Annotated in this window: 51 protein-coding genes, 1 pseudogene and 1 riboswitch (1 of these 53 cut by a window edge); of the genes and pseudogenes, 28 read left to right on the forward strand and 24 right to left on the reverse strand. The window is 72.4% G+C overall.

The features are described from left to right. Positions 1–374: 374 nt before the first annotated feature. On the reverse strand, positions 375–1250 hold the full coding sequence (locus tag ABZX11_RS41345; RefSeq protein ID WP_354923868.1) for an alpha/beta hydrolase: 876 nt from the start codon (positions 1248–1250) through the stop codon (positions 375–377). Positions 1251–1323: 73 nt separating this feature from the next. Between ABZX11_RS41345 and ABZX11_RS41350 the strand changes: the two genes are divergently transcribed. Next, positions 1324–2103 carry an enoyl-CoA hydratase-related protein gene (locus ABZX11_RS41350; RefSeq protein ID WP_354923870.1) on the forward strand — a complete coding sequence of 260 codons (780 nt, stop codon included), beginning with the start codon at positions 1324–1326 and terminating at the stop codon, positions 2101–2103. Between the two features lie 2 nt (positions 2104–2105). Here ABZX11_RS41350 and ABZX11_RS41355 read toward each other — a convergent pair whose 3' ends face one another. The 3 genes from ABZX11_RS41355 to ABZX11_RS41365 all read right to left on the reverse strand — a co-directional run bounded on the left by ABZX11_RS41355 (position 2106) and on the right by ABZX11_RS41365 (position 4594). Next, positions 2106–2669, reverse strand: coding sequence for a hypothetical protein (locus ABZX11_RS41355; RefSeq protein WP_176177449.1), 564 nt, complete (start codon positions 2667–2669; stop codon positions 2106–2108). Positions 2670–2764: 95 nt separating this feature from the next. After that, on the reverse strand, positions 2765–3571 hold the full coding sequence (locus ABZX11_RS41360; RefSeq protein WP_176177450.1) for a hypothetical protein: 807 nt from the start codon (positions 3569–3571) through the stop codon (positions 2765–2767). Between the two features lie 150 nt (positions 3572–3721). Beyond that, positions 3722–4594 (reverse strand): peptidylprolyl isomerase, encoded by an 873-nt coding sequence (locus ABZX11_RS41365; RefSeq protein WP_354923873.1) that lies wholly within the window; start codon positions 4592–4594, stop codon positions 3722–3724. A gap of 148 nt (positions 4595–4742) precedes the next feature. On the opposite strand from ABZX11_RS41365, the gene ABZX11_RS41370 reads away from it, so the two are divergent. After that, positions 4743–5315 carry an MBL fold metallo-hydrolase gene (locus ABZX11_RS41370; protein ID WP_176177452.1) on the forward strand — a complete coding sequence of 191 codons (573 nt, stop codon included), beginning with the start codon at positions 4743–4745 and terminating at the stop codon, positions 5313–5315. Beyond that, on the forward strand, positions 5312–5941 hold the full coding sequence (locus ABZX11_RS41375; RefSeq protein WP_354923875.1) for a hypothetical protein: 630 nt from the start codon (positions 5312–5314) through the stop codon (positions 5939–5941). Before ABZX11_RS41370 ends, ABZX11_RS41375 begins: the two co-directional genes overlap by 4 nt. On the opposite strand, the gene ABZX11_RS41380 is transcribed toward ABZX11_RS41375, so the two are convergent. The 3 genes from ABZX11_RS41380 to ABZX11_RS41390 all read right to left on the reverse strand — a co-directional run bounded on the left by ABZX11_RS41380 (position 5913) and on the right by ABZX11_RS41390 (position 9047). After that, positions 5913–6158: a hypothetical protein gene (locus ABZX11_RS41380; protein WP_176177453.1), complete on the reverse strand. Its 246-nt coding sequence runs from the start codon at positions 6156–6158 to the stop codon at positions 5913–5915. The genes ABZX11_RS41375 and ABZX11_RS41380 overlap by 29 nt on opposite strands. 74 nt (positions 6159–6232) lie before the next feature. Next, positions 6233–7888 carry a YibE/F family protein gene (locus ABZX11_RS41385; RefSeq protein ID WP_354923877.1) on the reverse strand — a complete coding sequence of 552 codons (1656 nt, stop codon included), beginning with the start codon at positions 7886–7888 and terminating at the stop codon, positions 6233–6235. Between the two features lie 181 nt (positions 7889–8069). Then, complete coding sequence (locus ABZX11_RS41390; protein ID WP_354923879.1) at positions 8070–9047, reverse strand: GlxA family transcriptional regulator; 978 nt, start codon at positions 9045–9047, stop codon at positions 8070–8072. 98 nt (positions 9048–9145) lie between these two features. On the opposite strand from ABZX11_RS41390, the gene ABZX11_RS41395 reads away from it, so the two are divergent. From ABZX11_RS41395 to ABZX11_RS41410, 4 genes are all read left to right on the forward strand, one after another. Then, positions 9146–9850 carry a DJ-1/PfpI family protein gene (locus ABZX11_RS41395; protein ID WP_354923881.1) on the forward strand — a complete coding sequence of 235 codons (705 nt, stop codon included), beginning with the start codon at positions 9146–9148 and terminating at the stop codon, positions 9848–9850. Between the two features lie 106 nt (positions 9851–9956). Then, positions 9957–12890 carry a BTAD domain-containing putative transcriptional regulator gene (locus ABZX11_RS41400; protein ID WP_354923883.1) on the forward strand — a complete coding sequence of 978 codons (2934 nt, stop codon included), beginning with the start codon at positions 9957–9959 and terminating at the stop codon, positions 12888–12890. A 103-nt stretch (positions 12891–12993) separates the two neighbouring features. Then, positions 12994–13503, forward strand: a complete 510-nt coding sequence (locus tag ABZX11_RS41405) for a hypothetical protein (RefSeq protein WP_354923885.1) — start codon at positions 12994–12996, stop codon at positions 13501–13503. Between the two features lie 90 nt (positions 13504–13593). Then, positions 13594–13974: an SPW repeat protein gene (locus ABZX11_RS41410; protein ID WP_176177459.1), complete on the forward strand. Its 381-nt coding sequence runs from the start codon at positions 13594–13596 to the stop codon at positions 13972–13974. Positions 13975–14059: 85 nt separating this feature from the next. Here the strand turns inward: ABZX11_RS41410 and ABZX11_RS41415 are convergent, their stop codons facing one another. The 4 genes from ABZX11_RS41415 to ABZX11_RS41430 form a co-directional block, all read right to left on the reverse strand. Then, a complete protein-coding gene (locus ABZX11_RS41415; protein ID WP_354923887.1) occupies positions 14060–15136 on the reverse strand; it encodes a DNA polymerase ligase N-terminal domain-containing protein in 1077 nt (358 codons plus the stop codon). 56 nt (positions 15137–15192) lie between these two features. Beyond that, positions 15193–17205, reverse strand: a complete 2013-nt coding sequence (locus ABZX11_RS41420; protein WP_354923889.1) for an ABC transporter ATP-binding protein — start codon at positions 17203–17205, stop codon at positions 15193–15195. Between the two features lie 73 nt (positions 17206–17278). Further along, the gene (locus tag ABZX11_RS41425; protein ID WP_354923891.1) at positions 17279–19012 is read right to left on the reverse strand and encodes an ABC transporter ATP-binding protein; all 1734 of its coding nucleotides are present in this window, start codon (positions 19010–19012) and stop codon (positions 17279–17281) included. After that, positions 19006–19671 carry a TetR/AcrR family transcriptional regulator gene (locus tag ABZX11_RS41430; RefSeq protein ID WP_176177462.1) on the reverse strand — a complete coding sequence of 222 codons (666 nt, stop codon included), beginning with the start codon at positions 19669–19671 and terminating at the stop codon, positions 19006–19008. The genes ABZX11_RS41425 and ABZX11_RS41430 overlap by 7 nt, the downstream gene beginning before the upstream one ends. Positions 19672–20021: 350 nt before the next feature. On the opposite strand from ABZX11_RS41430, the gene ABZX11_RS41435 reads away from it, so the two are divergent. The 7 genes from ABZX11_RS41435 to ABZX11_RS41465 all read left to right on the forward strand — a co-directional run bounded on the left by ABZX11_RS41435 (position 20022) and on the right by ABZX11_RS41465 (position 25323). Beyond that, a complete protein-coding gene (locus tag ABZX11_RS41435; protein ID WP_354923893.1) occupies positions 20022–21278 on the forward strand; it encodes an ATP-binding protein in 1257 nt (418 codons plus the stop codon). Further along, positions 21275–21712, forward strand: coding sequence for a roadblock/LC7 domain-containing protein (locus tag ABZX11_RS41440; RefSeq protein WP_176177464.1), 438 nt, complete (start codon positions 21275–21277; stop codon positions 21710–21712). Before ABZX11_RS41435 ends, ABZX11_RS41440 begins: the two co-directional genes overlap by 4 nt. A gap of 92 nt (positions 21713–21804) precedes the next feature. After that, on the forward strand, positions 21805–22173 hold the full coding sequence (locus ABZX11_RS41445; RefSeq protein ID WP_176177465.1) for a DUF742 domain-containing protein: 369 nt from the start codon (positions 21805–21807) through the stop codon (positions 22171–22173). Next, positions 22148–22774: an ATP/GTP-binding protein gene (locus ABZX11_RS41450; protein ID WP_176177466.1), complete on the forward strand. Its 627-nt coding sequence runs from the start codon at positions 22148–22150 to the stop codon at positions 22772–22774. The genes ABZX11_RS41445 and ABZX11_RS41450 overlap by 26 nt, the downstream gene beginning before the upstream one ends. Before the next feature lie 17 nt (positions 22775–22791). Further along, entirely contained in the window at positions 22792–24018 is a 1227-nt protein-coding gene (locus ABZX11_RS41455) for a styrene monooxygenase/indole monooxygenase family protein (protein WP_354923895.1), read from the forward strand. Between the two features lie 88 nt (positions 24019–24106). Then, the gene (locus ABZX11_RS41460) at positions 24107–25003 is read left to right on the forward strand and encodes a Ku protein (RefSeq protein WP_176177468.1); all 897 of its coding nucleotides are present in this window, start codon (positions 24107–24109) and stop codon (positions 25001–25003) included. A 110-nt stretch (positions 25004–25113) separates the two neighbouring features. Further along, complete coding sequence (locus tag ABZX11_RS41465) at positions 25114–25323, forward strand: hypothetical protein (protein WP_354923898.1); 210 nt, start codon at positions 25114–25116, stop codon at positions 25321–25323. Between the two features lie 372 nt (positions 25324–25695). Here the strand turns inward: ABZX11_RS41465 and ABZX11_RS41470 are convergent, their stop codons facing one another. The 5 genes from ABZX11_RS41470 to ABZX11_RS41490 all read right to left on the reverse strand — a co-directional run bounded on the left by ABZX11_RS41470 (position 25696) and on the right by ABZX11_RS41490 (position 29708). Beyond that, positions 25696–25851, reverse strand: a complete 156-nt coding sequence (locus ABZX11_RS41470; RefSeq protein WP_004559113.1) for a hypothetical protein — start codon at positions 25849–25851, stop codon at positions 25696–25698. A gap of 121 nt (positions 25852–25972) precedes the next feature. Further along, positions 25973–27433 carry an adenosylhomocysteinase gene (gene ahcY, locus ABZX11_RS41475; protein ID WP_354923900.1) on the reverse strand — a complete coding sequence of 487 codons (1461 nt, stop codon included), beginning with the start codon at positions 27431–27433 and terminating at the stop codon, positions 25973–25975. Between the two features lie 85 nt (positions 27434–27518). Next, a riboswitch (S-adenosyl-L-homocysteine riboswitch) is annotated at positions 27519–27597 on the reverse strand. A 31-nt stretch (positions 27598–27628) separates the two neighbouring features. Further along, on the reverse strand, positions 27629–28111 hold the full coding sequence (locus ABZX11_RS41480; RefSeq protein ID WP_176177471.1) for a GNAT family N-acetyltransferase: 483 nt from the start codon (positions 28109–28111) through the stop codon (positions 27629–27631). Beyond that, on the reverse strand, positions 28108–28767 hold the full coding sequence (locus ABZX11_RS41485; RefSeq protein ID WP_176177472.1) for a hypothetical protein: 660 nt from the start codon (positions 28765–28767) through the stop codon (positions 28108–28110). The genes ABZX11_RS41480 and ABZX11_RS41485 overlap by 4 nt, the downstream gene beginning before the upstream one ends. 56 nt (positions 28768–28823) lie before the next feature. Further along, the gene (locus ABZX11_RS41490; protein WP_176177473.1) at positions 28824–29708 is read right to left on the reverse strand and encodes a diiron oxygenase; all 885 of its coding nucleotides are present in this window, start codon (positions 29706–29708) and stop codon (positions 28824–28826) included. An 87-nt stretch (positions 29709–29795) separates the two neighbouring features. On the opposite strand from ABZX11_RS41490, the gene ABZX11_RS41495 reads away from it, so the two are divergent. After that, positions 29796–30443 carry a TetR/AcrR family transcriptional regulator gene (locus tag ABZX11_RS41495; RefSeq protein WP_176177474.1) on the forward strand — a complete coding sequence of 216 codons (648 nt, stop codon included), beginning with the start codon at positions 29796–29798 and terminating at the stop codon, positions 30441–30443. A gap of 154 nt (positions 30444–30597) precedes the next feature. Here the strand turns inward: ABZX11_RS41495 and ABZX11_RS41500 are convergent, their stop codons facing one another. After that, a complete protein-coding gene (locus ABZX11_RS41500) occupies positions 30598–31626 on the reverse strand; it encodes a DNA polymerase IV (RefSeq protein WP_354923903.1) in 1029 nt (342 codons plus the stop codon). A 15-nt stretch (positions 31627–31641) separates the two neighbouring features. Then, entirely contained in the window at positions 31642–31905 is a 264-nt protein-coding gene (locus tag ABZX11_RS41505) for a DUF3040 domain-containing protein (RefSeq protein ID WP_354923905.1), read from the reverse strand. Positions 31906–32171: 266 nt separating this feature from the next. On the opposite strand from ABZX11_RS41505, the gene ABZX11_RS41510 reads away from it, so the two are divergent. Further along, positions 32172–33233 (forward strand): cobalamin-independent methionine synthase II family protein, encoded by a 1062-nt coding sequence (locus ABZX11_RS41510; RefSeq protein WP_354923907.1) that lies wholly within the window; start codon positions 32172–32174, stop codon positions 33231–33233. 30 nt (positions 33234–33263) lie between these two features. Here the strand turns inward: ABZX11_RS41510 and ABZX11_RS41515 are convergent, their stop codons facing one another. Next, complete coding sequence (locus tag ABZX11_RS41515; protein ID WP_176177478.1) at positions 33264–33896, reverse strand: LysE family translocator; 633 nt, start codon at positions 33894–33896, stop codon at positions 33264–33266. A gap of 111 nt (positions 33897–34007) precedes the next feature. On the opposite strand from ABZX11_RS41515, the gene ribA reads away from it, so the two are divergent. Further along, positions 34008–34619 carry a GTP cyclohydrolase II gene (gene ribA, locus ABZX11_RS41520; protein WP_354923938.1) on the forward strand — a complete coding sequence of 204 codons (612 nt, stop codon included), beginning with the start codon at positions 34008–34010 and terminating at the stop codon, positions 34617–34619. 219 nt (positions 34620–34838) lie between these two features. On the opposite strand, the gene ABZX11_RS41525 is transcribed toward ribA, so the two are convergent. Beyond that, complete coding sequence (locus tag ABZX11_RS41525; RefSeq protein WP_354923909.1) at positions 34839–35369, reverse strand: MarR family transcriptional regulator; 531 nt, start codon at positions 35367–35369, stop codon at positions 34839–34841. A gap of 97 nt (positions 35370–35466) precedes the next feature. On the opposite strand from ABZX11_RS41525, the gene ABZX11_RS41530 reads away from it, so the two are divergent. Further along, a complete protein-coding gene (locus ABZX11_RS41530) occupies positions 35467–36429 on the forward strand; it encodes an MBL fold metallo-hydrolase (RefSeq protein ID WP_354923911.1) in 963 nt (320 codons plus the stop codon). Continuing rightward, positions 36426–37961: an FAD-dependent monooxygenase gene (locus ABZX11_RS41535; RefSeq protein WP_354923913.1), complete on the forward strand. Its 1536-nt coding sequence runs from the start codon at positions 36426–36428 to the stop codon at positions 37959–37961. The genes ABZX11_RS41530 and ABZX11_RS41535 overlap by 4 nt, the downstream gene beginning before the upstream one ends. On the opposite strand, the gene ABZX11_RS41540 is transcribed toward ABZX11_RS41535, so the two are convergent. Further along, positions 37863–40073: a discoidin domain-containing protein gene (locus ABZX11_RS41540; protein WP_354923915.1), complete on the reverse strand. Its 2211-nt coding sequence runs from the start codon at positions 40071–40073 to the stop codon at positions 37863–37865. The two genes, ABZX11_RS41535 and ABZX11_RS41540, sit on opposite strands and share 99 nt — an antisense overlap. Positions 40074–40523: 450 nt before the next feature. On the opposite strand from ABZX11_RS41540, the gene ABZX11_RS41545 reads away from it, so the two are divergent. Both ABZX11_RS41545 and ABZX11_RS41550 read left to right on the forward strand, forming a co-directional pair. Continuing rightward, positions 40524–42230, forward strand: a complete 1707-nt coding sequence (locus ABZX11_RS41545) for a discoidin domain-containing protein (protein WP_354923916.1) — start codon at positions 40524–40526, stop codon at positions 42228–42230. Next, positions 42227–45156: pseudogene (locus ABZX11_RS41550) on the forward strand (glycoside hydrolase family 3 C-terminal domain-containing protein). The gene ABZX11_RS41545 and the pseudogene ABZX11_RS41550 overlap by 4 nt, the downstream one beginning before the upstream one ends. On the opposite strand, the gene ABZX11_RS41555 reads toward ABZX11_RS41550, so the two are convergent. The 3 genes from ABZX11_RS41555 to ABZX11_RS41565 all read right to left on the reverse strand — a co-directional run bounded on the left by ABZX11_RS41555 (position 45099) and on the right by ABZX11_RS41565 (position 49957). Next, a complete protein-coding gene (locus tag ABZX11_RS41555; protein WP_354923918.1) occupies positions 45099–46145 on the reverse strand; it encodes a LacI family DNA-binding transcriptional regulator in 1047 nt (348 codons plus the stop codon). The pseudogene ABZX11_RS41550 and the gene ABZX11_RS41555 overlap by 58 nt on opposite strands. Positions 46146–46226: 81 nt before the next feature. Next, positions 46227–49244, reverse strand: coding sequence for a discoidin domain-containing protein (locus tag ABZX11_RS41560; protein WP_354923920.1), 3018 nt, complete (start codon positions 49242–49244; stop codon positions 46227–46229). A gap of 128 nt (positions 49245–49372) precedes the next feature. Further along, on the reverse strand, positions 49373–49957 hold the full coding sequence (locus ABZX11_RS41565) for a dihydrofolate reductase family protein (RefSeq protein ID WP_354923922.1): 585 nt from the start codon (positions 49955–49957) through the stop codon (positions 49373–49375). Between the two features lie 92 nt (positions 49958–50049). Between ABZX11_RS41565 and ABZX11_RS41570 the strand changes: the two genes are divergently transcribed. From ABZX11_RS41570 to ABZX11_RS41600, 7 genes are all read left to right on the forward strand, one after another. Then, on the forward strand, positions 50050–50805 hold the full coding sequence (locus ABZX11_RS41570; RefSeq protein WP_176177488.1) for a sulfite exporter TauE/SafE family protein: 756 nt from the start codon (positions 50050–50052) through the stop codon (positions 50803–50805). 30 nt (positions 50806–50835) lie between these two features. Continuing rightward, complete coding sequence (locus ABZX11_RS41575) at positions 50836–53100, forward strand: xanthine dehydrogenase family protein molybdopterin-binding subunit (RefSeq protein WP_354923924.1); 2265 nt, start codon at positions 50836–50838, stop codon at positions 53098–53100. Further along, on the forward strand, positions 53097–53567 hold the full coding sequence (locus ABZX11_RS41580; RefSeq protein WP_176177490.1) for a (2Fe-2S)-binding protein: 471 nt from the start codon (positions 53097–53099) through the stop codon (positions 53565–53567). Before ABZX11_RS41575 ends, ABZX11_RS41580 begins: the two co-directional genes overlap by 4 nt. Next, the gene (locus ABZX11_RS41585; RefSeq protein WP_176177491.1) at positions 53564–54376 is read left to right on the forward strand and encodes a xanthine dehydrogenase family protein subunit M; all 813 of its coding nucleotides are present in this window, start codon (positions 53564–53566) and stop codon (positions 54374–54376) included. The genes ABZX11_RS41580 and ABZX11_RS41585 overlap by 4 nt, the downstream gene beginning before the upstream one ends. Before the next feature lie 104 nt (positions 54377–54480). Continuing rightward, positions 54481–55152 (forward strand): flavin reductase family protein, encoded by a 672-nt coding sequence (locus tag ABZX11_RS41590; protein ID WP_354923927.1) that lies wholly within the window; start codon positions 54481–54483, stop codon positions 55150–55152. A gap of 225 nt (positions 55153–55377) precedes the next feature. After that, positions 55378–56220, forward strand: coding sequence for an ESX secretion-associated protein EspG (locus ABZX11_RS41595; protein ID WP_176177493.1), 843 nt, complete (start codon positions 55378–55380; stop codon positions 56218–56220). Positions 56221–56239: 19 nt separating this feature from the next. After that, positions 56240–56563: the 5' portion of a hypothetical protein gene (locus ABZX11_RS41600; protein ID WP_176177494.1), read on the forward strand. Its footprint extends 147 nt past the window's final position; the window shows 324 of its 471 coding nt (coding positions 1–324); its start codon is at positions 56240–56242; the stop codon falls past the right edge of the window.

Raw genomic sequence — 56563 nt, forward strand, 5'->3', positions numbered from 1 at the left:
GGCGGGTTTGTCAAGGCACGCTTTCCCGCCTTGACAAACCCGCCCGGCGGCTGAAAATCCGAACGGAGGGGCGGGGGAGGTCGGACCCGCTGCCGTGCCGCGGCAGAGCGAAACCACGGCAGAAGCCGCGAAACAGGTCTGCCGCGGCAGAGCGAGAAGCTGCGGCTCTAAAGAAAAAAGCGTCCTCGCCGGACAGGCAGGCTCCGGGATGACCCCGACTGCCGCTCTCGGCCGCCGGTTCTCGAGTTGGGTCGCTGGGTGGTCATCCCGTCGCCTGATTGAGGCCTATCACTTTGAGCCGGGCCCGCAAGCTTTCGTAGTCCTCCTACGTTGCGCTGCTGGTTGCGGGCCCGGCTCAAAGTGATTTTTGGGCCTCAGGCGACGGGATGACCACCCAGCTCGTGTGCCTGGGGCCTGCTGAGGAACCTTTGCAGCAGTTCGTTCACTTTCTCCGGGCGTTCCATTGATGGGAGGTGGCCTGTGTCGTCCAGCTCGACCAGTTCTGCCTGGGGCAACGAATCCGCCAAATGCGCCGACAGCTCCACCAAGCCCGGGGCGTCCGCCTTTCCGATCACCACCAGTGCCGGTGTCGTGATCTCCGCCAGGCGGTGGCGGGTGTCCGGGATGCGCTCCGTCCACTGTGGAGTCGTCCAGTCGTGGTGGTACACCTGCTCGCACATTTCCCTGACCTGCTTCACCATTTCGGGCGGCAGGACCGAGACGTCCCGGCTTGGCCCTGCCACCAGGTAGCGGATGTTGGCCTCCGCCATCGCCTGGACGTCCGCCGGGTCGATCTCGGCCTCGCGGGTTTCGTAGCGGGCCAGCCTGCCGTCGGGGAACAGCTCGGCCGTCATGCGGGCGATGTCCGCCTGCATCCGGTCCGGCCACGGCTGGCCGGTCAGGCCCGAACCCAGCAACGCCAGCCGGGTGATCCGCTCCGGTGCGGCGAGGGCTGCGTCCAGTGCGCACGCCCCTCCCATCGACGCCCCGACCAGCGCCGCCTGCTCGATCCCCCGGGCATCGAGCAGGGCCAGCAGGTCCTCGTAGTGGGCGTGTTCACCGGCTTCGCCGCGGGTCTCCCCGAAGCCGCGGCGGTCGTAGCGGATCACCCGGTGGGTGGCGGCGAGCTCGGTGAACTGGGCGTCCCACATCCGGCGGTCGCCCAGTGCGGCGTGCAGCAGCACGACCGCGGGCCCCTCTCCCGCTTCGTCGTAGCCGAACGCCGTCCCACCCACCTCGATCGTCGCCATGGCCCCAAACTAGCCACCCGACCGCGTCACACACCGCCGGTTTCGCTGAGGGCGAGCGGTTATCGTGCGAGGCATGACCGAAGGATTCGACCTGACGCGCGACGGTGACGTTGCCCGCCTGACATTGACCCGGCCGGAAAAGATGAACGCCATCACCTACGGCATGTGGTCGGCCATCCCGGACGTGGTGGCGGAGGTGGAGGCGGATCCGGCGCTCAAGGTGCTGGTCGTCACCGGGGCCGGCAAGCACTTCTCGGCCGGTGCCGACATCAGCGAGTTCCGCGAGTTGCGCACCACCGCGGACGGCGCGGCGAGCTACGACAAAGCCGTCGAAAGCGCGGTCGCCGCCCTCACCGCGATGCGGAAACCCTCGGTGGCGATGATCCGGGGCAACTGCATCGGCGGCGGCTGCCAGGTCTCGGTCGCCTGCGACTTCCGGTTCGCCGCCGAGGACGCGCGGTTCGGCATCACGCCGGCGAAGCTCGGCATCGTCTACCACTTCGACTCGACGCGGCAGCTCGTCTCGCTCGTCGGCCCCGCGCACGCCAAGTACTTCCTGCTCTCCGGCGAGCTGATCACCGCCACCCGCGCGCGGGAAATCGGCCTGCTCAACGACGTCTTCCCGGCCGATGACCTGGAAGCCTCGACGCTGGCGTTCGCCGAGACGCTCTGCGCACGCTCCCAGGCGTCGATCCGCGGGATGAACCGGATCATCGAAAAGATCACCGCCGGGCTGGAGACCTCCGACGCCGAAGTCGAGGAAATCCGGTCGGAAGCCTTGCACGGCGAGGACTACGCGGAGGGCGTCGCCGCGTTCCTCGAGCGGCGCCCGCCGCGGTTCACCTTCCGCTGACCTCAGCCGTCCAGGTAGGCGTGGAAGTGGTCGGCGACGACGTCGGTGACGCCGGCCGGGTCGAGCTTCCCGTCGATTTCGATGACGCGGATCCCGAGGTCGCGCGCCGCCCGCACCGCGTTGGCGGCCAGCATCCGGTCGCGGGTCAGCCGGGTGCGCTGCTGCGGGATGGTCACCCCGTCCGCCCGGTGCCGCAGCTGGTGCTGGCGGAACAGCTCGGTCGGCACCAGCACCACCATGCGGCCGGGGGAGTCCACGAGCGGGGCGACGAGCTCGGGCCGCAACCCGCGCCCCTCGGCGACGATCGGGCGGGGCGAAGTCAGCGCGCGCAGCTCGTCGAGGGCGCAGCGGAACCGGGTGCCGAACTCGGCCATCAGCGCGGTCAGCTGGTCGGCGGCGGGGAGGTCGTCCGGCAGCGGGGTGCGGGGCCGGGCCCGGTCGTCGTGGTGGTAGGTCGTCAGGCCGTGCCGGTCGGCCAGCAGCCGCGCGACGGTGGACTTCCCGGTCCACGGAGCGCCGCCGATCCACAGCGCCTTCTGGAGCGTGCCGAACGGATCCGAGGTCATCAGACGACTATCGCGGGCCCGCCCGCCGGATGGCCAGTGTTCGGGTGCCGGTTGCGCCGTTCAGCGCAGAGTGACCCCACACGTACGCCCCGGCGTTACGGCGTCTCCCGGTCGCCGTCGACCACGAGCACGGTGGAGGAGTCCGCGAAGTCCGGCTGGGGGCCGATCCGGAAGTGGAACCGCGAGCCCGGCCGGACCGCGGCGACCACCTGGGTTTCGGCCGTGTCGAGCACGATGATCGCCAGCTCGGTGGTGACCGGCTCGGGCCGCAGGACGACGTCGGGCCGGGGCGCGGGCACGACGATCGGCAGCGGCAGGGTGCCGCTGACCGAGCCGGAGCCGAAGTCCTCGTCCGCGGGCGGTGCGAACGGGGTGGGCGGGAGCAGCTGCGGGCGCCGCCGCCACCAGAGCCCGGCGAGCAGGCCGGTCAGCAGGCCACCGACGCCGCTGACGGCCGAGGCCAGCCCGGCGCTCATCCCGGACGCTTCCGGTTCGGGCGCCGGCTGGACGGCGGCGGGAGCGACCGGCGGTGCCGACGGCAACGGACCGAACTCCACGCCGGGCTGCGGGGCGGCGTCTTCGGGCAGCTGGAGCACCTGGCCGGGCTCGATCGCGGCCGGGTCGGTGAACGGCGTGCCGTCCGGCCGCGGCCGGCCCTGGTTCAGCCGGAAGATCTCGGGGAAGCGCCGCCCGTCGCCGAGCGCGCGTTCGGCGATCTTGAACAGCGTGATGTCCTCGGGGTTGTCGGCGTGCGGCACGATGAAATACTTGACCGGGGGTGGCGGGTCGGCCTGCGCGAGCGCGGGACCCCCGGCGAGCACGGCGAAGAGGACACCGGCGCAGCCGGCCTGACCGGCCCGCCCGAGGGCGCGGCGGACCGCGGGAACCCGGTTTTCGACCATCGTCGGCACCTCTCCCCGTCGACCCGGGCGGGTCCGGCGGTGTTGCCCTTCTACACGGGGCCGGTGCGGACGCGGTTCAGATCTCGGGGGCCGGAACGGACGGAACCGCCCGTCCCGGACCGTGCCGGGACGGGCGGTTCCGACGCCGGGTCAGGAGACGGTGACGCCGGTGAACTTCACCTGCTTGGTCGGCGCACCCGTGCCGTCCTGCGGGTTCGGGTTCGCGATGCCGGCCTTGGCCACCGCGTCGAGCACCTTCAGGCCCTCGTCGCTGATGCTGCCGAAGACCGAGTAGTCCGCCGGGAGGCCGTCGGCGTTGCCGTAGACCATGAAGAACTGGCTGCCGCCGGAGTTCGGGGCCTGCGTCTTGGCCATGGCGAGGATGCCGCGGCCGTACTTGATCTCCGGGAACGCCTCGTCCGGCATCGTGTAGCCGGGGCCGCCCTGGCCGTCCTGGGTCGGGTCGCCGGTGGCCGACGGGTCACCGCACTGCAGCATCTGCAGGCCCTCGGTGCCGAGCCGGTGGCACATGGTGCCGTCGTAGAAGTTCTGCTTGGCCAGGCTGACGAAGCTCTGCACCGCGCAGGGGGCGAGCGCGCGGTCGAGCGTCAGCGGGATGTCGCCCGCGGTGCTCTTCAGCGTCACGTTCACCGTGCCGGTCGACGGGACGTTCTTGCCGTCCGGCGGGTTCACCTTCTTCGGCGCCTTGCCCGTCGCGTCCGCCTTGAAGTCGCACGTCGTCGGGTTCGGCAGCGCGGTCGCCCGCTTCGGCAGCGCGGTGCGCTGCGTCGGGATCTGGATTTCGGTCGGCGGCGGGGCGGCCGAGGACGACGCCGCGGTGTCCGTGCTGTCACCGCTGTTCGCGCTCACGATCCACACCACGACACCGGCGACGACGAGGACGGCAACGCCGACCACTCCAGCCCCGATCATCCGGCGTCGCTTCTGCTGCTCCAATCGGCGCTCGAGCTGCCGCTCGAGTTTGCGCTTCGCAGCTTCGCGGCGCTGCTGGTTGGTCGCCACCCCGTACCCTCCAGGTTTCCGCTCGTGTCACACGTCTGAGGTAGCGGCAGTGTATGGGCACAGCCTGTGAGGACCATGTACAGGGCCCGCTAGTCTCAACCCGATCGTGATCGGCGCCATCCGGCGCGGAAGTCCGGGGAGGCGTTCGGTGCTCGTCGTCGGGTTCGCCAGCGGCCCGCTGCAGGCCAACTGCTACCTGCTGGCGGCGGCCGCAGGCGGGCCGTGCGTGGTCGTGGATCCGGGTCAGGAGGTGGCCGCGCCGCTGGCCGCCGCGCTCGACGAGCACGGGCTGGTCCCGGCGGCCCTGCTGGCCACCCACGGCCACCCGGACCACGTCGCTTCGGCGGCCTCGCTGTCGGCCGAGCACGGCGTCCCGCTGCACCTGCACCCCGGTGACGCTGCGCTGTACGACGGCGAGAGCGTGCCGCTGTCGCCGGGCACCTTCGCCGGGCTGGACGTCGACGTCCGGCACGTGCCGGGCCACACGCCGGGGTCGGTGGTGCTGGCACTGGCGACACCCGAAGGCGGCCGGCTCGCGCTGACCGGGGACACGCTGTTCGCCGGCTCGATCGGCCGCGGGGACGTCGAGGCGGCGCTGCAGGACCTGCTGGCGGCGTTCCCGGACGACACGGTGGTGCTGCCGGGCCACGGCCCGGCGACGACGATCGGCCGGGAACGCGCGGGCAACCCGTTCCTCGCCGGGACGGGGGTCCGACGGTGACCGAACGCATCGCGCTGTTCGAGGAGGACCCGCGCGGCCGCCGCCGCCGCGGGATCTCGGGCCTGATCGGGGTGGTGATCGTCGCCGCGGCGTTCGGCGGGGTCGCCGGCCTGATCGGCGGCACGGTGACCGGCCTGGTCGTCGCGGTGGTGATCGCGCTGCCGCTGCTGTACGTGATGGCGGTCAGCATCCGGCGCCGCGTCTGGCTGGAGGGCTCGACGCTGCTCGTGCGCACCTGGGGGCTGCGGCGGGTCGACCTGACGACCGCGACCCGGCTCGACCTCGTCGTCGGCGACGTCCGCGGCAGCCGCACGGTGAGCCTGCTGGTCAACGCCGGCCAGCGCGGCAAGGTGGCGAAGGTCGACCTCGCCGTGTTCTCCGGGACGGGCGGGCGCGAGCTGGGTGTCATGCCGCTGCGGAAGCTCGCGAACGCGCTGATGAACAACACCGAGGCGAACGGGCTGGTGTTCGGCGAGCTGCTGGTCGCCGAGCTGAAGGCCGAGGCGCGCGGGGGCGGCGTGGCGGAGCGCCCGCTCTACCGGCTGGCGTCGGTGGCGCCGTCGGGCAAGTACGTGCAGCGCTTCACGATGGAAGCCGTCAGCCGGTTCGTGGCGACTCTCGACTGAGCTCCTCGTCCGCCTCGCGCAACTGCTCGAGCTGGTAGACCAGCTCCGGGACCTCCTGCGCGATGTACTCGGCGAGGCGCTCGACGTGGTGCAGGGTGGCGCGGACGTCCTCGAGGGCGGCCGCGATGCGCGGCAGCGACTCCACGGCCTGGACCGTGGCGGCGACCACCCTCAGCGCGCCCCGCACCACGGACCGCGGTCCGGCAAGCAGGAACATCGGGCCTCCCCGGGTCGGCTGAGGCTTTCCTACCGCGTTGTCGCTGGTCCGGCGCGTCCGGGGGGCCGCCGGTGTTACGGGTGGGACGGAACGGCTTTCGTGGTGCTGCTGAGGTACCCGGCGGGCTCGCGGGAGGCGATCAGCGCGGCCAGGACGGTGGTCACCGGCACGGCGGCGACGATGCCGACGCTGCCGGCGAGGGTCCGGATGATCTCCTGGGCGATGTCCTCGCTGCCGAGCAGCGCGCCGAGCCCGACGCCGGAGATCGACGAGTACAGCAGCACCGGCAGCGCGGCCCCGGCGTAGGCCATCACGAGCGTGTTGACCGCCGAGCCGACGTGGTCGCGGCCGATCCGCAGGCCGGAGCGGTAGAGCTCGCGCCAGGTCAGGTCCGGGTTGGCGCGCCGCAGTTCCCAGACGGCGCTGGTCTGGGTGACGGTGACGTCGTCGAGCACGCCGAGCGCGCCGATCACGACGCCGGCGAGCAGCAGCCCGCGCGCGTCGATGCCGTGGCCCAGCGACCCGATGAGCGTCGAGGTGCTGTCGTCGAGCCCGGTCAGCGAGGCGGCGGCGGAGAAGATGGCGGACAGGACGCCGATGAGGGCGAGGCTGACGAGCGTGCCGAGCACGGCGGCGGAGGTCCGCGCCGAGAGGCCGTGGGTCAGGTAGAGGGCGATGAACATGATCGCCCCGGCCCCGGCGATCGCCACGACCAGCGGGTTTTCCCCGGCGAGGATGGCGGGCAGGATGAACAGCGCGATGACGACGAAGGAGAGCCCGAGCGCCACGAGCGCGGCGACGCCCTGCCACCGCCCGAGCACGAGCACGGCGACGGCGAAGAGGGCGGCGAGCACGAGCAGCGGGGTGCCGCGCTGGAAGTCGACCAGCTGGAAACTGGCGGGATCGTTCGGGTTCCCGTTGTTGTAGGCGAGCACGACGGCGTCCCCGGCGGCGAAGCGCGGGGTGCTGGGCTCGATCGGGACGGTCAGCCGCAGCGGTTTCCCGGCGGCCGGGCCGTCGGTCATGGCGAGGTCGACGGTCAGGCAGGGCTTCGCGTTCGGGTCGCTCTGGTCGCCGACCTGGACCTGGCCCTGGGCGAGGCAGGGGCCGGTGGCGGTGGTGCGGATGTCGGCGTGCACCGGCGTGCCCTGCGGGACGACGCTGGTGGGGGAGGCCTTGCCCCAGGGGTAGAGGACGACCATGCCGACGACGGTGGCCAAAGCGAGCGGGGCGAGCAGCCAGATCAGGAGGAGCTTGACCCGCCGGGACGCCGGGGCGGCGGGTCCGTGGCCGTGGCCATGCCCGTGGCCGTGGCCGGTGGGGGGTTCCGGGGTGTCGGCGGCCTTGCGACGGGGTCGTGCACCGGCTTCGGCGGCCCGCTGCGGCCCGGTGTCGCCGCGGCGGGTGGCGGGGCGCTCGCCGTCGGTTCGGATGGGCTCCGGCCCGGTGTCGCCGCGACGGCGGGAGGTGGCGGGCTGGTCGCTGCCGGGGAGGGGCTGCGGCCCGGTGTCCCCGCGGCGGCGCCGGGGCTCGGCCTGGCCGTTCCCGGCCGGAAGGCGCAACGACCCCGAGTGGGCGACGCGCTGCGGGCCCGTGTCGGTGCGGCGGCGGGCGGGTTTCCGGGGCGTTCCCGGCGTTCCGGACGCGGCGCGGGCCGGGGAAGAGGACACCTCGTCCGTGATCCGGCGAATCGGGCCGGTTGCGTCGTCGTCCAGGTCGGGGCGGTCCACCCGCACATCCTGACAGCGGGTTTCCGCACCCCGCGCGAGGGGCCGCCGACGGCCCGGTTCGTCCCGATGCGCCGTACCTGGGGGACCACGACCCGGAACTCGCGTGATCAGAACCCGAACTCGCGTGATCGGGCGCGTAACTCGCGTGATTGGCGGGGCATCACGTGTGATCGGCGGGGTATCAGCCGTAGGACTGGCGGACGTGGACGCGGCGGTAGGCCGACGGCGGGGTGTCGAAGTGGTCCAGGAAGGCTTGGCGCAGCGTTTCCGTCGAACCGAAGCCGCAGCGGCGGGCGATCGTCGCCAGCGGGAGGTCCGTTCCCGACAGCAGGCGGGCCGCCTGTTCCGTGCGGATCGTGCGGACGTAACGGCCCGGGGTGGTGCCCAGGTGGGCGTCGAACAAGCGGGTCAGCTGGCGGGTGCTGATCCCCGCCCGCGCCGCCAGGGCCGGCGTGCCCAGGTCCGCGTCGAGGTGCTCGGCGATGTAGGCGGTGAGGTCGCGGACCTCGCGGTGCTCCGGCGGCGGCCCGGCCAGGAACAGGCTGACCTGGGCCTGGTTGCCCGGCCGCTGCAGGTACGTCACCAGCGCGCGGGCCGCCTCGCGGGCCAGTGACGGGCCGTGGTCCTCCTCCACCAGCGACAGCGTCAGGTCCAGCCCGCTCGTCACGCCCGCCGCCGTGTAGACGTTGCCGTGGCGGACGTACAGCGGGACCGGGTCCACCGTCACCGACGGGTAGTCGCGGGCCAGGCGGGCCGCGTAGCGCCAGTGCGTCGTCGCGCGGCGGCCATTGAGCAGGCCCGCCGCCGCCAGGACCTCCGCGCCCGTGCACACCGACGCGATGCGGCGGCTGCTCCGGGCGAGCCGGCGGACGTGAGCGAGGACGCGCTCGTCGGCCGCCGCGGCCGTGCTGCCCCAGCCGCCCGCCACGACCAGCGTGTCCAGGTCGCCGGCGACCTGGTCGAGGCGCAGGTGCGGCTGGAGCGTCAGGCCGGAGCCGGTGCGGATGCCGTGGCCGTCGACCGACGCCAGCTGCAGCTCGTACGGCGGTCGCGCGCCGAGCCGGTTCGCGGCGTCGAACACATCGGCGGGACAGGCGATGTCCAGCAGCTCGGCGTCGGCGTAACCGACGATCGCGACCCGTCTGGGTGAGCCTGGCATGATCGAACGCTAGCAGCCCGACCGGCGCTCGGACGTGGTTCGCAGGAATCCGGACATCGGCGCCACCCGCGTCGCGCGCGAACGCCACCGTGAACCGCATGACCGAGACCCCGAAGACCATCGCCTTCGTCGTGTACCCCGGCCTCACGCCGCTCGACCTCGTCGGCCCGCTGCAGGTGCTGAGCGCGCTCGGGCAGCTGGACCGGCGCTACCGGACCGTCGTCGTCGGCGCCACCAAGGACACCGTCGGCACGGACACGCCGCTGCGGATCGCCCCCGGCCACACCTTCGACGAGGTCCCGGCCCCCTTCGCGGTGCTGGTGCCCGGCGGGACCGTCCCGACCCTGCGCGCGATGGCCGACGAGCGACTCCTCGCCTGGCTGCGCACCGCCGCCGCGAGCGCCGAGCTGGTGACGTCGGTGTGCACCGGCTCCCTCGTCCTCGGCGCGGCCGGGCTCCTGGACGGCAGGCAGGCGACGACGCACTGGATGTTCCGGGACCTGCTGCCCGCCGTCGGCGCCACCCCGGTCGCCCGTCGGTGGGTCGAGGACGGCCCGGTGATCACCGCGGCCGGCGTCTCCGCGGGCATCGACCTGGCCCTGCACCTGGCGGAACGGCTGGCCGGGCGGCAGGTCGCGACGAACATCCAGTTCGCGATCGAGTACGACCCCGAGCCGCCGCAGGGCGCCCTGGACTGGGCGAACCAGCCCTACGGCGACCTGAAGCCGCTGCGCGAGCACACCTTGCGCGAAGGGCTCGCCGAAAACCCGGACCTGCTGGCGAAACTGCTCGCGCACGCGTGAGGACGAACGTCGTCGGCCATCCGGGTGAGCGGGGTTTCCCCACTGCGTCGAAAGGTTAGATTCAGGTCGCTCGATCAGGTGATCTCGCGGGTGGGGTGTTGTAGCCGTGCGGTTCCAGGTCCTCGGGCCGTTGACGGCCTCCGTCCCGCTGCCGTCGGCGGCCCAGCCGCGGCGGCTGCTCGCGGTGCTGCTCGCCCGCGCCGGTCAGTTCGTCGGCCGCGACACGCTGGTCGACGAGCTGTGGCCGGACGGCGCGCCGTCGAGCGCCGCGGCGGTCGTGCAGGTCACCGTGTCGAAGCTGCGCAAGACGCTCTCGCCCGGCCTGGGCGCCGCCGAGGCCGGGCAGCGGCTGCGCTCCGGGCGGCGGGGCTACGCGCTGACCCTCGAGCCGGGGGAGCTGGACGCCGACGAGTTCCTGGCGCTGCTGTCCTCGGGGGCCGACGACCGCGCCCAGCGCCGCCGCGCGCTCGAACGGGCGCTGGCGTGCTGGCGCGGGGACGCGTTCGCCGACGTCGCCGGCGGGCCGCTGCTGGAGGCGCACAAGCTGTGGCTGGAGGACCGGCGCTCGGCCGCGCTGCTGCAGCTGGTCGAGCTGGAACTGGCCGACGGCGACGGCCGGTCGGTCGTCGAGCGGCTCGACCCGGTGGTCGCGGCCCGGCCCGCCGACGAGCGGTTCGCCGCCCGGCTGGCCGCCGCCCTCGGTGCCGTCGGCCGCCGCGAATCGGCGCTGGAGGTGCTCCGCCGGACCCGGCGGGCGTTGTGGGACGAGGCGGGCGTGTGGCCGGGCGCCGACCTCACCGCGGTCTACCGCCGGATCGCGGGCACCGAGTGGACGACGCCGGGGCCGCCCGCCCAGCTCCCGCCCGCGGTGCCCGACTTCACCGGGCGCGCGGCCGAGCTCGCCGACGTCGCCCGCGCGCTGCGGGGCCCGGCCCCGGTCGTGCTGCACGGCGCCGCCGGGGCCGGCAAGTCCGCGCTGGCGGTGCAGGCCGCCTGGCGGGCCCGCCGCCGGTTCCCCGACGGCCAGCTGACCGCCTCGCTGCGCGCCGAGGACGGGACGCCTGCCGAACCGGCCGCGGTGCTGACCGGGTTCCTGCGCCGCCTGGGCGCGACCCCGGCGGAACTGGCCGACCGCGCCGGGCTGGCCGGGCTCTGGCGCGGCTACACCGCCGACCGGCGGCTGCTGGTGCTGCTCGAAGACGCCGCGTCCGAAGCCCAGGTGCGGGCCCTGCTGCCGAGCGGGCCCGGCTGCGCCACGCTCGTCACCGCGCGCCGGGAGCTGCCCGGGCTGTGCGGGGCGCGGGCGGTCCGGGTGCCCGAACTGTCCACAGAGGACGCACGGGCGCTGCTCGCGGCGATCGCGGGGGAGCCGCGCCTGCAGGCCGAACCCGAAGCGGCGCACCGGATCGTCCGGCACTGTGCCGGGCTCGCGCTGGCCGTGCGGATCGCCGGGGTGAAGCTCGCGGCCCGCCCGGGCCGCAGCGTCGCCGACCTCGCCGCCCGGCTCGCCGACGACCGGCGCCGGCTCGACGAGCTGACCGCCGGCGACCTCGGTGTCCGTGCCGTGGTGACGACGGCGCTGCGCGGAGCCGACGTCGCGCTGCTGGGGCTGCTCGCCGCGTTCGGCACCGCCGTCCCGGACTGGTGCGCGGCGGCCCTGCTCGACCTGCCCCTCGACGCCGCCCGCGACCGGCTGGACGACCTGGCCGCCGCCCACCTGCTGACCCCCGCCGGCCCGCGGTGGGCGGTGCCCCCGTTCGTGCGGCTGGTGCTGGCCGAGCACCCGGGGGAGGTGGATCGCGCAGCGCTGCGCCGGGCCTGTGAGACCGCGCTCGCCTGCGCCGAACACGCCCGCGGCCGTCCGGCACCCGGGCTGCCCAGGCCGGATCCGGCGGTCGTGCGCGGGATCGCGGCCGACCCGGCCGCGGAGACCGCCCACCTGGCCGCCGCCGTCCGGCTGGCCGGCGCGCACGGCTGGCACGAGCTGACCGAACGGCTCGCCGACGCCTGCACCGCGCTGGCCGGTACGCCGTGGCTCGGCCACGCCGCCCGCGCCGTCTCGGTGCTCGGGCTGGCCGCGGCCCGCCGCCGCCAGGACCCGCGGGCGGAGGCCGAGAAGCTCTACAACCTCGGCGCGGTGCACGGCCAGCACGGCCACTGGCAGCGGGCACAGGCCTACTTCGTGATGGCCGAGCACCGCTACCGCGCCCTGGCCGACCCGCAGGGCACCGGCGCGGTGCTGGCCGCGCTCGCCGACGTCCACCTCGACGGCGGTGACCCGCTGACGGCCGAGGCCGAGCTGCGGGAAGCCCTCGTCCTGCTGCGTGAGTGCGGGGACCGCCGCGGGCAGGCGGCCGCGGCGGCCCAGCTCGGCTCGCTGGCCGAGGACGTCGGTGACGTGCGGCGGGCGATCGAGAGCTTCGAGGTGAGCATGCTGCTCGCGCGGGAGTGCGACGACGGCCGCGAGCACGACCAGGCCGCCAAGCGCTACGCCGACGTGCTGCGCCGGCACGGCGGCCAGGACCAGGCGGCCGACCTGCTCGCCGGTGCGCTCGGCGGCGCCGTCCGCGCCCGCGAGCGGCACTGGGAGGCGCACGTCCTGCGCAGCCTCGGCGACCTGCACACCGAAGCCGGGGAAACCGCCGACGGAGAACGCTTCCTGACCCGTTCCCTGGCGCTGTTCGAGCAGATCGGGCACCGGCACGCGGCCGCCTACACCCACCGCAGCCTCGCCGAGGCCCGCCGCCGCGCGGGCGACCCGGCGGGCGCGCGGCGGCACCTGCTGCTCGCGCTGGAGGTCTTCCGGGAGCTGCGCGACCGCCGCGGCGCCGGGTACGCCCTCCTCGGCCTCGGGCGCACTCAGGCCGGGGAAGGTGCCGTCACCGAGGCGGAACGGCTGCTGCGGACTTCGGCGGAGCTGTTCCGCCGGCTCGGCTTCCCGCTGTGGGAATTGCGGGCGCTGCGCGAACTCGACGCCGTCACCAGCGGATCGCCGGACCGCGACCGGACTCGTGAAGTCTTGACGAAGATCAGGACCTGACGGCGTCCCGGCCCGGCGGGCGCGCCGGCGAGTTTGGCGAAGTTATGGCCGCCCCGATTTGGCTCACCGGCGTCCGGATCGTCGCAGGAGAGGAAGGCAGCTCATGCCGGGACAACGGATGCTGGCGCGGGTGGCACTGGGGCTGGCCGCGGCCGCCGCGACGGCGGTCTTCGCCACCATCGGCACCGCGTCGGCGACCGAGCAGGTCACCAAGCTCACCCAGGCGCAGGCCGCGTCGCAGCTGTCGGCGGCCGGGGTGACCCACTCGTCGAGCGGGAACTGCACCACGCGCTCCAACTCGACGTGCACGTCCTACGAGCAGATCAACCAGAGCACCGTCAGCGGGGTCATCACGCTGAAGCGGGCCAGCGGCTGCGCGATCAACATCACCGGCGGCACCGAGGTCGGCCACGCGTCGGGCACCTACAGCCATTACAACGGCTACAAGGTCGACATCTCGCACAACAGCTGCATCGACGCCTACATCAAGAACAACTTCGACTACATCGGACTGCGCGGCGACGGCTACCCGCAGTGGAAGGCCGCGTCCGGCAACCTCTACTGCGACGAGGGCAACCACTGGGACATCACCTACTACACCTGCGGTTGCTGACCGGCCGGGGCCTGCCGGCCCCGAGGGCGGCGGGCAGGTCCCGGTTACCGGGTGCGACGGGCGGGTACCTCTCCGGGTGGAGGTGACGAGATGACATCCCACCGCATTCCGGCTTCCCGCCACCGCACGGTGGTGCTCGGCGCGGCCGCCGGGCTGGTGCTGCTGGCCGGGCTCTACCTGGTGCTGGCTCCGTGGGTGACCGGCTTCGGCGGCGCGGGCGTGCTGGCGCTGAGCGACACGCTGGTCGGACTGGTCCTGATCGCGCTGGCGATCGCCCGTACGGCCACCCGCAGGCTGGCGCTGATCGGCTGGGTGATCCCCGTCCTCGGCGCGTGGGCCGCGGTTTCGCCGTGGCTGCTGCGGAACGGCGGGGAGACCCAGCCTTCGGCGGGCGCGCTGGTCGGCAACGTCGTGGCCGGGCTGGTGGTCGTGGTTGCGGGCGTGGCGCTGGCGCGCCGCGTCCGCGCTTGAGCGGCGGCTTCCGGGCGTGTCCGGGCCCGCGTGACACGGGGGAGCGCTTGAGCCGCACCACGCGGGCGCCGGAAGTGACCCCGGCTCAGTTCTCGATCAGCACCCAGTCGCCCGCGCCGCCGCCCGGGCGGTAGGGGCTGTCCGCCCGCTTGGCCACCACGCCGGGGAGGCCGTGCTGGCGGCTGGCGCCGGCGACGGCCTCGCCGCCGCCCAGGAAGTACCTCGGTACCTGCCAGTGGCGGTCCTCGATGCCCAGGCCGTCCAGCAGCTCCCGGCGTTTCGTGTAGGGCAGCTCGAGCGTGGGACGGCCGTCGAGGTGCAGGACGTCGGAGGCGAAGTAGAAGACCGGGCAGCCGACCTTGAGGCGCTTGGCCGCCGCCGCGTCGGCGCGGCGGCGCTCGTCGAGACCGGCCGGGTACGGCCTGCCGTCCTTCATCACCACGACTTCGCCGTCCAGCAGCACCTCCGTCGACCCGAGCTGCTCGCCCAGCTTGTGCAGCTCCGGGTAGCGGTCGGTGACGTCGGCGCCGGTGCCGTCGTGGGCGGTGACGCGGCCGCCGCAGACCAGCAGCATCGTGCGCAAACCGCCCCAGGCGAACTCGTAGGCCCACTCGTCGTCGTCCGACGGCAGCTCGCCCGGCCCGGCCGTCATCGGCTCGAGGAACTCGGGGGCGTCTTCGTGGCCGGGGTCGGCCGGGTCGAGGCGGCGCAGGGTCCAGTCGCGGCCGTCTTCGTCGTGCCGGTTCTGGAACAGGTACTTGCCGCGGGTGCGGGCGCCGTGGAAGACCACCTCGACCTTGTGGTCGTTCCAGTGCAGCGTTTCGTACGTCCCGGTGTCCCACACCGTCATCCAGCCGCCGCCGTACTCGCCCGCGGGGATCTCACCGGAGAACGTGAGGTACTCCAGAGGGTGGTCTTCGGTGTGCACGGCGAGCCGGGGCACGCCGGGGGAGAGCGGCAGGCCCTTCGGCACCGCCCACGACACGAGCACGCCGTCGCGTTCCAGCCGGAAGTCCCAGTGCAGCCGGGTGGCGTGGTGCTCCTGGATGACGAAGAGGGTGTCGTTCCCCGGCACGGGCGGGCCGTCCGGCCAGGGTTCGGGGGTGCGGTCGCGGGCCCTCTTGCGGCGGTATTCCTCGAGTCTGTCGGCTTTCTCGGCCATGGCCGCCCCAGTACCCCTTCCGCTCGAAGAGCTTCCAGGGTACCGGGGTGCGGGCCTCAGTCCGTCTCGGCCATTGCTTCGGCGAACTGCGCCGCATACAGCCGCGCGTACGCACCACCGCTGTGCAGCAGCGTTTCGTGATCGCCCTGTTCGACGATGCGCCCGTTCTCCATCACCAGGATCACGTCCGCGTCGCGGATCGTGGAAAGGCGGTGCGCGATGACGAAGCTGGTGCGGCCGCTGCGCAGCGAGTTCATCGCCCGCTGGATGAGCACCTCGGTGCGGGTGTCGACCGAGCTGGTCGCCTCGTCGAGGATGAGGATGACCGGCTTGGCCAGGAACGCCCGCGCCACCGTGATCAGCTGTTTCTCACCCGCGCTGACCGTGCCGCCCTCGTCGTCCAGCACCGTGTCGTAGCCGTCCGGCAACGTCCGCACGAAGCGGTCCACGTACGTCGCCTGCGCCGCCTCGACGATCTCCTCCCGGGTCGGGTCGTCCGCGCCGTAGGCGATGTTCTCCGCGATCGTGCCGCCGAACAGCCACGCGTCCTGCAGCACCATGCCGGTCTGGTCGCGCAGCTCCTCGCGGTTCATCTTCGCGATGTCGACGCCGTCGAGCGTGATCCGCCCGCCGTCCAGCTCGTAGAACCGCATCAGCAGGTTGACCAGGGTCGTCTTCCCGGCCCCGGTGGGCCCGACGATCGCCACCGTCTGACCGGGTTCGACGGTCAGCGAGAGGTCCTCGATCAGCGGCTTCTCCGGCAGGTAGCGGAAGGAGACGTCCTGGAACTCCACGCGCCCGCGGATCACCGCCGGCCGTTCCGGCGCAGCGGGCTCCGGCGCCTGCTCCTCGGCGTCGAGCAGCGCGAACACCCGCTCGGCCGACGCGACCCCGGACTGCAGCAGGTTCGCCATGCTGGCGATCTGCGTCACCGGCTGGCTGAACTGGCGCGAGTACTGGATGAACGCCTGCACCTCGCCGAGAGTCAGGCTGCCCGACGCCACGCGCAGCGCGCCGATCACCGCCACCAGCACGTAGCTCAGGTTGCCGATGAACATCATCGCCGGCTGGATCATCCCGGAGATGAACTGCGCCTTGAAGCTCGCCTGGTACAGCGTTTCGTTCTGCTTGTCGAAGATCGCCGCGGACTCCTCGCGGCGGCCGAACACCTTCACCAGCGAGTGCCCGGTGTACATCTCCTCGACGTGCGCGTTGAGCTTGCCGGTCGTCGACCACTGCTTGATGAAGTTCGGCTGCGCCCGCTTCCCGACCTTCGCCGCCACGACCGCCGACAGCGGCACCGTCAGCAGCGCGATCAGCGCCAGCAGCGGCGAGATCAGGAACATCATGATCAGCACGCCGATCACCGTCAGCAGCGACGAGACGATCTGCGACAGCGTCTGCTGCAGCGACTGCGCCAGGTTGTCGATGTCGTTGGTGACGCGGGAGAGCACCTCACCGCGCGGCTGGCGGTCGAAGTACTTCAGCGGCAGCCGGGCGAACTTGTCCTCGACCTGCTGCCGCAGCCGGTACACCGCGTGCTGCACCAGGGTGGTGGTCAGCCGGGCCTGGATCAGCCCGAAGAACGACGAGATGACGAACAGCGCCAGCACGATCAGCAGGATCCGGCCGACCTTGTCGAAGTCGATCCCGACTCCCGGCACCAGGTCGACCCGGCTGTAGATGTCGGCCAGCGTGCCGTCGCCGCGGGCCCGCAGCCCGGCGACGATCTGCTCCTTGGTCACCCCCGGCGGCACCTGCTTGCCGAGCACGCCGGCCAGGATGGCGTCGGTGGCCTGGCCGAGGATCTTCGGCCCGATCACGGTCAGCGTGACGCTGGCCGCGCCGAACACGAGGACGGCGATCAGCGCGACCCGCTGCGGTCGCAGCAGCTGCAGCAGCCGCTTGAGGGACCCCTTGAAGTCCAGCGCCTTCTCGGGCGGCGCGCCGCCGCCCATGAAGCGGGCCCCCGGCCCGGCGGCCGCGGCCCCGGTGTTGCGGTGCCGTTGCGCGGTGGGCCGTTCGCCGGCATCGGTGACGGCGGCTTTGGGCGTTTCCGTGGTGCTCACGCCGCCTCCTCGCTGGCGCTCGGTGGCGTCGCGAGCGACGCTGCTGTGTTGAATGGTGATCTCGCGAGCTCGATCACGCCGCCTCCTGCTCGGTCAGCTGGGACAGCACGATCTCCCGGTAGGTTTCGTTGCCGTCCATGAGTTCGTGGTGGGTGCCGGTGCCGACGACGCGGCCTTCGTCGAGGACGATGATCCGGTCGGCATTGCGGATGGTGCTGACCCGCTGCGCGACGATGACCACCGTCGCGTCCTTCGTTTCCGACACCAGCGCCCGGCGCAGGGCCGCGTCGGTCGCGTAGTCGAGCGCCGAGAACGAGTCGTCGAACAGGTAGATCTCCGGTTTGTGCACCAGCATCCTGGCGATCGCGAGCCGCTGCCGCTGGCCGCCGGAGACGTTCGTGCCGCCCTGGGCGATCGGCGCGTCGAGCCCCTCGGCCATCGCTTCGACGAAGTCCTTGCCCTGCGCCACTTCCAGCGCGTGCCACAGCTCTTCGTCGGTGGCGTCCGGGTTGCCGTAGCGCAGGTTGCTCGCCACCGTGCCGGCGAACAGGTACGGCTTCTGCGGCACCAGCCCGACCGCGCGGGCGAGCACCGCCGGGTCGAGGTCGCGGACGTCGACGCCGTCGACCTTCACGGTGCCCTTCGTCGCGTCCATCAGCCGCGGGATCAGGTTGAGCAGCGTGGTCTTGCCGGTGCCCGTCGACCCGATGACGGCGGTCGTCTCCCCGGGCCGCCCGATCAGCGAAATGTCGCACAGCACCGGCTTTTCCGCGCCGGGGTAGCGGAACTCCACCCCGGACAGCTCCAGGTGCCCGTGCACCTCGCCCGGCCGGATCGGCGTCACCGGCGGGCGGACGCTCGACTCGGTGTCGAGCACCTCGCTGATCCGCTCGGCGCTGACCTCCGCGCGCGGCACCATCATGAACATGAACGTGGCCATCATGACGGCCATCAGGATCTGCAGCAGGTAGGACAGGAAGGCCGTCATGGCACCGATCTGCATGCTGCCGGAGTCGATCCGCTGGCCGCCGAACCACAGCACGGCCACGCTGGACACGTTCATCACCAGCATCACGATCGGGAACATCAGCGCCATCAGCCGCCCGACCCGCAGCGAGACGGTCAGCAGCTCGTCGTTGGCGACGTCGAAGCGCGCCCGTTCGTGCTTGTCGCGGACGAACGCCCGGATGACCCGGATGCCCATGATCTGCTCGCGCAGGATCTGGTTGATCCGGTCGATCCGGACCTGCATCAGCCGGAACGCCGGCCGCATCTTGGCGATGATCACGCCGACGGAAACGGCCAGCACGGGCACGATCACCAGCAGCAGCGACGAGAGCGGCACGTCGAGGTTCAGCGCCAGGATGATGCCGCCGACGCACATGATCGGCGCGGACACCATCAGCGTCAGCGTCATCAGCACCAGCATCTGGACCTGCTGGACGTCGTTGGTGGTGCGGGTGATCAGCGACGGCGTGCCGAACTGGCCGACCTCGCGGGCGGAGAAGTCCTGCACCCGGTGAAACACCCCGGCGCGGATGTCCCGGCCGATCGCCATCGCCGTGCGGGCGCCGAAGTACACCGCGCCGATCGAGCCGGCGATCTGGGCCAGCGTGACGGCGAGCATCAGCGCGCCGATCCGCAGGATGTAGGCCATGTCGCCCTTGATCAGGCCGTTGTCGACGATGTCGGCGTTCAGCGTCGGCAGGTAGAGCATGGCGATCGTCTGGACCAGCTGGAGCAGCACGATCACCCACAGGGTGCCCCGGTACGGGCGCAGGTGGCTGCGGAGGAGCTTGACTAGCACAACGATTCCCCCAGTGGAGTGGTGGTGGTGTTCGGTTCGGGTTTCCGTTCGGTGCCGCCGGTCAGGGTCGGCATCCCGGCGGCCAGCTCGTCCAGCAGCCGCTCCAGGGTCGGCAGGAGCGGTTCGCCCTCGGTGAACCAGTTCACGAAGGCGACGCGGACGGCGCTTTCCACCGAGGAGGCCATCAGCCGGCACAGCAGGTGGTCCACACCGCCCACCCGGTTCGCGATCGTTTCGGCCAGGACCCGCTCGACCGCCGCGTGGGCGTTCAGGAATTCGCCACGTAGCACGAGCTGGCCCATCAGCTCCCGGATACGCGCAACATACGCGCGATCGGGCTCGCCTTCACGCGAATATTGCTCGAGCACCGCGTGCTTGACCGACTCCCAGAGCGGCTCGTCGGCCGGCCGCGCGAGCAGCGCCTCGCGCATCCCCTCGTGCCGGTCGACGATGATCGCGCAGACCGCCTGCTCCTTGCTGGAGAAGTAGTTGTTGAATGTGCGGGGAGAGACACCGACCTCGGTCGCGATGTCCTCCACCCGGACGTTCTCCAGCCCCCGCTCCAGCGTCAGCCGCAGGGCGGCCTGCGCGAGTGCCCGGCGGGCTTCGCGCTTCTTCCGCTCGCGCAGGGTCAGCTGGGGTGGTGGTTCCGGCGGCATGTGCAGAGTGTAGCGAAAAACTTGCGTGCCCCGCAAAAAATTGCGTGGCGCGCAAAGTTGGGACGAAACGGACATCGACCTGGGCGTTTGCGCTCAGGGCCTGCCTCAGCTGCGGGTTCGAGGGCCGTGTGCGCTCTGTTGCGACCCGCAATTTGCAAATTTGCACCGAATGGCCTAACCCACTGCGCTCACCAGCGGCGACGCTCCGAATTCACGGTCACGGGCAGCGATCGCACGCGGACCGGCTGTGGACATCCCACGAACCTTTCTGCTTGCATGTGCCGCATCGCCGCCGGGGGTCGGCGACGCACCGTCGTTCTCGTACCTGATCAAGGAAGAAGTGGGACCACATGGCGAGCCGGGCCCGGGAACTCCTGGATCGATCACGCGTCCTGCTGGACCGCTCGCGCGTCGCCGCCGCGCAGTTCCTCACCGCGCCGCCGAAGCACCCCGGGTACGAACTCCCGGTGGGTCCGGCGTCCGTGGTGCCGATCCGGCCGGAACCGGAACCGGAACCGGTGAAGGCGCCCGCCGGCGAAGGCGTGCTGGCCGAGATCTGCGCCAGCGTCGCCCTGCGTGATCTCAACCTGCTCGACCAGCTGCTCGCGCGGCTGGAGGAGCTGGAGGCGGGGGAGGAGGACCACCACCGCCTCGCCGAGCTCTACCAGCTCGACCACCTCGCCACGCGGCTGCGGCGCAACGCGGAGAACCTGCGCGTGCTGGCCGGGCAGGACACCGCCGACGACGCCGCCCGCGCGACCTCGGTGCTCGACCTGATGCGCGCGGCGATGTCGTCGATCAACCACTACGCCCGGATCACCATCGGCCGGGTGGTCAACCTCGGCGTCGTCGGCTTCGCCGCGGAGGACCTGGGCCGGGTGCTGGCGGAGCTGTTCGACAACGCCGCCAACCAGTCCTCGCCCAGCTCGCCGGTGCACGTGAGCGCACACCTGACCGAGCAGGGCAGCGTGCTCGTCCGGATCGAGGACGAGGGCATCGGCATCCCCGCCGACCGCATCGGCGACCTGAACGCACGGCTGGCCGCGGGCGGCGACCTCGACGACGCCGCGGCGCGGCACATGGGCCTCGCCGTGGTCGCCCGCCTGGCCGGCCGCCACGGCGTCACCGTCCGGCTCGACCGGCGCAGCCCGCACGGCACCGTGGCCACCGTCCTGCTGCCCACCGGTGTCGTCACCGAACTCGCCGAGCACGCCTGGTCGGGCACCCGGACCGTCACCGTCGAACCGGTCAAGACCGCGGCCGGTCCCGAGCCGGCCACCGTCGGCGGGCTGCCGCGCCGCCGCGCCGGCACCTTCCCCCGGGAGACGCCGGAGCCGCTCGCGCCGCGCAAGCCCACCCCGCGGCCGCGCCCGGTCGAGGGCATCGTCGGCGGCACGACGGCCAACGGCCTGCCGCGCCGCGTGCCCGGCAGCATCCGCGGTGCCGCACCGGAACCGCCGCCACCACCCCCGCCTGCCGGGAACGCCGAGAACGCCGGCCACGAGCAGCTGCTGGCCGACCTCGGCGCGTTCGCCGACGGCGAGCAGGCGGCCCTCGCGGAGAACCGCGCCCGCCACGACGAAACGCCCGGAGGAACCGCCCGGTGAGCGCTCCCCAGTCGGCCACGGCGAACTTCGCCTGGCTGCTCGACGACTTCGTGCGCAAGGTCCACGGCGTCAGCCACGCGCTGATCATGAGCGTGGACGGCTTCCCGCTCACCGCGTCGGACTCCGTCGGCGAGGCCGAGGCCGAACAGCTCGCCGCGATCGCCAGCGGCCTGCTCTCGCTGGCCGGCAACAGCGCGGCGCTGTTCGGCAAGGGCGCCTGCGAGCAGATCATCATCCGGCTCACCCACGGCTACTTCCTGTTCATGGGCATCGGGTCCGGCGCCGGGCTCGCGGTGCTGACCTCGGGCGAGGCCGACATGAAGGTGGTCGCCTACGAGATGACCCAGTTCATCACCAACGCCGGCCACGCGCTCACCCCCGAGGTGCGCGCCGAACTGCGCCAGGTGCTGACCGCGCGCCGGCCCCGGGGTTGATGGACGTGCCTCACGATTCTTCCGGGGGTCCGGGTGGCGCCGCCCCCGGCCCGGAGCGGAGCTCCGGTACGCAGCACGAGGATGTGATCCCCATGTCCGAAAAGGACACCGCGTTACCGCGCCGGAGCCGCCGCATCCGCGCGTACGCGCTCACCGGCGGCCGCACCGGCACGCGCCACCAGCTGCTGGTGGAGACGCTGATCTCGGTGCCGCAGTACGACCCGGCGCTGAGCGACACGCTCATGCCCGAGTCGCGTTCGCTCTACGAACGCGCCCGCGTGCGGTGCTCGGTCGCCGAGCTGTCGGTCGGGCTGGACCTGCCGCTGGGTGTGGTGCGGGTGCTGCTCGGCGACCTCGCCTCCCAGGGTGCGGTGTTCGTCCACCCCACCGCGCACGCCTACCACCACGACACCAACGTGCTCGAGAGGATCCTTGATGGGCTCAAGCGGCTCCCCGCCTGAGGGCGATCTGCTGACGATCTCCGCGAAGATCGTCGTCGCCGGGGGCTTCGGTGTCGGCAAGACCACCTTCGTCGGTGCGGTGTCGGAGGTGCCGCCGATGAGCAACGAAGCGTGGATGACCGAGGCGGGCGAAGGCATCGACGAGATCCCGCCCGGCGGCAAGTCGACCACGACCGTGGCGATGGACTTCGGGCGGCTCACGCTGCGCCCGGACCTGCTGCTGTACCTGTTCGGCACGCCGGGGCAGGCGCGGTTCTGGTTCCTGTGGGACGACCTCAGCCGCGGCGCGCTGGGCGCGGTCGTGCTGGTCGACACCAGCCGGATCGACGAGTCGTTCGCCGCGATCAACTACTTCGAAAACGACTCCGAGCTGCCGTTCGTCGTGGCGGTCAACCAGTTCGAGGGCAAGCCGGTGCACGACCTCGACGAGGTGCGCGACGCCCTCGCCCTCGACCCGGCCGTCCCGCTGGTCACCTGCGACGCGCGCGACCGCGCGTCCACCATCGCCACCCTGACCGAGCTGGTCGGCCACACGCTGTCGCTGGCGGTGCTCTCCGGCCCGGCGGGCCGCGAGCTGGCCGGCAGCACCCCGCACGCCTGAGAAGGAGAACGAGCTCCATGCGCAGGGTTCTGATCGTCGGTGCCGGGCAGTCCGGCCTGCAGCTGGCCCTCGGGCTGCAGGCGAAGGGCTACGACGTCACGGTGATGTCCGCGCGGACGCCGGAGGAGATCCGGTCCGGGCGGGTGATGTCGACGCAGTGCATGTTCCACGACGCGCTGCAGCACGAGCGCGAACTCGGGATCAACCTGTGGGAGGCCGAGACGGTCAACGTCGAGGGCCTCGGCGTTTCGGTGGCCACGCCGGACGGCGGCCGCGCGCTCGACTGGTTCGCCGAGCTCGACCGCCCGGCCCAGTCGGTGGACCAGCGGGTGAAGATGGCCGGCTGGCTGGAGCTGTTCGAGGAGCGCGGCGGCAAGCTCGTCATCCACGGCGTGATGACGTCCGAACTGGACGCGCTGACCCGGCTCTACGACCTGGTGATCATCTCGGCGGGCAAGGGCGAGCTGGTCCAGCTGTTCGACCGGGTGCCCGAGCGCTCGCCGTACACGCGGCCGATGCGCGCGCTGTCACTGGCCTACGCCCACGGCGTGGGCCGCCGTCCGGAGCACCCGGACAAGCTGGGGGTGCGGTTCAACATCGTCCCCGGCGTCGGCGAGCTGTTCATGATCCCGGCGTACACGCTGAGCGGGAACTGCGACATCCTCTTCTTCGAGGGCGTCCCCGGCGGGCCGCTGGACTGCTTCGGCGACCACCCGGGCCCGGACGAGCACTTCCGGCGGCTGCTGGACCTGATGCGGCAGTTCGTGCCGTGGGAGTACGAGCGCTGCCGCGACGCCGAGCTGACCGACGCGAAGGCGACCCTGGCGGGCGGGTACACGCCGGTGGTCCGCCACCCGGTCGGCACGTTGCCGGGCGGGGCGATCGTGCTGGGCATGGCCGACGTCGTCGTGGCGAACGACCCGATCACCGGGCAGGGTTCGAACAACGCGAGCCACTGCGCGGCGACCTACCTCGACGCGATCGTCGAGCGCGCCGACCGGCCGTTCGACGCCGCCTGGATGGAAGCGACGTTCGAGCGTTACTGGGAGTACGCCCGGCACGTGACCGAATGGACGAACGCGCTGCTGCTGCCGCCCCCTCCGCACGTGCTCCAGATCCTCGGGGTGGCGGGGGAGAATCCCGCGGTCGCCCGCCGGTTCGCGAACGGATTCACCGATCCGGCGGACTTCCAACACTGGTTCATGGATCCGGCACTCTGGGAGAAATACCTGGCAGAGGTCTAGATCGCCGCCGCGGCGGACTGTCGCCGGGGGACGTTTCGGGCTACGGTTGTCACGTAGCGTGAAGACGACACCCCCGGAGGTGCTTGGCATGCGGGCGATGTGGAAGGGCTCGGTGTCCTTCGGGCTGGTCAGCATCCCGATCCAGATGTACGCGGCCACCGAGAACAAGAACGTCTCCCTGCGCCAGGTGCACGAGGCCGACGGCGGCCGCATCCAGTACAAGCGGTTCTGCACGATCGACGGCCAGGAGGTGCCGTACGCCGAGATCGCCAAGGGCTACGAGCTGCCCGACGGCGAGATGGTGGTGATCACCGACGCCGAGATGGCCGAGCTGCCGCTGGCCACCCAGCGCACGATCGACGTGCTGGAGTTCGTGCCGCTGGAGTCGATCGACCCGATCCAGTACGACCGCACGTACTACCTGGAGCCGCAGAAGAACGCGGTGAAGCCCTACATCGTGCTGCGGGACGCGCTGCACAAGTCGAGCCAGGTGGCCATCGCGAAGGTCGCGGTCCGGCAGCGGGAGAGCATGGCGGTGCTGCGCGTGCACGCCGACGTGCTGGTGATGACGACGATGCTGTGGCCGGACGAGGTCCGCGAGCCCGACTTCCCGTTCCTGCGCGACGACCCGCCGCAGATCCGGCCGCAGGAGCTCACCATGGCCGGGTCCCTGATCGATTCACTGGCCGAGCCGGTGTTCGAGCCGGAGAAGTACCACGACCACTACCGCGAGGCCCTCGAAGAGATGATCGAGGCCAAGGTCGCGGGCGACGAGACGACCAAGCCCGCCGCCGTCACCGCCAAGGCCGACGTCGTCGACCTGATGGCGGCGCTGCAGGCCAGTGTGGACGCCGCGAAGAAGTCGCGGCAGTCCGCTTCGGAGGGTGCGGGGAAGGCGCCCGCCGCGGCCGAGGTGTCCGATGAGGACGCACCGCCGGCCAAGAAGAAGCCGGCGGCGCGCAAGCGGGCGCCGAAGTCCGCCTGAGCGTCCCGGACGGGTGGTTGTGCCGACACGCCGGACCGCTGCCGGGTCCGCGCGCTTCCCGGTCCTACCGTGGGGGCACGTGGTCCACGAGCGCGGAAAGGCGGCCGGTCATGGAGTGTGCCTCTTGTGATGCGGGGATCGATCACTGCCACGGCACGCTGGTGGTCCACCCGGAAGGCGGATTCGCCGAGTGCACCGACCCGGCGTGCGCCGACGGCGACCGCGTGCGGCACGGGCTGATCGTGGACTGCCAGGGCGTCGGCGGCGGGTGCGGGTGCGCCACCGCGCCGCGGAAGTCCTTGCTCCGCCAGGCTTCCTGAGCCTCCCGCCAGCTGAGCCTCCCGCCAGGATCCGTGCGGGCCTTCCCGGCCGGGCTGTCGCCCGCCGGGGAGGCCCGCACGGCGTTCGGATCCCGTCAAGACGGTCACACGATCGTGTATGCAGCTGTGTACAGCGGCCTGGCGATGTGCTAACACTAACGGGGTCCTTCGGCTCTCCCTCCCCCTCGGAGCCGGAGGACCCTTTCATTTCCGGGCATCCCGCGTTGCGGGGTGTCCGTTGTGGATCCGCCGACGCCGCCCACGGGGTGGGCCGCCGGTGTGTTTTTCACCGTCGAAGGGCCGGAAACGGCCGAACGGCCCGACGCGGACGGCTTTCGCCGCCACGCGCCGGGCCGTGGTGCGGTCTCGGGATCAGTACCAGTGCGCCCGGCCACCGATCCGGCGGCCGGTGCCGCCCAGGATGGCCAGTGCCACGCCGGCCACCGCGAGAATGATACCGATGGTGTACAGCACCGGGATGCCCACGATGAACCCGATGACAAGCAGAATCACACCGAGGATGATCACTTGACACACTCCTTCGCATGAGACCCGGCCCGGCTCCGTGCCGTCCGGGCGGATGCGCTCTCGCCGGGAGGATGGCCAGTTTCCCGATAAACCAAACTACGGCGAATGGAGCAACCTTGCGTCAGTACCGGTAGTGATCGAGCTTGTACGGACCTTCGACGTCGACGCCGATGTACTCGGCCTGCTGCTTCGTGAGCTTGGTGAGCTTCACCCCGAGCGCGTCCAGGTGCAGCCGGGCCACCTTCTCGTCGAGGTGCTTCGGCAGCCGGTGGACGTCGGTGGCGTACTCGCCGGGCTTGGTGAACAGCTCGATCTGCGCGATCGCCTGGTTGGTGAAGGAGTTCGACATCACGAACGAAGGGTGGCCGGTGGCGTTGCCGAGGTTCATCAGGCGGCCCTCGGACAGCACGATGATCGCGTGGCCGTCGGGGAAGGTCCACTCGTGGACCTGCGGCTTGATCTCGTTCTTCTCGATGCCCGGCAGCTTCGCCAGCCCGGCCATGTCGATCTCGTTGTCGAAGTGCCCGACGTTCGCGACGATCGCGTTGTGCTTCATCCGGCTCATCTGGTCCGCGGAGATGATGCCGAAGTTGCCGGTGGTGGTGATGAAGATGTCGCCGGTGGCCACCACGTCGTCGAGCTCGACGACGTCGAGCCCGTCCATCGCCGCCTGCAGCGCGCAGATCGGGTCGATCTCGGTGACCGCGACCCGGGCGCCCTGACCGCGCAGCGCTTCGACCGCGCCCTTGCCGACGTCGCCGTAGCCGCAGACGACCACGCGCTTGCCGCCGATCATCACGTCGGTGGCCCGGTTCAGGCCGTCCACAAGGGAGTGCCGGATGCCGTACTTGTTGTCGAACTTGGACTTCGTCACCGAGTCGTTGACGTTCATCGCCGGGAACAGCAGCTCGCCGTCCTTGGCGAGCTTGTAGAGCCGCTTGACGCCGTTGGTCGTCTCCTCGGTGACGCCGCGGATCTCCTTGGCCATGGCGGTGAAGCGGCCGCCGTCGGCGGCCAGGCTCGCGCGCAGGGTGTCGAGGATGATCCGGTACTCCTCCGGGTCCTCTTCGGACGGTTGCGGGACGACGCCGGCCGCCTCGAACTCGACTCCCTTGTGGACGAGCAGGGTGGCGTCGCCACCGTCGTCGAGGATCATGTTGGGGGCCAGCCCGCCGGGGAAGGCGAAGAGCTGGTCGGTGCACCACCAGTACTCCTCGAGCGTCTCGCCCTTCCACGCGAACACCGAGGTGCCCGCCGGGGCGTCGACGGTGCCCTCCGGGCCGACGACGACCGCCGCGGCCGCCTCGTCCTGCGTGGAGAAGATGTTGCAGGACACCCAGCGCACCTGCGCGCCCAGGGCGACGAGGGTCTCGATGAGCACCGCGGTCTGGACGGTCATGTGCAGGGAGCCGGCGATGCGGGCGCCCTTCAGCGGCTGCGCGGCGGCGTACTCGCGGCGGATCGCCATCAGGCCGGGCATCTCGTGCTCGGCCAGCCGCAGCTGCGTGCGGCCGGCGTCGGCCAGGGACAGGTCGGCCACGGCGAAGTCGAGGCCGTTTCGGGTCTGCAGTTTGTCACTCATGCTTCGGTGCACTCCGGAGTTCGTCGGGATGCGCTCGGGAGGCAGCACGGAAGCCCGTGCGGACACAAAGAAGAAGGCACCTCCCTCGCGGGAGGCGCCCTTGGAGTCGTGGTCTCGGGCCGAGCGTGGCGGAAGTGGATTCCGTCGCAGCGCCTCTCGGCCCGGATCCAGGATGGCAAAGCCGCGACGAGGCTGTCAAGCGAGCGATCGGGCCATGAGAACGTCGTCGACGTCCGTGCCGTCGAGGTGGAATTCGCCGCGCAACACGCCTTCGACGACGAACCCGCAGCGCTCGTACACCCGGCGGGCGCCGGTGTTCGGCCCGAGCACGCGCAGCGTCACCTTGCGCGCGCCGCGGCGGCCCGCCTCGGCGACGGCGGCCTCGACGAGCCGCCCCGCGATGCCGAGCCGCTGCCGGTCCGGGTCGACGGCGAGCCCGTCGATCACCACCACGTGCCGGTGGGCCGGGATGCCGAACCCCTCGCCGAGGCGGACGTACCCGGCGACGACGCCGTCCTGCTCGGCGACCAGGACGTCCTCGGGCCGCGTGCCGTCGCCGAAGAACGGGGTGCCGGGCGGCGGCGCGGGCGCGGGGGAGACGTCCGGGGTCCAGGTGCGCTCGTCGAGCTTCGCGAGCGCGGCTTCGTCCTCGGCGCGGGCGGTCCGGATGGTGATCACCGGGTGAGTATCGCCCACGCCTCTTCGACGATCGCAGCGATTTCCCGCGGGTCGCGGTTGCCCTCGGAGCTCAGGCTCTTCAGGGTCACGGTCAGGTCGGTGCCGGTGCGCTGGCAGGTCCGCACGGAGGACCGTTCCGGGTCCGGCGCCGAGCCGGCGCTCACCGGGTCGTGCTGCACCAGGCACTGCACATCCCCGAAGGTCACGAGTTCGGTACCCGGGGCGGCCAGGCCCAGCGCTTCGGCGTCCTCGTACGGCGCGATGAGCCCCGGCGAAGGCGCCCGGACCGCGAGCAGCTGGATCGTGCGCCGGAGCTCATCGTCCTGGTACTGCTGGACGACCGCGCCGGCGCCGCCGTAGGCCGCCGACACGCGGGCCGCGGTCTCCCGGTCGCTCTTCCCGACCCGGTCGATGAGCGGCTGCCCCCGGTCCTTGCCGACCTTCGCGATCGCGTCCTGGGCGCGGCCGAGCCCGCCGAGGCTCGCCGGCGCGGTCAGCGGCCGCCCGCTCGGGCCGCCGAGCAGGCCGAGCACCAGCCACGGCACGCCGACCAGCAGCGCGCCGGCCACGAAGCCGAGCAGGCCGGTCACGGCGGGGCGGGCGAGCAGGGAGCGGCGGGGTGGGACGGGGTGCCACCCCGGGGGATCGGCGGTCATCCCGCCATCCTGGCGCTGTCCGGAACGTCGCGGAACGGCAATTCCGCCCCCGGCGTTCAGAGCAGGTGCGCGCGCCGCCAGATGCCCTCGGAGCGGCCGCCGATCAGGCCCGCCTCGCGCAGGAACGGCACGATCTTCTCGGCCATCCAGCGGCGGGTCTCGTGGAAGTGGGGGTTGGCCAGCGCCGCGGCGCGGCCTTCGCGCGGGTCGATCCCGACGCTGCGGTAGATCCGCGCGTCGACCATGCTGTCGATCACGCCGAACGCGACCAGCGCGGTCCGCAGCCGGTGCCGGTGCAGTGCCGCCTTCGACAGCTTCGGCGTCTCGCGCAGCACCTCTTCCTTGGCGAACCGGACGTGCCGGGCCTCCTCGACCACGTGGATGCGGTTGACCGAGCGGATCAGCGGCTGGATGCCGTCGTCGTCCATCATCGACCGCTGCAGCCGGTCGGTGGTCTCCTCGGCGACCAGCACGCTGGCGAACATCGACGGCCCGGCGGCGGTCGCGCCGAACACCTTCGCGGCGCGGTGGACGACCTTGGGGACGCCGTAGCGCGGGACGCCGAGCCGGTCGGCGGTGCGGGCGAACATCACCGAGTGCCGGGTCTCGTCGCCGATCTCGGTCATCGCGTACTGCGCGTGCTCGCTGCGCGCGTCGAGGTCGAAGACGTACCGGGCGAGCAGCTGCATGAGGACGATCTCGAACCACAGGCCGACGCTCATGATGCTGGCGATCTCGTGCTTGGACAGCTCGATCCGCTGCTCCGGCGTCAGTTTCGCCCACAGGTCGGTGCCGTAGAGGGAGACGCGTTCGAGCGGCATGTAGGCCTTGCCCTCGGCGAGCGGCGCGGCCCAGTCGATGTCGACGTACGGGTCGTAGGAGTTCTTCGCGGAACTCTTGAGCAGGCGAGCCGCGGTGACGTCCCGGTCCTCGACGCGCATGGGGTGCCTCCGCAAGTAGGGGGTACAAGGTGTACTAGCTACTTCGGGAGCGTACACCGCCCGGCGGGGTGTGAGTAGGCTTTCGCCGTGACCAAGGTCGACGGACGGGCGACGCGCTGGGCGGGCCAGCAGGAACGCCGGCGCGCGGAGTTCGTCGACGCCGCACTGACGGCGATCGCCGAGCACGGCCCGGACGTCTCGACCGAGCAGATCGCCGAGCGCGCCGGCGTCGCCCGCACCCGTCTGTACCGGCACTTTTCCGACGCGGCGGACCTCCGCCGGGCGATCGCCCAGCGGGCGGCGGAGCTGGTGACGGCCGACCTGGCGCCGCTGTGGCACCCCGAGGGCTCGCCGAACGAGATGATCTCCACGGTGATCGCGACGCACCTGCGCTGGCTGACCGAGCACGCCCACCTGCACCGCTACCTGACCCGGGGCGTCCCGGACGGCCCCGACGTCCGCGGCGCGATCGCCCGGCACCTGAGCAGGTTGTTCGCGGGGTACCTGACGGCGTTCGGCCTCGACCCGGCCCCGGCGGACACGATGGCGTTCGGCCTGGTCGGCTACGTCGAATCGGCGACGACCCGCTGGCTGGACCACCCGGGCACGCTCAGCCTGCCCCAGCTGACGGCCCAGCTCACCGGCACGATCTGGGCGATGCTGGACCACACGCTGCGGGCCGGCGGGGTGGAACTGGACCCGGACCGGCCGTTGCCGCTGCCCGAGGGGCTTTAGTCTTCGCAGGGGAACCCGGCCCGCACGCGCGGGCGGGCTTGCGGGTGTCGCTCGCGGGACTGCAGCGGTGGGTGCTGTGGCGCTATGAGCCGCAGACGCGCGGGGTGGCCGCTCCGGCTCCGCCGCCGTGGTCGGCGTGGGCGCGCCTCCCGGTTCAGTCGCCTTCGCGGGGAAACTCGGCCCGCACGCCCAGCAGCCGCACCGGGCGGGTCAGCTCGAACATCCCCAGCACCTCGCGCGCCGCCCGGTCCAGCTCTGCCGCGTCCGAGGTCGGCTCCGGGAGCGTGATGCTGTGCGTGTGGGTCAGGAACGGCGCGAACCGGACCTTCACCGCCACCCGCGCCGCCGGGCGGCCCTCCTCGAGCACGTCCTGGGTCACCCTCTTCGCCAGGGCCGAGACCTCGGCCGCCATCTCCGCCGGGTCCGTCAGGTCCTGCTGGAACGTCGTTTCGCGGCTGCGGGACCGGGCCACCCACGGGGTCGCGCTGACCTCGGCGTCGCTGATGCCGCCGCCGAGCAGGCGCAGCCACGGCCCGGTCTTCGGGCCGAAGCGGGCCGCCAGCTCCGCCGCGTCCGCGCCCGCCAGGTCGAGGACCGTTTCGATCCCCAGCGCGGCGAGCTTCTTCGCGGTCTTGCCGCCGATGCCCCACAGCGCGTCCGTCGGGCGGGCCGCCATCACCTCCCACCAGTTCTCCTGCGTCAGCCGGTAGATCCCGCCCGGCTTGCCGAACCCGGTGGCGAGCTTCGCGCGCAGCTTGTTGTCGCCGATCCCGACCGCGCACGACAGGCCCGTCTCGCGCGCCACCGCCTCCTTGATCGCGACGGCCAGCGCCTCCGGGTCGGCCGTCTCCGCCCCGACGAAGGCCTCGTCCCAGCCCAGCACCTCCACCACCACCGGCAGCTCCCGCACCGCGGCCATCACCCGGGCCGACACCTCCAGGTAGGCGTCCGGGTCACTGGGCAGGAAGACCGCCTCCGGGCAGCGTCGGGCCGCGATCCGCAGCGGCATGCCCGACTGGACGCCGAACTCGCGGGCTTCGTACGACGCCGTCGCGACGACCGCGCGCTCGGTGGGGTCGCCGTTGCCGCCGACCACGACCGGCTTGCCGCGCAGCTCGGGGTGGCGGGCGATCTCGACCGCGGCGATGAACTGGTCGAGGTCGACGTGCAGGACCCACTTCACCCAGCTCAGTCTGCCTCAAATCCGATGCCGCGCCACGTGGGTCCAGACGGTGCCGGTGAGCGCGAGGATCCCGCACAGCGTGACGCCCGGATCGGGCAGCACCAGGCCCAGGACCAGCAGCGTCACGGCGGCGACGTCGAAGAAGATCAGGAACGCACTGCGGAGCGCGCGCGACTGGGGCCGCCGCCCGTCGCGCAGGGCGGCCGCCAGTGCCGGGTCGCTGAGTTCGAGACTGCGCTCGATCTTCTCCAGCTCGGTGCGGTCGTGGTGACTGAGCATCGGGCCTCCTTCGGCGCCGAACCCGCCGTGTCGCCGTAGCGAATACCCAATCGTCCTCCTCGCGAACCGCCGAACGCCTTCTGAATTCGTGCTTTTCTGTGGGCCGTCCGGGTGATCCGCGCTCCGTGACCGGCTTCGGCCACGTTAGGTTTCGCTGGGAAACGTGGCCGGTCACGGCCGGACGGCGGGTGGGGGCGGTCGCGAAAGGCCACGTCCTGGCGTCGTGCCGGTGGCCGGTCAAGCCCTTCAAACAGACGGAGGACTTCATGACCCTGCCCACCGAACCGATCGGCAGCATCCCGCGGCCCGCCGCCCTCGTCGAGGGCCTCGGCGACTTCGCGGCGGGCCGGATCGACGCCGCCGCGCTCGCCGAGCTCGAGAGCCAGGCGCTGGCCGACACGATCCGCCGGTTCGAGGAGACCGGCTCGCCGGTGCTGACCGACGGGGAGCAGGGCAAGCCGAGTTTCGCGACCTACCCGCTGGCCGGGCTGGACGCGCTGGCGCCCGACGGCGTCGTCATCCCGTTCGCGGACGGGCACACCCGGCAGCTGCCGCGGCTCACCGCGGGGCCGTTCCGCTACGCCACGCACGCCGGCTCGTACCTGACCCGGGCGAAGGCCCTGACCGAGCGGCCGGTGAAGCAGGCGGTGATCGCCGCGTCGGCGCTCTCGCTGATCTACCCGGCCGACGGCATCGAGGGCTACCCGCAGGAGCAGTTCGTCGCCGACCTGGTCGACGCGGCCGAGGCCGACATCCGCGGCAGCTTCGACGCGGGCGCGGACAGCGTGCAGGTCGACTTCACCGAGGGACGGCTGTCGCTGAAGCTCGACCCGTCCGGTGGGCTGCTGCGGCAGTTCGTCGAGCTCAACAACGCCGTCCTCGACCGGTTCACCGCCGAGGAACGCGCGAAGATCGGCGTGCACACCTGCCCGGGCGGGGACCAGGACTCCGTGCACAGCCTCGACGTCGACTACGCCGGCCTGCTGCCGGCGTTGTTCGACCTCAAGGCCGGCCGCTTCTTCGTCCAGCTGGCCAGCGAAGCCGACCCGGAGCGCGCGCTGCGCGTGATCGCCGACAACCTGAAGGCCGACCAGCTGGTCTTCGTCGGCGTGATCGACCCGATCGACCCGCGGGTGGAGACCGCGGAGGAGGTCAGGGACCGGGTGCTCACCGCGGCGAAGTACCTGCCGGCCGAGCGCCTCGGCACCTGCGACGACTGCGGGTTCTCGCCGTTCGCCGACGACACCTCGACCTCGCGCGACATCGCGTTCGCGAAGATCGCGGCCCGGGTCGAGGGCACGCGGCTGGCGTCCGAGAAGCTCGGCTGAGCGCGAGCGGCGTGAGCCCGGCCGCCGGGCTCACGCCGTCTCGGCGGCCACCTTCAGGCCGAGCGCGACGAGCACGGTGCCCAGGATCGCGTCGAGGCCCCGGCGGACGCGGCCGGCGCTGAAGAACCGCTTCAGCGCCCCGACCACGACGGCGAGGGTGACGAACCAGAGGACCGTGCCCGCGGTGGCGATCGCGGCCAGTTCGAGCGTCTGCAGGGTGGCGCCGTCGGCGGGCAGGAACTGGGGGAGCAGGGCCAGGAAGTACACGGCCACCTTCGGGTTGAGCAGGTTCGTCACCAGGCCCTGGCGGAAGGCGGCCCCGGCGGTGAGCTGCCGGGGCCCGGTGGCCGGTGCGAGATCGCGGTACTCGCCGCGGCGCACGGCCAGCCACGCCTTGACGCCGAGGAAGACGAGGTAGGCCGCGCCGGCCAGCTTCACGACGGTGAACGCGACCGCCGACGCGGTGAGCACGGCGGCGACCCCCAGCGCGATCGCGACCACCCAGGCGAAGACCCCGAGCGCGATCCCGGTGCCCGCGGCGATCCCGGCCCGCCGCCCGCCGGCCAGCGCCGAGCGCGTGACGACGACGAAGTCGGGCCCGGGCGACATCGCCCCGAGCACGACGACCAGCAGGAACGAGGCAGCGGTGGCACCGGGCAGCATGGGCCGAGCATACGACCCGGCCGCCACCGCATTTCGGGCTCGGCCGGGGCGGGATGTTCGAATTTGAACTGGTGTAGGGTCGATCTTGTGGGTGATTCCAGGGGCGAGGGCATGACGGCGCAGGTGCGGACGCGGGTGCGGATCCCGCTGCGGCTCGACGGCGCCACCGCGGTCGACGCCGAAGCCGTCACCTTCCGCGGCCTGGCCGACGGCGGCGAGCACCTGGCGTTCGTGCTGGGCACGCCGGGTGAGGTGCCGCTGGTGCGCCCGCACTCGGAATGCCTGACCGGTGACGTCTTCGGATCGGCGCGCTGCGACTGCGGCCCGCAGCTGGCCGAGGCCGTCACCCGGATCTCCGAGGCCGGCGGGTACCTGCTGTACCTGCGCCAGGAGGGCCGGGGGATCGGGCTCTACAACAAGCTCGACGCGTACGCCCTGCAGGACGGCGGCCTCGACACCTACGCCGCGAACGCCGCGCTCGGCCTGCCCGAGGACGCCCGCGACTACACGGTGGCGGCCCAGATGCTGGGCGCGCTCGGCGTGGACCGGGTGGACCTGCTGTCGAACAACCCGGACAAGGCGGCCCAGCTGGCCGCGGCGGGCATCGCGGTGCGCGACCGGGTGCCGACCGGGGTGTTCGCGACCGAGAACAACGTGCGGTACCTGCGGGCGAAGGCCGAGCAGACCGGCCACACGCTCACCCTGCCCGGTCTCGCCAGCTGACCCGGACGGTCGTCCGGCGTACCTGGAGGGCCGGTCGGCGTACCTGGAAGGTCGGTCGGCGTACCTGGAGGGTCGGTCCGCGTACCTGGAGGGTCAGGCTGCGTACCTGGGCGGTCGGGCTGTGTACTTGGGCGGTCGGTCCGCGTACCTGAAGGGTCGGGCTGCGTACTTGGAGGGTCGGGCTGCGTACCTGGGTGGTCGGGTTGCGTGCCTGGAGGGTCAGGCGAGGCGCTGGGCGGCCGCGGCCGCCGGGCTGGTGGTCAGCTTCTCCAGGAGTCCGATCAAAACCGTCCGTTCTGCCGGGGTCAGGGCCGCGACCCAGGCCTGCTCGCGTTCGTTGTGCTCCTGGTAGGCGTCGGTCACCGAGGTGTGGCCCGCCTCCGTCAACGCCAGCTCGACCGCCCGGCGGTCGTGGGCGACCGGGGTGCGGGTCACCAGGCCGTCGCGCTCCAGGGTGTTCACCAGTGCCGACACCGCCGCGCGGCTCATCCCCGCGAGGCGGGCCACGTGGCGGGACTCCAGCGGGCCCGCCAGCCACAGCACGAACAGCACCCGGAACCCGCCCCAGCTCCAGCCGCGCGGGCGGTGGACCGTGGACTCCCAGTCGTAGACCAGCGCGCCGGCCAGGCGGTGCAGGGTCAGGCCGAGCCGCATCGCCACCGGGTCGGTCGCGGGCAGCTCGGCCTGCGTCTTCCCGATCGCGTAGTCGACGAACGAGAGGTAGTCGAGGTCGGCCGGTCGGTCGGTCATGCGGCTCAGGTTAGGGGAAGAAGGGTTCCGCGCGGCGGTCCCGAGGGCTAGCCTGACCCGAAGTGGTCAAACCTTTGACGATCAAGGAGCGCTCGCCGTGACGAAGAAAGCCTTCGCCTCTTCGGCCGACCTGGCGGAGAAAGCGCAGACCCTCGAGATCCTCGCGGACGGCGTCTACGCGCTGACCGCCGAAGGCGACCCGAACATCGGCGCGATCGAGGGCGAGGACTTCCTCGTCTGCTTCGAAGCGCTGGCCACACCCGTCGCGGCGGGGGAGTGGCTCGCGAAACTGCGCGAGCACACCGGCAAACCGGTCCGGTACCTGGTGCTGAGCCACTACCACGCCGTGCGCGTGCTCGGCGCGTCCGCGTTCGACGCCGAAGTGATCGTCGCGCACGAGAACACCAGGGCCCTGGTCGCCGAGCGCGGCAAGGAGGACTGGGAAAGCGAGTTCGGCCGGATGCCGCGCCTGGCGAAGGGCGCGGACTCGGTGCCCGGGCTCACCTGGCCGACGCTCACCTTCTCCGACCGGCTCACGATCGACCTCGGCGGCGACCGCGGCGACCTCGTGCTGCAGTACTGCGGGCGCGGGCACACCGAGGGCGACCTCGTCGCCTGGCTGCCCCGGCAGAAGATCCTCTACGCTGGCGACCTCGTGGAAGCCGAAGCCGCGCTGTACACCGGCGACGCGTTCCACCGCGACTGGGCTTCGTCCACTTTGGACAGGGTGGCCGCCTTCGGTGCGGAGACCCTGATCGGTGGCCGCGGCGGAGTCAGCCGCGGCCGGGAAGCGGTCGACGCCGCCATCGCGCAGACCCGGCACTTCCTCACCACCATGCTCCGCGAGGTCGGCGCGGTCCGGGACGCCGGCGGCACGCTCAAGGAAGCCTTCGAGCGCACCCACGCGGCCCTGGCCGACCGGTACGGCCACTGGCCGATCTTCGAGCACTGCCTGCCCTTCGACGTCTCGCGGCTGTGGGACGAGCTGGGCGGCGTCGAACGGCCGGTGGTGTGGACGGCCGAACGCGACCGCGAAGTCTGGGACCAGCTGCAGGGATGACGGTCGCCGTCCTCGGCAGCGGCCCGGTCGGCCAGACGGCCGCGCTGCTGCTGGCGCGCCGGGGCGTACCGGTGGTGCTCGTCGACGAGCACGAGGTGCGCGATCCCGTGGGATCCAAGGCCATCTGCCAGCAACGGGACACTTTGGACGTCTGGGCGTCCCTCGGCGCGGGACGCCTCGCCGAGGAGGGCCTCACCTGGACGACCGCGCGGACGTTCCACCGCGCCACGGAGCTGTTCTCGCTGAAGCTCCCCGACGGCGGGTCGGCGCTGCCGCCGTTCGTCAACCTGTCCCAGGCCCGGGTCGAACAGGTGCTGGACGAGCTCATCGCGCAGCAGCCGCTGATCGACGTCCGCCGCGGCCACCGCGTCACCGGCCTGACCCAGCCCGGCTGCGTGGAAATCCACTGCGAGACGAAGGACGGGCCACGCCGGATCGAAGCCGAGTACGCGATCGCCTGTGCGGGCGCACGCGGCGACACCGTGCGGCGGGCGCTCGGGCAGCACCTCGAAGGGGTGTCGTTCCGGGACCTGTTCCTGATCTGCGACATCCGCGCGGACCTGCCCGGCTGGGCGGCGGAACGGCGGTTCTACTTCGACCCGCCGTGGAACCCCGGCCGCCAGGTGCTCATCCACCCGTGCCCGGGTTCGGAGTTCCGGATCGACTGGCAGGTCCCCGAAGACTACGACCTCGCGGCCGAAGAGACGGGCGGCGCGCTGGACCGCCGGATCCGCGCGATCATCGGCGACCGGCGCTACGAAGTGCGGTGGCGCTCGGTGTACCGCTTCCACACGCGGCTGGTCGACCGGATGCGCGTGGGGCGCGTGCTGCTGGCCGGGGACTGCGCGCACCTGGTTGCGCCGTTCGGGGCGCGCGGCCTCAACTCCGGCGTGGCCGACGCGGAGAACGCCGCCTGGAAGCTGGCCGCCGTCCTGCGCGGCGAGGCGGGGGAGGAGCTGCTGGAGAGCTACCACGCCGAGCGGCACGCGGCGGCGGTGGAGAACGCGGCCGTCACCACCGCCACGATGGACTTCCTGGTGCCCCAGGACGACGAGCAGCGCGCTCGCCGCTTCGACGTCCTCACCCGGGCGGCGCACGATCCGGCCGCCTGCGCCGAGGTGGACTCGGGCCGGCTGGCGGAACCGTTCTGGTACGTGGATTCGCCGTTGACCACACCCGATCCGCTCCGGCCGTTCGCGGGACGGCCGGAGCGTGGCGCGGTGCCGCCGCCGGGCCCGGGCGTGCTGCTGCCGGACGTGACCGTCCCGGGTGGACGGCTGCGCGACCTGGCCCGCGAGGGCTTCCTGGTCCTGACGACGCCGGGCGTGCGGGTGGAGGGTGTGCGGTCGGAGGAGATCCCGGTCGGGGGTGTGCTCGGTGCGCGTCCGGGCGAAGCCTGGCTGCTCCGCCCGGACGCGTACGTCGCCGCGGTGTTACGGGTAGGAGACCAGCGGGCTCACCTGGTGCCCGGTGTTCGCGGCGTCACCCGTGTCGTTGATGACGTGGGCGATCGTGCCCACGCCGCCGAGTGACACCGAAACCAGGTTGTGGAACCGGACCCCGGAGTTGTTCGGCACCTCGAAGGAGTGACTGGCCACAATGGACGGGTTGGTGTTGAAGAAGCAGTAGCTGCCCAGGCCCCAGCCTTCGTGGCTGGTCACCGAGTCCGCCACCTTGTACGCCGCCCAGCCCTGCCGCCCGCCGCCGCTGGACCAGGACGCCTGGTCCGGCGGGTCGTACGGCAGTTCGTTCTGGAAGAAGTACGTCCGCCCGCCGTTGCCGTTCCAGAGCACTTCGTACTGCTGGTAGTGCTCGACGAACAGGCCGTACATCGTCACGTTGGCGCCGTTGACGACCAGGCCGTTGGCCGCGGTGTTGACGTTCCAGCCGACGCCGTAGGAGTGGTCGCCGCGCCACAGCCACATGTGGTCGCCGATGACGTTGTTCGAGTTGACCACCAGTGTCTGCGTGGCCTTCCCGACGGCCGCGCCGCCGATCCGGAAGAACACGTCGTGCAGCGACGTCGGGTCGGCCGCGTGGTTGGCGTTCGAGCCCGGCTGGCCGACCTGGACGAGCACCGGCGAGTTCACCGCGCCCGCGTCGATCAGCAGCCCGGCGATCTTCACGCCGTCCACATCGGACGTCGTGATGGCCGCGGTCCCGTTGGTCGGCTGCAGTGTCGCCAGGCCGAGCCCGAGCACCACGGTGTCCGGGCGCGTGACGTTGAGCGCCTGGTCGAGGTGGTACACACCCGGTGTCACGAGCAGGTTCTTGCCCGCCGCCAGCGCGGCGTTGAGCGTCGCGGCCGAGTCGGACGGGTGCGCCACGTAGAACTCGCTGAGCGAGATCGACTGCCCGGCCGGAGCGCCGTGGCCCCAGCTGGTGCCCTGGGAGTTCTGCCGCAGCGCCGGGACGAACACGTTGTAGCTGCCCGAGCCGTCGACGTAGAGGAACGGCTTCTCGCGTACCACCGGTGTCTGGCCGACGACCGTCTCCGGCGGGTTCGGGAAGGACGCCGGCGGGGTGCCGGTCGAACCGACGAACACCATGTTCCAGACGCCGCCCTGCCAGCCGCCCAGCTCGCTGTTGCGGGTCAGGAACTGCTGCTGGGAACCGGAAACCGCGACGCCGTCGATCTTGCTGTCGGCGATCAGGCCGCCGCTGGCCCAGCCGTCACCGCCGTTCCACAGCTGGATCTGGCTGCCGCGCAGGTGCATCCGCCGGTAGGGCGCGGCCTGCGCGACGGCCCAGCGCTCGACCTGGCCGGCCGGCAGCGTCACCGACAGGTTTTCGGCCGACCGCCAGAAGTTCTGCGTCGCGTTGCCCTTGTTGTTCGGGTTGTCGCCCTGCTGCAGCCAGTCCGCTTCGACGCGGACGTGGCCGTTGAGGTTGACGTCGTCCGGCGACAGGCCCAGGCCCGCGACCTGCTCGTAGAAGCCGAGGTTGACGTCGGCGTTGTAGGTGCCCGGCTTGAACAGCACGGCGTAGCGCTCGTTGCCGAACTGGTTGGTGTGCTGCTGGTTCGCGATCTGCGTCAGCCGGTCCTGGATCGTCGCGGCCGGCGTCGAGGGGTCGAACACCGACACGTTCGGCCCGAGGTCCGGGTTGCGCGGGTCGGTCGGCGGGATCGTGCTGCCGCCGGTGCCGTGCACGGCCACTTCCCAGAGCGAGTAACCGTAGCCGGTCGCCCGCTGGGTGCCGTAGACCCGCAGGTAGCGGGCGGTGCCCGAGAGCGCAACGGTCTGCGTGCCGCCGGCGGCGGTGGTGGTCGAGTACGCCGTGGTCCAGCTGCTCGCGTCGCTGGAGAGCTGCACGCTGAACGCGCGGGCGTACGCGGCCTCCCAGGTGAGCACCACGTCGCACAGCTGCTGGGCCGAACCGAGGTCGACCTGCAGCCACTGCGGGTCGCTGAACGCGCTGGACCAGCGCGTGCCGGTGTTGCCGTCGACCGCGGCGGACGCGGGTGTCCCGCCGTTCTCGGTCGACGACGCGGTCGCCGGACGGCCCTGCGCGAGGTTCGTGCTGCCGCACGCGGCGGCCTGGGCCGGTGCGGAGCCGACCACGGCCGCGGTGGTGACCGCGGTGACGAAGGTGGTGGCGATGACGAGGAGACGGTGGAGGGGGGAGAGCGTCGTCGATCTCATGAGCCTGCCTGTGATCGGGGGAGGACGTGCGAAAGCGGACCGGTGGAGCCCCACAGCTCGCGCCGGTTTCGGGTGGTGCGGCGGGTTCGCGCCCGGGCCCCCGCCCGGTGCCGTGAGCCGGAGGAGCGGTACCGGAGCAGGGGAAAGCGCGGACCGGCCAGCCCGAAAGGTGCTGGTCGCGGCGGAGCAGTCCCGGGTGGCGGTCACGGAACCGGTTCCGTCGGTGAGCTCGCAGTTAACAGCGGGAGGTTCGCCCGCGTCAAGCATCCACGGCGGATTCGTTCGCCCGGACCAGCGTCCGGCGGGCAACCGTTGACATTTTACGACTCTTTATTTATAGCTTGAACTAAGCGTGCCGACGGCCGGGCCCACACCCGCGCCGGAGATCACGTGGGCCGGACAGCGCCGGGGCAAGGCCGCCCCGGCGCCGGTTCGCCGTGGAGGTGCCCCATGCAACGCCGCATGCCGAGGACGCGGGTGCTCGCCGTCCTCGCCCTGACCCTCGCCGCCCTGCTCACCGCTCCGGTGGCCAGGGCCGCTCCCGTCCTGCTCTCCCAAGGCCGTCCGGTGACGGCGTCCTCGACCGAGTCCGCCGCTTTCCCGGCGTCCGCCGCGGTCGACGGCGACCCCGGTACCCGCTGGTCCAGCGGCTTCAGCGACCCGCAGTACCTGCAGGTCGACCTCGGCTCGACCCAGCAGCTGTCCCAGGTGGTGCTGAACTGGGAAGCCGCCTACGCCAAGGCGTTCACGGTCCAGGCGTCCGCCGACGGCGCCACCTGGACGCCGCTCTACTCGACCACCACCGCGACCGGCGGCAACCAGACGCTGACCGTGACCGGCAGCGGCCGGTACGTCCGGCTGACCGGCACCCAGCGGGCCACCCAGTACGGCTATTCCCTGTGGGAGTTCCAGGTCTACGGCGGGGGCGGCACGACCCAGCCCGGTGACGTCCTGCTCTCCTACGGCAAGCCCGGCACGGCGTCCTCGTACCAGGACGACGGCAACTGCCCGGGCTGCGTCCCGGCGAAGGCGTTCGACCACGACCCGGCCACGCGCTGGGCGACCAGCGCGACCACCGGCTGGGTCGACCCGGGCTGGATCACCGTCGACCTCGGTGCGTCCGCGGCGATCCACCAGGTCGTCCTGCAGTGGGACCCGGCCTACGCCGTCGCCTACCAGATCCAGGTGTCGAACGACAACGCGAACTGGACCTCGATCTACTCGACGACCACGGGCAAGGGCTTCAAGGAAACGCTGACCGTCAACGGTTCCGGCCGGTATGTCCGGATGTACGGCACCGCCCGCTCCAACGGCTACGGCTACTCGCTGTGGGGCTTCGACGTCTACGGCACCGGCGGCAACCCGACACCGCCGCCTGCCGCCCCGCCTGCCCCGCACTTCCCGGGCACCCTGGTCTGGAGCGACGAGTTCAACGGCGCCGCCGGCGCCAACCCCGACCCGAGCAAGTGGACCGCCGAGACGGGCCCCGGCGTCAACAACGAACTCGAGTACTACACGAACAACAACAACGCCAAGCAGGACGGCCGCGGCAACCTCGTCATCCAGGTCCGCCGCGAAGCCACCCCGGGCAGCGCGTGCCCGGTCGACCCGGTCAGCGGCAGCGGCACCTGCCAGTACACCTCCGGCCGGATCAACACCGCGGGGAAGTTCAGCTTCACCTACGGGCACGTCGAGGCCAACATCAAGGTGTCCGGCACGCAGGGGCTGTGGCCGGCGTTCTGGCTGCTGGGCGCGAACTTCTTCAGCGGCACGCCGTGGCCGAACTGCGGCGAGATCGACATCATGGAGCACGTCGGCAAGTCGCCGAACCTGGCCTACTCGACGATCCACGCCCCCGCGTACAACGGCGCGGGCGGCATCGGCGCGCCGTTCGACTTCGGCCAGGACGTCTCGGCCGGGTTCCACAAGTTCGGGCTCGACTGGGACGCGACGCACATGACGTTCTCCGTCGACGGCACCCCGTTCCAAACGATCAACCGCGACACGGTCGAGAGCACGCGCGGGCCGTGGGTCTACGACCACCCGTTCTTCCTGATCCTCAACAACGCCATCGGCGGCGACTTCCCCGGCCCGCCGGGCGCGGGGACCGTGCTGCCGCAGGACATGGTGATCGACTACGTGCGGGTGTACCAGTGAGACGGCACGTCGCGCTCGTCGTGGGGGCGGTGGTCGCCGCCGGGCTGCTCACCGCCCCCCTGTTCACCGCCCATGCGGCCCCCGCGCTCCTATCGCAGGGGCACGCCGTGACCGCGTCCTCCACCGAGAACGCCGCCTTCCCGGCTTCGGCCGCGGTCGACGGCGACCCCGGCACCCGCTGGTCCAGCCTGGCCGCCGACCCGCAGACGCTGCAGGTCGACCTCGGCGGATCGCACACGCTCAACCAGGTCGTGCTCCAGTGGGAGGCGGCCTACGCGACGGCGTTCACGATCCAGGCCTCGGCCGACGGCAGCCAGTGGTCCACTGTGTACTCGACGACGACCGGCACCGGCGGCACGCAGACGCTGCCGGTGTCCGGGAGCGGCCGGTACGTCCGCCTGACCACGACCCGGCGGGCCACCCAGTGGGGGGTCTCGCTGTGGGAGTTCCAGGTCTTCGGCGACGGCTCGGCCCAGGCGTGCGGCAGCGCGAACGCCGCACTCCGGCAACCGGCTACGGCGTCCAGTGTCCAGTCCGACGCCTTCCCGGCGTCGGCGGCCTTCGACGGTGACGGTGGCACGCGCTGGTCGAGCCTGGCCGCGGACCCGCAGTGGATCCAGGTCGACCTCGGCAGCTCACGTCCGGTCTGCGGCGTCGACCTGACGTGGGAAGCCGCGTACGCGAGCGCGTACACGATCCAGCTGTCCACCAACGGCTCGACGTGGACGACGGCGGCGACCGTGGCCGGCGCGGGCGGCACCGAGCACCCGGCCGTGTCGGGGACCGCGCGGTACGTCCGGCTCAATGCCACGGCCCGGGCGACGCAGTGGGGTGTCTCGCTGTGGGAGTTCGCGGTCCACACGAGCGACAGCGCCCCGCCGACGACCACGCCCACCAACCCGGGTGGCTGCCCGTGGGTGGGGTCCGCCGCGCCCGTCGCCGACCGCGTCAACCAGCTGCTGGCCGTCATGACACCCCAGCAGAAGGTGAAGGTGCTGCACGGCAACGGCGCGACCGGGCCGTACATCGGCAACACCGATGCCGTGCCGGAGCTGTGCATCCCGGCCCTCGGCCTGCAGGACGGCCCCGCCGGGGTCGGCGACGGCCTCGACGGCGTCACCCAGTTCCCGGCGCCGGTGTCGGCCGCCGCGACCTGGGACACCGGCTGATGAACCGGTACGGCAGCGCGATGGGTGCCGAGTTCGCGGGCAAGGGTGTCGACATCGCCCTCGGCCCGACGATCAACCTGGTCCGCGACCCCCGGTGGGGCCGCAACTTCGAGACCTACGCCGAAGACCCCTACCTCGCCGGCGCGGCCGGGACCGCCACGATCCAGGGCATCCAGAGCCAGGGCGTGATGGCCCAGGCCAAGCACGCGGCCGCGTACAACGTCGAGGCGGGGGCGTCCCGCGGGACGCCGTCGGACAACGTCATCATCGACGACCGGACCCTGCACGAGCTGTACCTGCCGGCGTTCCAGCAGGTGGCGAGCCAGGGCCAGGTCGCCTCGATGATGTGCGCCTACAACCAGATCAACGGCGTCCCGGCGTGCCAGAACAGCGGCGTGCTCACCACGGCGATCAAGCAGGACGCCGGGTGGGGCGGGTTCGTCGGCTCCGACTGGGGTTCGGCGACCGGTGGCCCGCGGCAGCTGGCCAACGGCGGCCTGGACATGGAGATGCCCGGCGGCGCGTTCTTCGGCCAGGGCCTGCTCGACGCCGTCTCCCGCGGCGAAGTCACGCAGGCGCGCGTCGACGACATGGTCCGGCGGGTGCTCACCCAGATGTTCCGGTTCGGCGTCTTCGACCGGGCCCGGCGGGGTTCCCCGGCTTCGGTGGTGACCAACGCGGCCAACGTGACGACCGCGCGGGACGTCGCCGCGGCCGGGTCGGTGCTGCTCAAGAACACCGGCGTGCTGCCGCTGGGCTCCTCGGTGAAGTCGATCGCCCTCTCCGGCGGCGACGGGATCGACCCGCAGAACATCGGCGGCGGCAGCGCCAAGGTGAACCCGTCGCCGGCGTCGGTGAACCCGATCAACGGCATCAAGGCCCGGGCAGGCTCCGGGGTCAGCGTGTCCTACGTGGACGGCGCGGGGGAGCACGTGCAGACGCCGAACATCCCGGGTGCGGCGGCGGCGGCCAAGGCGGCCGACGTCGCGATCGTGTTCGCCAGCTACGGCGAGTCCGAAACCCAGGACCTCGACACGATCGACCTGCAGAACCAGCAGAACGACCTGATCGACGCGGTCGCGTCGGCCAACCCGCGCACGGTGGTCGTGCTCAACACGGGGTCGGCGGTGACCATGCCGTGGCTGGGCAAGGTCGCGGCAGTGATCGAGGGCTGGTACCCGGGCCAGGAGAACGGCAACGCGCTCGCGTCGCTGCTCTACGGCGACGTCAACCCGTCGGGCAAGCTGCCGATCAGCTTCCCGAAGCAGATCGCCGACCTGCCCACGGCGAACGTCCAGCAGTTCCCGGGCGCCAACGACCGGATCGAGTACTCCGAAGGGCTCAACGTCGGCTACCGGTGGTACGACAGCCGCAACATCGAGCCGTTGTTCCCGTTCGGCTTCGGGCTGTCGTACACGACGTTCGGGTTTTCGAACCTGGTCGTGACGCCGCAGGGCACGAACGGCACGGCGACCGTGACGGCCACGGTGACCAACACCGGCAGCCGCGCGGGCGCGGACGTCGTCCAGCTTTACGTCGGCCAGCCGGCCGGCAACGGTGAGCCGCCGAAGCAGCTGAAGGGGTTCAAGAAGGTGCAGCTGAATCCCGGGCAGAGCACCCAGGTGTCGTTCCCGCTCACCCCGCGGGACCTGGCGCACTGGACCGGCTCGTGGACGACGAACGCGGGCCAGTACCGCGTCTACGTCGGTGATTCCTCGCGCAACGTGCCGCTGTCGGGGACGCTGACCGTCTCCTGAGTCGACTCCCGGACGACCAGCTCGGTCGGGACGATCAGCGGGGCGTCCGGGGCCGGTGCGCCGGCCAGGCGGTCGAGCAGCAGCCCGGCCGCCGTCTCGCCCATCTGCCGCAGCGGCTGGCGGATCGTGGTGAGCGGCGGCTGGGTGTGCGCGGCCAGGGGGATGTCGTCGAAGCCGACCACGGCGACGTCCCCCGGCACCGCGCGGCCCGCCTTGCGTAGGCTGGCCAGCACGCCCGCCGCCGTGAGGTCGTTGTGGGCGAAGACCGCGTCGAACTCCGGGCCGGTTTCCAGCAGCTGGCGGATCGCCGCCTCCCCGCTTTCACTCGTGAAGTCGCCCTCGATGATCAGCCGCCGGTCGAGGGTCAGGCCGGCGTCGAGGACGGCGTCGTTGAAGCCGTTGAGGCGATCGGCGGTGCAGCCGAAGTCGTGCGGCCCGGTGACGGTGGCGAACCGGGTGCGGCCGGTGGCCAGCAGGTGGCGGGCCGCGGCCGCGCCGCCCTGCCGGTTGTCCGTGCCCACCGACGGGAACGCCGGGCGGCGGCCGCGGTCGTCGATCACCACCACCGGCAGCCCGGAGTCGTGCAGCACCCGCAGGTGCCGCACCGCGTCCGGCGGTTCCACCAGCAGCAGGCCGTCGAACGCCTTCGCCGAGACCTGGCGCGAGAACTCGCCGAGGGAGTCCGCGCCGCGGTTGGCCGTCGACAGCAGCAGGCCGTAGCCCTTCGACTCCACGACGTCGGCGACGCCCTGCAGCACCTCGCCCATCCACGGCCAGGTCAGCCCGGGCACCAGCATCCCGACCGTGCGCGTCACCCCGCGGGCCAGCCCGACCGCACCGGCGCTCGGGATGTACCCGGTCGCGGCGATCACCTCGCGCACCCGGATCGCGGTCGCCGCGTCCACGTCGGCCTTGTTGTTGAGCACCCGCGACACGGTCGTCTTGCTCACCCGGGCGCGGCGGGCGACTTCGGCGATCGTGACGCGCATCCGTCCTCCCGATCGGGCGGTGGAGAGCTCCGTGTGTCAAGGTACTCGCCCGCGGGCCCGCCGCGCGGGGTCCGAGATCGATCAAGTGCGAACCGACAACCGCGTGAGGCTCGCGTCGCCGGGTTTCCAGCGCGTCCGGACCGCCACGTACCGGGCGGTCCCGGTGTCCGCCGCGGCGTAGGTGACGCCGTCGACGCTGGTTTCGACGGTCGCGGCGGGCACGCGGCCGCGGGTCCACCCGAGCTCGACCGCGGCCACCTCCAGCACCGACCCGAGATCGACGACCATCCGGCCGTCCGGGCCCGGCCGCCAGGCCGTCGCCGGATCGTCGTCGACGGCCGCCGCGGGGCTCGACATCCCCGGCGGCAGGGGATCGGCGGGGAAGGTGGTCCGGCCGAGGGCGCGGTCGGCCAGCGGGTACGGGCGGAGTTCACCGAAGACGACCGGCACGGTCCGCCGCGGCGGCACCAGCACCGTTCGCGCGCGACCGCCGTCGGGGGTCACGGTGACGAGCACCGGCAGCAGTCCGGCCGGCGCGGTGAGGTCGACCCGGCTCGCGTCGCGGACGACCGCCTTCAGCCCGGCCGGGCCGCGCACGGTGAACCGCGGCGGTTCGATGCGGCCCTCCGCCGGGGCGAGGGACCAGACGTACTCGGTGCCGGTCCCGGTCAGGGTCTGCTCGCCGCGGTGAACCCGGTATCCCGGGAGGGACACCGTGCCGGTCGCCGCGGTGGCGGAGAGGTTGAGCAGCACGAGGAAACCGTCGGTGACAGTGGCCTCGACCGCGGTGGCGCCGGTCGGGATCCGGCCGGACGGGAGCGGCGGGCCGGGCCGCAGCTCGGCGACGAAGGCGGCGGCGGGGCCGTCGGAAAGCGTGACGCGGTCACCGGCGACGGTGAGCGGGTTCGGGCCCGCCACGGTGATCCCGGCCCGGCCGTCGATGTCGAGCCGGCCGTGGGTACTGGTGAGCGCGGGCACCGGGTAGGTCGCCGCGGTCGTCCAGGTCGCGCCGTCCGGCGACGTCTCGATGCGGTACTTGCGCCCGGCGGCGGCCTCCCAGCTCAGCCGGACGCGGTCGAACTCCCGCGGTGCGCCGAGGTCGACGGCGAACCAGCTGTCGGCGCGCGGCCGGTCCGATGTGGACACCGCCCAGCGGGTGCCGGCGTTGCCGTCGACGGCGTATCCGGCCTCCTTGCCGGCGCTCGCCGACGACGCCGACGCGGTTCCGGCCCGCGCGAGGTCCGGGCCGTCGCCGTCACGGACCTCGAAGGACCAGAGCGAGTAGCCGTACTGCGGGTCCGGCCGGACGCCGAGCATGCGGACGTGGCGGGCGGTGACCGGGCCGAACACCAGGTCGTCGGTCCGGGCGCCGGTGGCCGCGGCCCGGGCCTCGATCGTCACGGTGCCTTCGGCGGCGGTGTAGGTGCGGTCGCCGTCGAGGCCGGGCACGCCGGGCATGGCCAGGTTGTGGACGTCCAGGATGCCTTCGCTTTCGGCGACGCCGGTGCTGGCGTAGACGGCGGCGCCGGTGGGAAGGGTGGCGAAAGCGGCGTACCCGGTGTCGAAGCGGAGGACGCCGACCGTGCCGTCGAAGCCGTCGCGCACCTTCGCGTACGTCGTGGCGTGCCGCTCCCGCACCGCGAAGTCCGTGGCGGGCAGCAGCATCGGGTTGGCGCCGCCGAGCACGAACAGCCAGTCGTCGTGGTGTGGCTGCCAGGCGAACTTGACGAAGCCCGGCTTGCTGACCGTGCCCGCCCAGGCGCCGGGGGAGCGGTGGGCCAGCAGGCCCGGCCCGGCACCGAAGTCCGCGACCCCGGCGGCGTGGGTGTCGAACTCGCGCCCGCTCACGGGCGCGACCGGGCCGCCGTGCGCGGCGCGCCACTCGTGCAGCAGGTAGCTGATGGCGAGTTCGGCGCGGGCTTCCGGCTCGTACTTCGGTTCGCCGGAGAACTTGGTGATCCGGTCGGCGGGTGCGTAGGCCTGGTACGGCTCGAGCCGCGCGGCCAGCTGCGCTTCGGCGTACGCGGCGTGCCGGTCGCCGAGCACCTGGGCGCGGAAGGCCAGCGGGATGACGTCCCGGCCGTAGAGGTGCTCGCGGTCGGCGACCATCGGCATCAGCGGCTCGCCCGCGTCGCTGGTCATCAGCAGCATCGTGCGCCAGAGCAGTTCGCCGTTCGGCTGCGCGGTGAGCACCTCCGGCAGCGGCGTTCCCGCGGCGAGGAAGTGCATCGCGTTGCGGCCGGAGGTGCGCCACAGTTCTTCCTGGTAGTGCGGGCCGAACGAACCGTGGTTTTCGACGAGGAAGGTGTCGTGGAGGTTCGTTGCGGTGTTCGCGCTGACCGGACGGCCGTCGACGAGCCGCGGGTTGGCCAGGTCGGCGGCGGGCAGCCCGGCCTCGTTGCGGCTCCAGGCACCGAAGGCCGCTCGCCACCCGTCCGCCTGCGGGTCCGCCGGCGCCCAGGCGAGCGCGGGGGCCAGCGACTGGGCGTAGACGCCCATCTCTTCGAGCTTCGTGTCGCCGACGTGGCCGCCGAGCAGGCCGTGCGGGGTCCAGCTGCCCGAGTCCGGGTCGTCGCCGGTGCCGAGTGCGGTGGTGTAGCCGGCCTGCCCGGTGGTGATGCGCTCGACGTGCTGCCGGGTGGTGTCGTCGAGGTCCGTCCACAGGAGACGGGCGGCGAGCACGAAGTACGACTGGAACGTGGTGTCGAAGAACAGCTTCCGGCCCCACTCCGACCCGCCGGCCAGCCGGTTCGACGCGGCGAAGCGGCGGATCGTGGCGAGCGTGTGCCCGCGCAGCGTCTCGCGGTCCACCCCGGCGATCGTGGCGTCGTAGCCGGCTCGGGTGAGCAGGACGGCGTTCCCGAGGACGACGGCGAAGGTGAAGTCCCGGGCCGGGTAGGTGCCGGCGACCGGGTCGAACTGCTGCTCCGCCCAGCGCGTGTGGCGCAGCAGCACGCGCAGGTAGGTCGCGGCGACGGCGTCCGGCGGCCCGCCGCCCGCCGCCCGGGCGAGGCCGGGGAGCAGGCCCGAGGCCAGCGCGGCCGCCGCTCCGCCCGCGCCCAGCAGGCGGAGCGCCTGCCGCCGGTCCAGCTCGCCCATGCCCCGGCCTCCGCTCGCTGACAACCTTGTCAGCGCGGATTCTGGGATGCCGTCGCCGGACCCGGCAACCCCGGCGGCGGATCCCGTCCGGTTTTGGACAAACACCGTCGGACCATCCGTATAACGCCCTACACGCGCCGGTCGTAGTGCGCGATCAGCACGCCCCGGGTCGTCGGGACGCAGCCGGTGAGGACGAACTCCGTCAGCGGGCCGTCGCCGAACAGCCGGGCGCCAGTGCCGAGGGTGAGCGGGTGGATCAGCAGGGTGTACCGGTCGACCAGGCCGGCGGCGTGCAGGGCCCGCACCAGCGATGCACTGCCGATGACCGACAGGTCCCGCCCGGGCCCGGCCTTCAGCGCGGCCACCGCGTCCACCGCGTCGCCTCGCAGCAGCACCGAGTTCTCCCAGGCGCCGGCGTCGTCGAGGGTGGTCGAAGCGACGTACTTGGTGGCGGCGTTCAGGTGCGTGGTGAACGGGTTCCCGTCGGTCCGCCCGCTCCAGGCGGTGGTGAAGTCCTGCCAGGTGCGGCGGCCGAACAGCATGTCGCCCGGGCGGCTCATGCCCCGGCCCATCTCCCGGGCCATGACTTCGTCCTGGTAGCGGGTGCCCCACCCGCCGTGGGCGAAGCCGCCGCGGGTGTCTTCGCCGGGGCGGCCGAGGCCCTGCACGACGCCGTCGAGGGTGACGCTCATCGTGACCGAGATCGAACGCATCGGGGTGTCCTTCCGGTTGCCGGTGGTGTCACGGCCCATACGAACGGCGGCGGCCCGGATCGACAGCCGGGGCGGCGTGATCTGATGACAACGTGATCACCGACCCGTGGGTGCTGCTCCTGCTCGTGCTGGCCGGCGTCGGGGCCGGCCTGACCGGGGCGACCGCCGGGCTCGCGTCGCTGGTGTCCTACCCCGCGCTGCTCGCCGCCGGGCTGCCGCCGGTGACCGCGAACGTCACCAACACCGTCGCCATGCTCGGCACCACCGCCGGTGCCGCGGCGGGGGCCCGCCCCGAGCTGGCCGGGCAGCGGCAGCGGCTGCTCCCGCTCTGCGCCATCACCACCGTCGGCGGCGCCTGCGGCGGCCTGATCCTGCTGCTGACCCCGTCGGACGCGTTCACCGTCATCGTGCCGTGGCTGATCGGCGGGGCGTCGCTGGTGCTGATGGCCGGGCCGCGGCTGCGCCGGCTGGCCGAGGGCGCCGAGCACCACGGCCTCAGCCCGGTGACCGGCGTGCTGGCCTTCCTGATCGGCATCTACGGCGGCTACTTCGGCGCCGCCGCCGGCGTGCTCATGCTCGCGCTGCTGGTCACCGTCTGGAGCCAGCCGCTCGCCCGGACCAACGCGGCGAAGAATCTGGTCACCGGCTCGGCCAACCTGCTCGCCGCGATCGTCTTCGCGGTCACCGGCAAGGTCGTCTGGCCTGCCGCGCTCGCCGTCTGCCTCGGCTCGCTCGGCGGGTCGTGGCTGGGGTCGGCGCTCGTGCGCCGGCTGCCGGCGACGCCGCTGCGGATCGGCATCGGAATCGGCGGTCTGGGCCTGGCGATCGTCCTCGCCGTGCGGGCATGATCGGGCGGGTATCGGCGAGCAGGAGACCAGATGAGCATTGTCGGGACCAGGGTGGTCCGCCGGGAAGACCGGAGCCTGATCACCACGGGCGGCACGTACGTGGACGATCTGCGGGCGGAAGCGCTTTCCGGGGCCGCGCACGCGGCGTTCGTCCGAAGTCCGATCGCGCACGCGCGGATCGGCGGCATCGACGTGAGCGCGGCGAAGGAGGCGCCGGGCGTGCTCGGCGTGTTCACCGCGGCCGACCTGGGCCTCGCCCCGCACCCGGCCGGGCCGGTGCGGGAACCGTGGCTGGCGGGCGAAGTGGTGCGTTACGTCGGCGAGCCGGTCGCGCTGGTCGTGACCGAAGAGCGCTACCAGCTGGCCGACGCGGCCGAGCTGGTCGATGTGGACTACGAGCCGCTGGAGGCCGTCGCCACGATCGACGCGGCCCTGGCGGGCGAGACGCTGCTGTTCCCCGACCGGGACAGCAACGTCGTGCAGGTCAAGGGCGCGGCGGAGTTCGACGACGCGATCTTCGAAGACTGCGACGTCGTCGTCACCCAGACCATCCTGAACCAGCGGGTCGCGCCCGCGCCGCTCGAAGTGCGCGGCGCCTCCTGCGTGTGGGGCGAGGACGGCAGGCTGACCGCCTGGCTGTCCACGCAGAACGCCCAGATGGCCCGCAGCCAGCTGGCCGGGGGCCTCGGCGTCGGCGAGGAGTCGGTGCGGGTGATCGCGCCGGACGTCGGCGGCGGGTTCGGCGCGAAGATCGGCGCCGACCCGGAGGCCACCGTGCTCGGCTGGGCCGCCAAGCAGCTCGGGCGCGGCGTGCGCTGGGTCGAGTCGCGCACCGAGAACCTCACGGCCATGACGCACGGCCGCGCGCAGCGCAACACCGTCACCATCGGCGGGAAACGCGACGGCACGGTGCTGGCCTACCGCCTCGACGTCGTCCAGGACTCGGGCGCGTACCCGCGGATGCTGCTGCTGCCGACGCTGACCGAGCTCATGGCCATCGGCGTCTACCGGTTCCCCCGGGTCGAGACCCGCAGCCGCGCGGTCGTCACCACGACCACGCCGATCGGGGCCTACCGCGGTGCCGGGCGCCCGGAGGCGACGGCCGCCGTCGAACGGGCGATGGACCGCTTCGCCGCCGAGATCGGGCTGGACCCGGCCGAGGTCCGCCGGAAGAACTTCATCCGGCCGGACGAGTTCCCGTACCAGTCGCCGACCGGGGCGTCCTACGACACCGGCGAGTACGCGGCGGCGCTGGAGAAAGCACTGGACGCGGCCGGCTACGCGGACCTGCGCGCCGAGCAGCGGCGCCGCCGCGAGGCGGGCGACCCGGTCGAGCTGGGCCTGGGCATCGCGGCCTACGTCGAGATCACCGGCGGCGACGGCGGCGGCGAGAGCGGCCGCGTCGACATCCACCCCGACGGCTCGGTCGTCGCCTGGACCGGCAGCTCGCCGCACGGGCAGGGGCTCGGCACGTCGCTGGCGATGCTGCTGTCCGACCAGCTCGGCGTCCCCCTCGACAAGATCACCGTCCGGCACGGCGACACCGACGAGGTGCCGAAGGCGGTCGGTACGTTCGGCTCGCGGTCGCTGCAGCTGGGCGGCTCGGCGATCCGGCAAGCGGCCGACGAGGTCATCACGCAGGCCCGCGAGCTGGCGGCCGACCTGCTCGAAGCGGCGCCGGACGACCTCGAGCTGGACGCCGAGCGCGGGGTCTGGCAGGTCCGCGGCGCGCCGTCGAGCACGGTGCTCAGCTGGGCGCAGGTCGCCGAGGCGGCCGACGAGGGCAGGCTGTCGGCCGACGTCTGGTTCGGCGGTGGCAAGCCGACGTTCCCGTTCGGCGCGCACCTGGCCGTCGTCGAGGTCGACACCGAGACCGGCAAGGTCGAGCTGCGCCGGATCGTCGCGGTCGACGACGCCGGCCCGATCGTCAACCCGCTCACCTTCCGCGGCCAGCGCCACGGCGGGCTCGGGCAGGGCGCGGCGCAGGCGCTGATGGAGGTCGTCACCTACGACGAGGACGGCAACCCGACGACCGCGACGCTGGCGGACTACTCGTTCGTCACCGCCGCCGAGCTGCCGGACTTCGAGCTGGTCGACATGGCCACCCCGACCGACCGGAACCTGCTGGGCGTCAAGGGGATCGGCGAGGCGGCGACGATCGGGTCGACGCCGGCGGTGCACAACGCGGTGGTGGACGCGCTCTCGGCCCGCGGTGTCAAGCACCTGGACATGCCCACGACGCCGATCCGGGTCTGGGCCGCACTGGAAGAAGCTCGGAAGGGAAGCGCGGAGTGAAGGTCTCGATCGAGGTCAACGGGCGGTCGCTGACCGAGGAGGTGCCGGACCGGACGCTCCTGGTGCACTTCCTGCGCGACACGGCCGGCCTGACGGGCACGAACGTCGGCTGCGACACGACGTCCTGCGGCGCCTGCACGGTGCTGCTCGACGGCGAGTCGGTGAAGTCGTGCACGGTGTTGGCCGCGCAGGCCGACGGCCACGCCGTCACGACGGTCGAGGGTTTGTCCTCTTCGGACGGTGAACTGCACCCGGTGCAGCAGGCGTTCCAGGAGCAGCACGGCCTGCAGTGCGGGTTCTGCACGCCGGGCATGATCATGGCGTCGGTGTCCCTGCTGGCCGACAACCCGAAGCCGACGCGCGACGAGGTCCGGGCCGGGCTCGAGGGCAACCTGTGCCGCTGCACCGGCTACCACAACATCGTCAGCGCGGTGATCGGCGCTTCGGGGCAGGAGGTGGACCGGTGATCCCCGCTTCGTTCCAGTACCTGCGGGCGTCCACAGTGGACGAGGCGCTGACGCTGCTCGCTGCGCACGGCGACGACGCCAAGGTCCTCGCCGGCGGCCATTCCCTGCTGCCGCTGATGAAGCTGCGTCTGGCCGCGCCGGAGTACCTGGTGGACATCGGCCCGCTCGACGAGCTGCGGTACGTCCGCCTCGACGGCGACGAGGTCGTCATCGGCGCGCTGTCCCGGTACAGCGCGCTGGTGCGCGACCCGGTGCTGCTGGAGCACGCGCCCCTGCTGGCGCACGTGTCCGGCGAGGTGGGCGACCGCCAGGTCCGCCACCGCGGCACGATCGGCGGTTCCCTGGTCCACGCGGACGCCGCGGCCGACCTCCCGGCGGCGGTCCTGGCCTCGGACGCGGTCCTGGTGGCGCGGGGGCCGTCGGGGGAGCGCCGCATTCCCGCGGCGGAGTTCTTCCTCGGCCCGTTCACGACACCGCTGGAGCCTGCCGAACTGCTGACGGAGATCCGCCTCCCGGCCCAGACGGGCCAGGGCTGGGGATTCCGGAAGTTCACCCGCCGCGCGATCGACTGGGCGATGGTCGGGGTGACGGTGGTGGGCGGCCGCGTCGGCCTCGTGAACATGGGCGGGGTCCCCCTGCGGGCCACGGCCACGGAGGAGGCGCTGGCGGCGGGGGCGTCGGTCGAGGAAGCGGCCGCGCTGGCGGCGGAGGGGACGAACCCGCCGGACGAGCCGCACGCGACGGCGGAGTACCGCCGCCACCTGGCCCGGGTCCTGACCCGGCGCGCGCTGACGCAGGCGCTTCACTGAATTTCCGGGCGGCGCCGCCGGGCGGCGCCGCCCGGCGTCTTCGCTGATCGTGACGGCCGATTCCCGCCAGCCCGGCGTCCCGTGTGGACGGCAGGATCGACCGGGTGAACAGTGGTGCGCACACGGCCATCGAGCCGGGAATCCTGTATTTCGGTACGCCGGTGGTGCTGGTTTCCAGTACCAACGAAGACGGTTCGGCCAATCTGGCGCCGATGTCCTCGGCGTTCTGGCTCGGGTGGCGGGCGGTGCTCGGGCTGGGCGTGCGGTCCCGGACCGCGCAGAACCTGCTGCGGACCCGGGAAGGGGTGCTGAACCTGCCGTCGGAGTCGATGGCCCCCGCGGTCGACCGGCTGGCGTTGACGACCGGCTCGGATCCGGTGCCGGCGGGCAAGCTCGCGCGGGGGTACTTCCACGTGGCGGACAAGTTCGGGCGCGCCGGGCTGACCCCGGTCGCTTCTTCGACGGTGGCGCCGCCCCGGGTCGCGGAGTGCCCGGTGGCGATGGAGGTGGTCGTCGAGGCCGTGCACCCGGTGGGCGACGACGGGGGAGTCGTCGCGTTCGAGGTGCGCGTGCAGCGGGTGCTCGTGCACGAGTCGGTCCGGATGGCCGGCACCGAGGACCGCATCGACCCGGACGCCTGGCGGCCCCTCATCATGAGTTTCCAGAAGTTCTACGGGCTGGGTGCCCAGGTGCACCCGTCCACGTTGGCTTCGATTCCCGAGCGGCTTTACCGGGGACCCGATATCGAGCGGGCCCGGCGGCTTCCTGCGGTTTAGCGCAGGTCCGGACGGCGAGGCGGACCCGCGCGGTAACCGCCGCGCGGGCCGAATCCGTCCTTCGTCACTCCTTCGGGCGACAACCGCTCCTTGCCCGCCTGGTCCAGGGGATCGTGGTCTTTCGGGCATCCGGGTGGCGGTGCCGACGCCCACTCGCGCCGCACTGCTAATGTTCAGTTCAGGAACTTGCTTGAAGGTTTGACGAAAAGGATCCGGCGAGGGGAAATGGCGGAGCGGTTCGAGTTCGTCCTCGAGGTCTTCGAAGCGCTCGTCGTCGGACGGGCCACCGGGGGCGATGTCCGGCGGTACCCGCTCCGGGCCGGGAACCTGCCTTCCGACCCCGTGCGGTTCGTGCACATCGCGCGGCAGGTCTACGACGCGCTCGAAGAGCGGCGGTTGTCCGTTTCCGGTGAGTTGCACCCCGGCGTCCGGACCGCGTTCGAGCTGCTCGCCGACCCGCGGATCTCCGTCGCCGTCAGCGGGATCGACGGGCTCGGGGCCGATGTCGCCGTGCTCGTGGTCAGCGACGGCGCGCAGGCGCTCGGGATCACGCAGGCCCCGGACTCCGACGAGCTGCTGTTCTCGCTGTTCGCCGACGAAGAGCTCGTCGAGGTCGTCACCGGCGTGCTGCCGCCCGCTCCGGCCGCCACCACCGGGCGGCACGTCGTGCACCGGGCTGCCGGGCGGGAGGTTTCCGCCATGGCCGCCAAGCGGATCGCGGAAGCCGAGTTCGACGAAGAAGAAACCGACGCCTTCGGGATGATCGAGGTCAAAGCCGTCGTCCGGCCGGGACGACGGCCGCCGGCCGAGAAGCCGTCCGATGTCGCCGTCCTCGAACGGGTGCTGGCCGAACCCCGGCTCGGCGGGGGACACATCGCCGTCAGCGCACAGGGACGGCGGGGGGAACGGCTCTCCGGTGAACCGCTGAGCTGGCTCGACACCGCCGACGGCCGCTACCTGGTGCACACCCGCAGCGGCGAGGGCGGCGAACTGACCGCGGAATACGTGCCCGCCGGGCGGGCCGACCTGGCGCGGGCCATCCGGGACGCGATCGCAGCCGTCTACTGACCGGGGAGGAACAGTCACGATGACGACGGAAGAGACCGCCGCGGCGGCCCAGGCCATCCAGGCCACCATGCAGCTGCAGAGCGCCACCACGCCCGAGACCAAGGCGGTGGCCGCCCTGCGGGTCGGGCTCGCCGGGGCGCAGCTGAAGCGGCTCGCCCAGACCGGCGGCTTCGCCATCGACGACACCACGGGCAACCAGCTCATCGAAGCCCTGGAGGGCGTGCTGGAGTCGCTCGAGCAGCGCTGGGCGAACCTGCAGCGGCTGCACGACGCGCCGGCGATGGGCCGGACCGCCGCCGGGCAGTGGGTCTCCGCGCACATGGTGAGCACCGCCGCCGACGAC

The sequence above is a fragment of the Amycolatopsis sp. NPDC004169 genome (genome assembly GCF_040610315.1).
Taxonomy (GTDB): Bacteria; Actinomycetota; Actinomycetes; order Mycobacteriales; family Pseudonocardiaceae; genus Amycolatopsis.

Coding starts and splice junctions, on each gene's coding strand:
- ABZX11_RS41345 (WP_354923868.1), bottom strand. CDS start 1,250: ATGGCGACGATCGAGGTGGGTGGGACGGCGTTCGGCTACGACGAAGCG.
- ABZX11_RS41350 (WP_354923870.1), top strand. CDS start 1,324: ATGACCGAAGGATTCGACCTGACGCGCGACGGTGACGTTGCCCGCCTG.
- ABZX11_RS41355 (WP_176177449.1), bottom strand. CDS start 2,669: ATGACCTCGGATCCGTTCGGCACGCTCCAGAAGGCGCTGTGGATCGGC.
- ABZX11_RS41360 (WP_176177450.1), bottom strand. CDS start 3,571: ATGGTCGAAAACCGGGTTCCCGCGGTCCGCCGCGCCCTCGGGCGGGCC.
- ABZX11_RS41380 (WP_176177453.1), bottom strand. CDS start 6,158: ATGTTCCTGCTTGCCGGACCGCGGTCCGTGGTGCGGGGCGCGCTGAGG.
- ABZX11_RS41390 (WP_354923879.1), bottom strand. CDS start 9,047: ATGCCAGGCTCACCCAGACGGGTCGCGATCGTCGGTTACGCCGACGCC.
- ABZX11_RS41395 (WP_354923881.1), top strand. CDS start 9,146: ATGACCGAGACCCCGAAGACCATCGCCTTCGTCGTGTACCCCGGCCTC.
- ABZX11_RS41405 (WP_354923885.1), top strand. CDS start 12,994: ATGCCGGGACAACGGATGCTGGCGCGGGTGGCACTGGGGCTGGCCGCG.
- ABZX11_RS41410 (WP_176177459.1), top strand. CDS start 13,594: ATGACATCCCACCGCATTCCGGCTTCCCGCCACCGCACGGTGGTGCTC.
- ABZX11_RS41415 (WP_354923887.1), bottom strand. CDS start 15,136: ATGGCCGAGAAAGCCGACAGACTCGAGGAATACCGCCGCAAGAGGGCC.
- ABZX11_RS41430 (WP_176177462.1), bottom strand. CDS start 19,671: ATGCCGCCGGAACCACCACCCCAGCTGACCCTGCGCGAGCGGAAGAAG.
- ABZX11_RS41435 (WP_354923893.1), top strand. CDS start 20,022: ATGGCGAGCCGGGCCCGGGAACTCCTGGATCGATCACGCGTCCTGCTG.
- ABZX11_RS41445 (WP_176177465.1), top strand. CDS start 21,805: ATGTCCGAAAAGGACACCGCGTTACCGCGCCGGAGCCGCCGCATCCGC.
- ABZX11_RS41450 (WP_176177466.1), top strand. CDS start 22,148: ATGGGCTCAAGCGGCTCCCCGCCTGAGGGCGATCTGCTGACGATCTCC.
- ABZX11_RS41455 (WP_354923895.1), top strand. CDS start 22,792: ATGCGCAGGGTTCTGATCGTCGGTGCCGGGCAGTCCGGCCTGCAGCTG.
- ABZX11_RS41460 (WP_176177468.1), top strand. CDS start 24,107: ATGCGGGCGATGTGGAAGGGCTCGGTGTCCTTCGGGCTGGTCAGCATC.
- ABZX11_RS41465 (WP_354923898.1), top strand. CDS start 25,114: ATGGAGTGTGCCTCTTGTGATGCGGGGATCGATCACTGCCACGGCACG.
- ahcY (WP_354923900.1), bottom strand. CDS start 27,433: ATGAGTGACAAACTGCAGACCCGAAACGGCCTCGACTTCGCCGTGGCC.
- ABZX11_RS41485 (WP_176177472.1), bottom strand. CDS start 28,767: ATGACCGCCGATCCCCCGGGGTGGCACCCCGTCCCACCCCGCCGCTCC.
- ABZX11_RS41490 (WP_176177473.1), bottom strand. CDS start 29,708: ATGCGCGTCGAGGACCGGGACGTCACCGCGGCTCGCCTGCTCAAGAGT.
- ABZX11_RS41505 (WP_354923905.1), bottom strand. CDS start 31,905: ATGCTCAGTCACCACGACCGCACCGAGCTGGAGAAGATCGAGCGCAGT.
- ABZX11_RS41510 (WP_354923907.1), top strand. CDS start 32,172: ATGACCCTGCCCACCGAACCGATCGGCAGCATCCCGCGGCCCGCCGCC.
- ABZX11_RS41515 (WP_176177478.1), bottom strand. CDS start 33,896: ATGCTGCCCGGTGCCACCGCTGCCTCGTTCCTGCTGGTCGTCGTGCTC.
- ribA (WP_354923938.1), top strand. CDS start 34,008: ATGACGGCGCAGGTGCGGACGCGGGTGCGGATCCCGCTGCGGCTCGAC.
- ABZX11_RS41525 (WP_354923909.1), bottom strand. CDS start 35,369: ATGACCGACCGACCGGCCGACCTCGACTACCTCTCGTTCGTCGACTAC.
- ABZX11_RS41535 (WP_354923913.1), top strand. CDS start 36,426: ATGACGGTCGCCGTCCTCGGCAGCGGCCCGGTCGGCCAGACGGCCGCG.
- ABZX11_RS41540 (WP_354923915.1), bottom strand. CDS start 40,073: ATGAGATCGACGACGCTCTCCCCCCTCCACCGTCTCCTCGTCATCGCC.
- ABZX11_RS41545 (WP_354923916.1), top strand. CDS start 40,524: ATGCAACGCCGCATGCCGAGGACGCGGGTGCTCGCCGTCCTCGCCCTG.
- ABZX11_RS41555 (WP_354923918.1), bottom strand. CDS start 46,145: ATGCGCGTCACGATCGCCGAAGTCGCCCGCCGCGCCCGGGTGAGCAAG.
- ABZX11_RS41560 (WP_354923920.1), bottom strand. CDS start 49,244: ATGGGCGAGCTGGACCGGCGGCAGGCGCTCCGCCTGCTGGGCGCGGGC.
- ABZX11_RS41565 (WP_354923922.1), bottom strand. CDS start 49,957: ATGCGTTCGATCTCGGTCACGATGAGCGTCACCCTCGACGGCGTCGTG.
- ABZX11_RS41575 (WP_354923924.1), top strand. CDS start 50,836: ATGAGCATTGTCGGGACCAGGGTGGTCCGCCGGGAAGACCGGAGCCTG.
- ABZX11_RS41595 (WP_176177493.1), top strand. CDS start 55,378: ATGGCGGAGCGGTTCGAGTTCGTCCTCGAGGTCTTCGAAGCGCTCGTC.